Below are 57,671 nucleotides of genomic sequence, written 5' to 3' on the forward strand. Positions count from 1 at the left end.
GCTAAGAGTAAAACTATGGCACAAGGCGATTTGAATAATGCTTTAGATGAAATTACAGAAACTGCTGCTAGCACCTTGGGGGTAGAACGTGTTAGCGTCTGGCTGTACAATCGCGATCGCTCCAAAATTCATTGCCTTAACCTCTACGAACAAACCCCCAACCGTCACAGCAGTGGTGCAGAACTAGCAGCAGTCAACTATCCAGCATACTTTCAAGCCTTACAAACAGAGCGTACTATTGCCGCAGATGATGCCTATAGCGATCCGCGTACCTATGAATTTGGTACAGCATATCTGCCTGCGATTGGCGTCACATCTATGTTAGATGCACCCATTTGGTTAGAAGGGGAGATGATCGGTGTAGTTTGCCATGAGTTTACCGGGGGTGTGCGCCATTGGACTATTGAAGAACAAAATTTTGGGGGTTGTGTAGCTGATTTAGTCACCTTGGCAATGGAAGCTAGCCAGCGTCAAAAAGCACAGGAGGCGCTACGGCAAAGTGAAGCCAAGTTTCACAAACTCACAACTCACATGCCAGGGATGATTTATCAGTTTGTCTTGCATCCTGACGGTGCAGTGAATTTTCCCTACGTCAGTTCCTATTGTTGGGAAATGTTTGAATTAGAGCCAGAACAGATACAACAAAATGCGGAACTGGTTCTATCACAGATTCATCCTGACGATCGCTACAGTTTAGATGAGTCGATCGCCATCTCAGCCGAAACTTTACAACCTTGGGTGTGGGAAGGACGTTTTATTAGTCCTAGTGGTAAGTTGAAGTGGCTTTCTGGCGCTTCTCGTCCAGAGAAACTAGCAAATGGCGACATTCTCTGGGATGGGTTGTTAATGGACATCACAGAGCGCAAACAGACTGAAGCCGCTTTGGCGAAGCGAGAACGCTATTTAGCAATACTAGTAGAAGTACAACGACGATTATTAGCTGATGATACAGACGGGAGTTGTTACACACATATTTTAGAACCATTAGGGCAGGCTTCTGGTGCTAGTCGCGTTTACTTGTTTGAGAACTATCGAGATCACTCAGGAGAGTTGTTTGCCTATCAACGTGGCGTGTGGTGTGCTGGCGGTATTCATAATCCAGCCTTACCAAATTTACCCTTGCCAGAGATTTTTCCCCATTGGATTGAATTGTTAGCAAGAGGTGATATTGTTGCAGGTCTTGCTAGTGAATTTCCCCAGCCCGAACAAGGTATACTGACTACTCACCATATTCTCTCCATTCTAGTTTTGCCCCTAATGGTGAACAGCGAATTTTGGGGTTTCATAGGTTTTGATAATTGTCAAGAAGCACGTCCCTGGGATTCCTTAGAAGTGGATCTATTGGCAGCAGCAGCAGCAGCAGTTGCTCTCCATCAAGAAAGAGCATTAGCAGAAAAATCGCTGTCTCAGGCTAAGGATGAATTAGAAATTCAAGTAGATAAGCGAACAAAGGCTTTAAAAGATGCCAATCAGCAATTATTAGTAGAAATTGCCGAACGTTCTGCTGCTCAACGCGCCCTGCAAGTATCTTTAGAAAACTTGAAAAAAGCCCAAACCCAACTTGTCCAGAGCGAAAAAATGTCTTCTCTAGGGCAAATGATTGCTGGTATTGCCCATGAAATCAATAATCCGATTAGTTTTATTGCTGGCAATTTAGTATATGCCAATCAATACATATCTGAACTCCTGGAGATATTACACTTATATCAAGAATATTCTCCTCAACCAGGAGCAGAAATTTTCAAGCGATCGCAAGAAATAGATCTAGATTTTTTGGTAAAGGATCTGCCCAAAATTTTAGAGTCCATGCAAGTGGGCGCGAAACGTATTAGTGATATAGTGCTTTCTTTAAGAAACTTCTCACGCCTTGATGAAGCCGAGATGAAACGTGTCAATTTGCACGAAGGCATCGACAGCACCCTATTAATATTACAACACCGACTTAATTCTAAAAACCGCAATCCTCAAATTCAAATTATTAAAGAGTATGGGAAATTACCAGCTGTTGAATGCTATCCGGGTAAACTAAATCAAGTCTTTTTTAATATTTTGAATAATGCAATTGATGCCATAGAAGATAGTAATCGGGAAGAAGGCTGCAAATATCAAATACTAAATACCAAAGACCAATTACCTACTATTCGCATTTCCACTGAACTTGTTGCTAATAATGTACGGGTACGAATTGCTGATAATGGGCCTGGGATAAGTGAAAAAGTCAAATCACGAGTATTTGATCCTTTCTTTACTACAAAACCTGTAGGTAGTGGTTCAGGCTTAGGATTATCTATCAGTTATCAAATTATTGTTGAAAGTCACAAAGGTATTTTGTCTTGCGCTTCCAAAGAAGGAGAGGGAACAGAATTTTGTATTGAAATTCCGGTTTGGCAGAATGTTAGTTGTTAAATTAGGGAACAGGGAACAGTGAGCAATAACTGATAATTGTTAAACATCCATGTATTGTTGTAGTACTCAATATTTTGTCTGGAATGTCCGCGCTCAACTGTTATTTAAAATAACGTGTTTCATATTTCAAGAGATATCTTGAAAATTCAGAATAAATTTTTATTACGACCACAGATGAACACAAATGAACACAGATGTAGACGCGCAAGTGGCTTAAGGCAGAGTACACAGATGAATTTGAACATAGCCCAGCGCTTCTAACACAGGAATAGCCTGTTTGGCATCCTCTAATGAACGCACTCCCACCATAATATCAATCACTGGTTTGGCTGCAAGTCCTGTTATTGCGGTACTGCCAATATGCTCAATCTCAACAACCAAATCACTGCCTAGTACTTGCCAAATACGTGTCGCTTCTTCCGCAAACATAATTTGCCATCGCGGATCGTATTCAACAGTCACCACTTCATCCATCTTTACTTCTCCTTATTATTTCTTCGCGTTCTTCGCGCCTTAGCGGTTAGTTTCAAATTCCATAGTTTATAATGATGGATTGTGTCGAATTATAGCCATCCCATGCCCAAACTCAAAACTCGTAAAGCAGCGGCAAAACGATTCCGCGCCACTGGCAGTGGTAAAATCGTACGTCGCAAGGCATTCAAAAACCACCAGCTCGAACACAAAACCTCTAATAAAAAGCGTAAGCTTTCCAAAATGGTTCTTGTTGACGAGCGCGATGCCGAAAACGTGCGCTTGATGCTCCCCTATTTGTAATTTGTTCAGGAATAATTAAGCTATGACAAGGGTAAAACGCGGTAACGTTGCTCGTAAACGCCGCAAGAAAATTCTCAAACTCGCCAAAGGTTTTCGTGGTTCTCACTCCACCCTGTTTAGAACCGCTAATCAACAAGTGATGAAGGCGCTGCGGAGTGCCTATCGCGATCGCAAAAAGCGCAAACGTGATTTCCGTCGCCTCTGGATTACCCGTATCAATGCTGCTGTTCGTCAACATGGCATGAGCTACAGCCAGTTTATTGGTAATCTCAAAAAAGCTAACATCCAACTCAATCGCAAAATGTTGGCACAAATGGCTGTCCTCGATCCAACTGGTTTTGCTAAAGTGGCGGAGTTGGCAAGCCAAGCTAAAAGTTAAACCATGTGTAGTCCTAGACAAGTAATGATGGGGAGATGGGGTGATAGGGTGATGGGGAGAAAAACCCAGCACCAAACACTTAGCTCCTGCAATTACATTTTTAGGACTATCGGTAAAAAAATAATTCTTTTTCTGCTGTTATTTGTGCTTGTAATTACAAGTACACAATCATCAGCATCTGCCGCAGAACTGACAAAAATTCAGCGGCGGGGCTATTTAAATATAGCTGTCAAAGATAATTTGCGTCCCTTGGGATTTACAGATACAAAGGGCAATCTCCAAGGTTTTGAGATTGACTTAGCCCAACAATTAGCAGCAGACTTACTTGGCAAAGAAAACGCCGTCAAACTTCAACCTGTAGCTAATCGTGATCGCCTCTCACAAGTATTAGACAACAAAGTTGATCTCACCATAGCTAGGGTAACAGCAACCGAATCACGCGCCCGCTTGGTAAGCCTAAGTATCCCTTACTACTTTGATGGCACGAGATTAATTACCAAAAATACCTCTATACAGAAGCTAGGCGACTTAGACAAACAGAAAATAGCCGTTCTCAACAACTCCAGTACCATAGCCGACGTTAGGTATTATTTACCACATGGAGATTTGGTAGGAGTTAATTCTTATCAAGAGGGGCGATCGCTTTTAGAAAATAATACAGTAGTAGCCTTTGCCGCCGATACTAGTGTCCTTAGTGGTTGGGTGCAACAATATCCTCAGTATCGGCTACTGCCAGTAAAGCTATCTACTGAGCCTTTGTCTGTAGTTATGCCCAAGGGATTGCAGTATGATGATTTGCGACGTCGGGTAAATGGAGCGATCGCGCGTTATTTGGAAACAGGTTGGCTCCAGCAACGCGCTCAACACTGGGGTTTACCGTAAAATAGTCATTGGTCAATGGTCAATGGTCAATTGTCAATGAGGAACATCCCAAATGTTTGAGTTTTTTTAAACGCAAAGGGTCGCACAGGTTGACGCAAAGGAACACAGAGTGTTAATCGAGCTACGTCGTTTTGCGTTTAGAAAAATTGGGATGCTTCTGGTCAATGGAAAAAACTATTGACTCTGGACGATTGACCTTTGACTCTGGACAATTGACACTTGACTCTGGACAATTAAAAATGGATAGCAATTTAGCGGTTATTTATCTCGCAATTTTGGTGGGTATTCTCTTATTCACCTTTATCAATGTTGTTCCGCAAATTTTCAAGAATCGCAAAATAGAAAGAAACTTTTCTCGCTTGCGAAACAAGCTCTCAAAAGAAAAAGGAACGACTCAAGAGTATTACGAATTAGCTAGTATCTATTCAGAGAAAAAAGTCTATTCTCAAGCGGTAACTCTGTTTCAAAAAGCTCTCAAAGCCGCAGAAGAAGAGGGAGAAGAAAACATCGCTGTGATTTACAACGGGTTAGGTTTCGCTTACTTTGCCCAAGAACAGTATGATTTAGCAATTCGCCAATACAAAGAAGCGCTGAAAACCAAACCAGATTATGTCACAGCATTAAATAATCTTGCTCATGCATACGAGCGCAAAAATTTAAATGCTCAGGCGCTACAAGCTTACGAAGAAGCACTCAAATACGATCCGAAAAACTCTACTGCTAAACGCCGTGCTGAATCTTTACGGCGTTTGGTAACTGTGTAATTTTTGTTCGTGGGTTGGTTATTGGTGATAGTTGTTACCATGCTAAGCGCGGAAATATTTTAGGGAGGCTCTATCTCAAAGAAAATTGAGGAGGTAGAGCCTCTTATGTTATTCGTTCTCCGATTTCGGTGATCTCAAGTTCGGCTAATCACTTATGATTCAAATCTCTCCCTTGTCCGGTGCGTCTATCAATAAAAATTACGCCGATTTACCCAACAAATAAACAATATAACACTATGGTCAAAACTTGCCGCGATCGCCAGCAACTCGCCGTCATCACCTTGCAAGTTCCCAAATGCTAAGGAATTTACCAAAACGTTAATTTTTATTGAACTTTAGCAACACAAATGTTGTTTTAATTGAGTCCCCAATCCTTGTTAGTAGCGACATTTCAGACATTTAGTAGGGGATGTAAACTTACAAGAAGCCAACTACTGCCAGGCTAGAACATTTGAGAGAATCAAAAACGATTTAATAATTAAACGCTAAAAGTCCACCTCTTATTCAGGCACACTTGGTTTAATTTCAAGGGAGAACACTATCATGAAATTGGCTTACTGGATGTATGCAGGCCCTGCCCATATTGGCACTCTGCGGATCGCCAGTTCTTTCAAAAATGTTCATGCCATTATGCACGCACCTCTGGGCGATGACTACTTTAATGTCATGCGCTCGATGCTGGAACGAGAGCGGGACTTCACCCCAGTAACTGCCAGTGTTGTTGACCGCAACGTTTTAGCACGTGGCTCTCAAGAAAAGGTGGTAAACAATATTACCCGTAAAGACGCCGAAGAACATCCAGACTTGATCGTTCTTACTCCCACCTGTACTTCCAGTATTCTGCAAGAAGACTTGCAAAACTTTGTGGAACGGGCGCAGTTGGAAGCCAAAGGTGATGTGATGCTGGCGGATGTGAACCACTATCGCGTCAATGAGTTGCAAGCAGCCGATCGTACTCTCCATCAAATTGTCCAGTTCTACATCGAAAAAGCTCGTAAAAAAGGCGAACTTCCAGAAGGCAAAACCGCCAAACCCTCTGTCAACATCATCGGTATTTCGACTCTCGGCTTCCACAACCAACACGACTGCACCGAGTTGAAACGGTTGATGGCAGATTTGGGAATTGAGGTAAATGCAGTGATCCCGGAAGGTGCTTCGGTTCACGAGTTGAAAAACTTGCCTCGTGCGTGGTTCAACCTGTGTCCTTACCGTGAACTCGGCTTAATGGCAGCTCGTTACCTGGAAGCAGAATTTGGGATGCCTTATGTAGACATTACCCCGATGGGAGTAGTGGAAACTGCTCGTTCCATCCGCAAAATTCAGCAGATAGTTAACGCCCAAGGTACTGATGTTGATTACGAAGATTTCATCAACGAACAAACCCTACATGTATCCCAGGCTGCTTGGTTCTCCCGCTCAATTGACTGTCAGAACTTAACAGGCAAAAAAGCAGTAGTTTTTGGTGATAACACCCACGCCGCCGCTATGACCAAAATTTTGGCGCGGGAAATGGGTATTCACGTTGTCTGGGCTGGAACCTACTGCAAATATGATGCTGACTGGTTCCGGGAACAAGTCAGCGAATACTGTGATGAAGTCATTATTACCGACGATCATGGTCAAATTGGGGATGCGATCGCTCGTGTCGAACCTGCTGCTATTTTCGGTACACAAATGGAACGCCACGTTGGTAAGCGTCTGAATATCCCCTGCGGTGTGATTGCTGCACCCATTCACATCCAGAACTTCCCCATTGGTTACAAACCATTCATGGGTTACGAAGGTACTAACCAAATTGCTGATTTGGTGTACAATTCCTTCACCTTAGGAATGGAAGACCACTTGCTCGAAATCTTCGGCGGACACGATACTAAAGAAGTAATTACCAAGGGTATATCTGCTGAATATGACCTCAACTGGACTAAAGATGGTTTAGCAGAATTGAACAAAATTCCTGGTTTTGTCCGTGGTAAAGTGAAACGCAACACCGAGAAATTTGCTCGTGAGCGTGGCATCAAAGATATCACAGTTGAAGTACTGTACGCTGCCAAGGAAGCTGTAGGAGCGTAGTTGTATAGTTGGGTTTCACCTTCAAGTCTACGTATGATATGAGAGTGTTTCCTTATTGGAAACACTTTTCTTATTCCTATTAATTAAATAATTTTAAAATGGGAATTTATGAGCAGTAATCAATCACCTAATAGTTCTAATCAAAATAGACTATACGCCAAATTAATTACTATTCTCAGAATACTTCAATTTCTCGGCTATTTCATTGTAATTCTTTCTTTCGTTATACAATTTTCCATCTTTCGCACTTTGACTTTTCAATCATATATTCGGTTATTGTATCAATTGTAACATTACAGAAGCGGCAGCCCACCACTCTCGTTACTATGTTGAACATACTAACGAAAAATAATGACATATTTTTATAATTAATGCTCAGAACAATTTTCATATACTCAATGCTGATTATGATTAAATTTTTCCAAGATTGATTGGGCTATATTTCTGTTATATTCTTTGGAATCATTTTCAGCGATCACTTGAATTTTTGGAAGTACATTATTTGGCAGATTGATCGTACTTAATGCCTTCAGCACATACTGTCGTACTTGTGGAGCAGGTTCAGATAAATTATCTAATAAATGAGGAATAGCTAGTTCGCAGCTTTTTTTAAAATTTTTCGCAAGCTTGTATATCGCTGAAGCCGCAAGTCTTTTCTCATCATAGGAAGATTGACTTGAGAGGTATTTGAGCAAGTGATAAATTGCTTCCTCTCGATTTGATTCTCCTAACTCAAAGGGAGTCCAATTAGTTAGTTCTTCGGCTAGGTTATTTTCACAAAAAAGCCTTGCAGCTATTTGAAAATCTTCTATGGCATTGAGTTTATCGTTTAATTTCTGTCGGCTTTTGCCTCTGCTGTAATAAGCTTCTGCAAAATTGGGATTAATATCTAATGCGTGATTAAATTCTGTAATTGCTTGTTGATAGTCTTGAGACTGTAAACACGATATCCCATTTTGATAGTATGTAATAGCATTTTTAAGATTAAGTAGTAGTTCTGGATTATCTTCTACTTCCGATACAGGGATTTGTTCCGAGTTCTGATATTTACACTCCAGAATATTAACTAACTCTAAAAATTCTTTAATTGCAGTTTCCGGTAAATTCTGTAGTTTTTCGATAATTTGTTGTATTAAAAAATCCATTGTAACTCTCTCTGCGAAGGACTTTTTCATTTTGCCAAATAAGTCTAGAGTATATCTACCTTGTAATTACTGAGATGTAGTTATCAATCAAATATAATCATTTATTTATTAGTTAATTGAAAATATATTAAGTATTTCTACTTTTTTGAATAAAATTTTCTATATTATCAAGGCATCATAATATTAAACTGAATCAGATAGGAAAATCAAAACTATAATTAAATTTATCTAAAACAACAATAATTCTCTAGATAGTTTTTAGGAGAGTGAAGTATGACTCAAGACTATACCACGAAATGGTGGGCTGCTTTTTCATGCCTTGCTTTTATAGAAGGCGTTTTACTGGTAATGTTATTCTCTGGACGTAGTTCTGTATTAACTATAGCAGCATTACTTTTCATTGCGATCTTAATGGTCTTTATCCCACGAGCAGATGATGTTGTTGCGCTGACATTTGACAGAGATAAAATTGACAACAAAATCAATTCTCTCAACAAAAAACTGAGTACTACGAAAAACAGAGCAGATAAAATATTTCTCTTAACAATCCCAGACTCAATGTATAAGACATTGCAAAAAATTAATTCTAGCAACTATGGCAATTACGATTTGACAGCTAAATTAGAAAGAGAACTGTACCACTTACGAGATATAGGTTACATAGAAGATACAAAGGAAATTCGTGATATCCCTTATGAAGGCAATAATTTATCTAATTATGTCAAAATCACAGCATTAGGGAAGCAGTATATTGAACTCCGCAAGAGTATTGAGGAAGAAAATAACAAGGGGAAAGATAAGTAAGTTGGTGTAAATAAAGTTAAATCGTGAGGGTTTTCATTTGTCTTGGGTAATTGCTAGCATCACAGCAATAATTGCAGAAATCATGCACAATTTTTCAACGCTTCAATATCTGCACCTACAATTTTTTCTAAATTTCTCGTAATTTTTTCAATATCCCAGTTCCACCAAGCAATTTCTAAAAGAGCATCAATGATTTCGTCTGGAAAACGTTGGCGCAATAAACTAGCTGGATTACCTCCGACAACTGCGTAAGGAGGTACATCTTTGACAACTACCGATTTTGCAGCCACGATCGCACCATCACCAATTTTAACTCCAGGCATAATCACTGCTTCGTATCCAATCCACACATCGTTACCAATCACAGTATCACCTTTGAAAGGTAATTCCTCAGGTTTCGGCGTAACGCGTTCCCAACCACTACCAAAAATGTTAAATGGATAGGTTGAGAAGCCAGACATCTGATGATTTGCACCATTCATGATGAATTTTACGCCTGTGGCTAAAGCACAAAACTTACCAATGATCAGCTTGTCGCCAATAAATGGGTAGTGGTAAAGCACATTGCGTTCAAAGTTTTCCGAGTCTTCCAGGTCATCATAATATGTATAATCACCAATGATGATATTGGGGTTTGTGACAGTGTTTTTGATAAAACAAACCTGTGGGAAACCCTCCATGGGATGTGGGTTGTTTGCATCGGGATATTGCATCGCAGCACCTTGCAATTATTTATCTTTATACCAAGTTTAATGATGATCAGATGATAGTTTTAGTTGCGATCGCATCTTACACGCAACTAGGTACTGACATAGCTACATGAAATTACGTATAAATAATATATATAAATCAACAAATATCACAATACATACTTATTAGTTAGGCAATAAAAAAGACTCCATAGCCTGCGGAATATTTTACCGATGTGTCTCCCGTAACTTGGTAAAAAAAAGCAGCTGTAAATCGTCAACATTACTTCTATCAAATTTAGTAGGAGCGTGGTAAGGTTTTAAATCCATTGTCTCCCATTTTGCCCTGACTAATGCATTTGCACTATTTACAACCCCAACACCTAGAAGAATTAGTCAAAAGTGGCGGTATTGATTTACACTTAGTAACTTTGAATTTTCAGTCTCTGCAAGATGAAACCGCCTATAACTATCTGTTAATTTCTGAACACATACCACGCACGAACGTTGGCATGGTGAAGAGTAGCTGGTTACAACGCTATGCTCATGTGACTGCTGGTGGGTGGTGGTGTGCTGGACTTGATCCTCTCAATAACTGGCAAGCAATGGAGTGGGGATGCTTCAAGCCAAATCAACCACGACTGAATGAAAAAGGCAAATATATTAAGTACGAACATCCTCCCTGCACACCGACGCGGGTGTTTTGTTTGCGAGTCAGTCTCCGTGTGTGGCAGCAAGTCGCTCAACGCTATAATCAAGCCATACCTGAAGATATTAGCATTGCTGAAAATGGCGAAGCTGTGGGTTTTTGGCCGTGGGTGATGGCAAGAAATATACCAATCATTATTTGTGAAGGCGTCAAAAAAGCTGCCGCACTGTTAACACAAGGATATGCGGCTATCGGTATCCCCGGAATTACTAGCGGTTATCGCGTCACTAAAGATGAATTTGGCAAAGTTATTAGTCGTCAAATGATACCAGACTTAAATGCGATCGCGATCGCTAAACGCACATTTTATATTTGCTTTGATTTTGAAACTCAACCCAATAAAATCGCCGCAGTCAATAACGCTATCTCCCAGCTTGGTTTTTTATTCCAAACCAAAGATTGTCCTGTAAAAGTGATTGAACTCCCAGGGAAAGAAAAAGGAGTTGATGAGTTTATCGTTGCCAAAGGTGCAAGTGCCTTTGAAAAAATATATCGTCAAAGCGTTGATTTAGAAATTTATCTTGCTCAAACAAAACCCCACACTGAATTAACTACACCTCCAGCACTTACTCTTAACAGTCGCTATTTGGGAGAAATCCCTTTTCCCACTTCTGGGTTAGTGGGTATAAAATCTGCTAAAGGCACAGGTAAAACCACAGCACTTCAGACAATTGTACAAAAAGCAAAAAATAGAAATCAACCAGTTTTATTAATTACTCATAGAATTCAACTAGGTCGGTTTTTATGTGAAAAAATCGGTATTAGTTGGGGAATTAATAATGATAGCTTAGTGCGTAGCGATCGCTTTCATGCGGGCTATCAATTTACCCCATCTCTAGGATTATGTGTAGATTCTTTATGGAAACTAAATCCTGAAGATTGGCAAGGAGCTATCTTAGTTTTAGATGAAGTAGAACAATCGTTATGGCATCTGCTCAACAGTAACACTTGTCAAGAAAAACGAGTCAAATTATTAAAATCATTTCAACAACTAATTGCTAATATACTAACAACAGGTGGATTAGTTATTGCTCAAGATGCCGATTTATCTGATATTTCTTTAGAATATTTACAAGCATTAGCAGGAATTAAATTAACCCCGTGGGTGGTAGTTAATCAATGGAAACCGCAACGAGGTTGGGATGTGACTTTTTATGATTCTCCTAACCCAACTCCACTAATTCACCAACTAGAATTAGATTTAATGGCGGGACGTAAATGTTATGTCACTACTGATAGTCGCTCCGGACGTTACAGTTGTGAAACAATCGCCGACTACTTGAAAGAACGACTGCAAAAACTGCAAAAGCGATTTGCTAAAACTCTTGTAGTTAGTAGCTTAACAACAAATACCCCTGGTCATGAAGCAGCTAATTTTATCACATATATTAATCAAAAAGTGTCAGAATACGATACTGTTTTTGTCACTCCTAGCTTGGGGACTGGAATTAGTATTGATGTCCAGCATTTCGACTGTGTTTATGGCATTTTTCAAGGGGTAATTCCTGATTCAGAAGCACGACAAGCATTAGCCAGGGTAAGAGATGATGTCCCACGAGTTATTTGGTGTGCGAAGCGAGGTATTGGTCTAATTGGTAGTGGTAGTACAAATTATCGCTTGCTATCTTCTTGGTATCAAGAAAATCAAAAAGAAAACTTAGCTTTACTGAGTCCTCTACATAAAATTGATGTAGATTTACCATTAGTTTATGACCCCATTCATTTAAGAACTTGGTCTAAATTAGCAGCAAGAGTCAATGCTTCGATTAACCTTTACCGTCAATCAATGAAAGATGGTTTAATTGCTGATGGTCATCAAATACATATCCGGAGTAATGCTGTCCAAAATAATATTGTTCGTGATTTACGTCTTGCCTTTTTAGCTACTGATCCCAAGGATTTGGCAACTCGCAGAAGATTGATTATAGAAATTGTGAAAGTTCAAAAAGACTGGTCACAAAGTCGTCAAAAAGCGAAAGAAATTAAACGCAAAATTAAAGAAATTAAGCAACAAAATCAATTATCAGCAGCAACGGCTGTAGCCAATGCCAAAGATATTGATTACGTGGAGTATGAGCAGCTAATAGCTAAACATTCGCTCACAGATGAAGAACGCAATCAAATTAATAAATATATTCTCAGGCAAAAATACGGCATAGCAGTTACTCCCCAACTTAAATTACTAGATGACCAGGGGTATTATGGACAATTGCTAACTCACTATTATCTCACTCATGAAAGTGAATATTTTTGGCGACGAGATCAGCAAGAATGGCAACAGCAACTATCTTGGGGTGAAGGTAAGGTTTTTCTACCGGATTTAAAAATATATACCCTCAAAGTTGAAGCTATGAGAGCCTTAGGAATGCTACAGTTTTTAGAGCCAGAACGAGTATTTACTGAAAACGATGCTGATTTAATTTTGTTGCAAAATACTGCTGTGCAGTGTAGTAAACATATAAAAAGAACACTTGGTATCAATTTAGTGAAGAGTAAAGAATGCGTTTCGGCAATCAAAATCCTGAGCAGATTATTGAATTTACTAGGTTTGAAATTACAGCGAGTTGGTCAGACTTACCAAATTAATTCAGCAACTCTCAATGATGGTAGAGAGAGGATATTTGCAGTTTGGCATCAACGAGATCAGCTGATGTCAGTTAATATGACAGATGCTTCTGATTGCACAGACATATTGTGGCACATATCTACACATACTAAAGAACATTTATCTGTGCAGGTTATGAGTCAAACTTTGTAGTAAGAGCTAAAGGTTGTGCTGTGTTGGAACTTGCAAAGTCTGAAAGTTGCTAAATGAACGGCTGAAACAGATTTATCAGGGGTTTTACCCCCTGGTCAATAACTGAATTTCAGCGATTATCATATACATTTATTTAAAATTTAAATTTCTTTGCAGAATCTGCACATAGGATGAGGTTATTTGTGCAAGGTCTCAAAGGAAAATTATTACATCAAATTTAAATATAGCCACTGCAAATGGGAATAATGGAATAAATCACAGATTTGTAAGTTTTTTACTAAATTTACGAAATATATGCAGCTTATAGTGTAGCAGCAAAACAAAAGGCAAAATTAGTCAAACAATAAGCCGATGAGCGTAACTAGTTACCGACGGATAGTAATTGGGGATGTACATGGTCACTACGAAGGTTTAATGAGATTGTTGGATGCGATCGCCCCCGCATCAGACGATCAAGTCTACTTTTTAGGAGACTTAATTGATCGTGGCCCACAAAGCGCCCAAGTAGTCAATTTTGTTAAGGACAGTCCCTATCAATGTTTGTTAGGGAATCACGAGCAAATGCTGTTAAATATTCTCACGAAACGCATCCCCACCCCTACAGTACAAGCATGGCTATATAGTGGTGGTCAGGCTACAGTAGCTAGTTATGAAGAAGCTACAATTCCCCACGATCATCTGGAATGGTTTGATAATTTGCCTACATATATTGATTTAGGGGATATTTGGTTAGTTCATGCTGGTGTTAACCCTTTCATTCCCCTCACGGAACAAACCGCCAATCAACTTTGTTGGGTGCGAGATGAATTTCATAGTATAGAAGAACCATACTTCTCCGATAAGTTGATGATTATCGGTCATACTATTACTTTTACTCTACCAGGCGTTCCCCCTGGACAATTAGCCCAAGGACAAGGATGGTTAGATATAGACACTGGAGCTTATCATCCCCGTAGTGGTTGGTTAACGGGATTGGATATTACAAATAATTTAGTTTATCAAGCAAACGTTCTCAAAAATTGCATCCGTATCTCACCTTTAGAAGAAATAGTGACCACCGTCAACCCAAAACAATTTCATGTTAATCGCCGTAACAAGTGTTTGGCCTGATGTTGAGTAAAGCTATGGTTTTAATCCAAAATCTAAAATCCAAAATTGGTGTGAGATTTGGATGAGGTAGAAAACCCCAATCCACAATCCAAAAATCTCAAATTACTTCAAGACCTAAGCAACGCTTGGATATTAGTCTTGTATGTAGAATTATCTAAACCATAGTTACCATTGTTGGGTTGAGTATTGATTGCCTTTTTTATCGCATCAATGCGATCGCCTGTTGCTGGGTGAGTACTCAAAAATGTTGGCACAGAACCTTTTTTGACTAGTTTTTGCATAAAGGAAACCATCGCTGTTTGACTATAACCAGTACGTGTCAAAGTTGCTAATCCTCTTTTATCAGCATCAAATTCGTGTTTACGACTACCAGGCAGATTGCGGGCTAACTGATAACCAATTTGTACTACTTTACTGCGGTCTAACCCGGCTGCTGTTAACAAACCTTCGTCAATCGCCTTTTGGCGCATCTGTTTGATGAGGTGTCTACCGCCAATATGACCAATTTCATGGGCCATGACGCTTGCTAATTCCGCTTCATTTTCGGCAGTTTCTATTAAACCAGTATTTAAATATACAAATCCGCCAAGAGTGGCAAAAGCATTAATACTATCATCGTCAATTACTTGGAAAGTAAAAGGAAGCTTGGGGCGATCGCTATTGGCTACCAATCGCTGGCCAATTTGTTGCACATAACGGTTAATATTGGCATCGCGGTACAATCGAACATCACTGTTTAGGAGTTGTTGATTGATTTGTTTACCGATTTCAATTTCCTGGCGATCGGACATATTAGAAAGCTGAAGTGCTTGGACTCCTTGAAAAATTAGAGGAACCCAATCAAAAGCTTGGGATGGTAAGGCGCTACTCAAACAAATACTCAGCGCCACTAGCACCGAAATCAACGGATAAAACAAACGATGCCGAAAAAAACTGTAATAGATAGATAAGCTTTTCCTATAATTCATAATTCGGTCTGAAAATACTTTAGGAAGAACGTAAAACTAACAGACGCAAGCAGGATACAACAAGTTGCATCAAAAATTTCTAATGCAGATGTCACTACAGACTTGACTATAATTCAGTTTTAACCGATGTTTTTTGCCAGCAGCAACTAAAAACAGCGGTCATGATAAACTGTCGCATGTCAACTGAAGGCTGAAGTATGAAGTGTGAAGTCTGAAGTATCAGGACTTATGCAAAATCATGAAAAAAAAGAACCGCGTAGACACGAAGTGGCTTCCCGTAAGGGTAGGACACGAAGGAATAGGAGTTTGGGATATCTCTTGCGTACGTCCTACGAATGACAAAATTTCATCCTTCATCCTTTCTTCTGTCAAAACCTAGATTTAGGAAAATTGCAGTTATGGCTATTTTAGATTCCAAAGGTCGTTTGTTTGGTAAATTTAATGTTCTTGATATCGGTGCTGGACTGGTAATTTTGTTAGTTATATTTGGCATCTTTTTCTTCCCTGGCAGTACTGGTTCTCTTGCTCAGTTGGGTACTAAAACAGCACCTATTGAAGTAGATTTAATTGTTCGAGGATTAAATGTACGTGACCCCGAACAATTGTACAGCCAAGGATTAAAAAAAGGTGGTAAAACAAACGTTATTATCCGTAATCAACCTCACGGTAAGATTGATATCAAATCTCTTCAACCTTTACCTAAAACCGTACTTGTTCCCCAACCGAATGGTACTGTGAAAGAATTGCCAGATCCCAAATCAAACAGTTTTAGTACAGACATGTTATTAACTTTGGAGGGCAAAGCACAAATCACTGAAAATGGCCCAGTTTTGGGTAACAGTAAAGTCAAAATTGGAATGCCATTTGAGTTGGAAGGCTTTAATTACAACTTTAATGCTAGTGTGATCGATGTGCGGATTAAAGATAAATCTTAGTGCCGCACAACGACATTCGGTTTTGGGTGCGTTATAGCTAGGCCATAACGCACTTGCTAAGGAATGAGCTCCCCAACTTTTACAAAGTTGGGGAGCTAACCCCTCGCAAAGAGTCAAAATTTATGTAGTCAAGTACTAGGTAAAAGGAATGGTATCACGCAGTTTGAAGTAATCCTTTAGACATAGTTGCCACTTACTAAAAATCAACTTTTCTTTATCAAGTCTCATCCAATAGGCATTGTATAGAATAGTCTTTTAAGCAGATGGAAAGCACTCAGTACCAGTCATATGATTAAAGCATTAATTCTTAACTTAATTACTAAAACACAAGAGGAGCTTGATATGCTTGCTGCTGCTATATTTTTTGCTAGTTACGCTGTAATTTCTACACTCTTTATTTCTGCTGTTGAATAACAAACAGAAACTTTTCTTCTAATGTTGTTGCCTTGAGTGTGAGCTAGGCCTTTCTATTGCTTGTATCGGTATCTCTCATTGTTATTCGTACTTCTCTCTCACCTCGGTTGGTTTCACCGAGGTTTTTTATGAAGTAGGTGTATGGATGCGGAGCAATAAGTTAGTGAACTCTTGGGGAAGCGGTGAGCGTTTCCCCATGAGCAACTGGTGTTGGCCTTTACTAGGTGGAGGCATCACCTGTAGGAATTACCTTGGATAAATGTGAAGTCTAGGCGCTACTCCTGGATTGACAATAGCTGCCATTTCTTCAGGAGATAATTTGCTCAGTTCAGTCTCTAGTTCTTCAACTGTGAAGTAATAGCCACGCTCTTGAGCAATCTTGATAAAGCCTTCTGGATCAGATGCTGCTTTGAGTCTTTCTTTTAACACTTGATCTTGTTTAATTGCTTTGAAAAGTTGGGCTGCATGTTTTTGTGACATGAAAGTCTATCTCCTGTTGAAAATATCAGATTTGAATGTAGTTATTTAACTTTTGTGGTTTCACCAAATCCAGCTAAAGTCGCTGCTAACTAAGGTCATATACTTCAATCTTGAACTAAGGAGAAGAATGTCTTATTGATTTTGACAAAAAAATATAAGTTCCCAGCGATCGCTCTCTTCAGCAATTAGATACAGTCAAACACTAAAACAGCCGCACCATTTGTTAGAGGCGGCAAAATAACTGATTCTCTAGAATGGCGCTTATGTTGATTGCAGCTATACCAAATATAGCGATTTTCAATTGGATGTAATACACTTTTACCTCACCCCTGCCTCTCTCCTTGGCAAGGAAAGGGGTGCCCAATAGGGCGGGGTGAGGTTTTGTACTTCACGCTTGTCGAAAATGCTTTATTGTCAGACAAAACAATCACTCGCACGTAATTTCAGTTAACAGTTATTGATAGCTGATAACTGTGAAAGTGGGTTTTAGTTATTAGCCCCAAATTTATTTGAGGGCGGGATTTTGGACTAATGAAATCTATCGAACTCACGTTATCCTGGTAGTCGATACATAAGAACTTTAGCTTTCAAATCTTCTTCCACAAACACTAAATACTCACCATTGGAACGACGAAAAGCGCGAATACCAAAGGGTATGTCAACCCAGCCGCCTTCGCCTGCAACCTCGGGGCCTGGTTTTAACTGTTGTACTTGTTTTCCTGTGGTGGCGTCGTAGACAAACACGTCTGGGGTTTTACTACTGGCGGCAAACACTCTGTTACCGATTGCATCCATTGCTTTGATGTGCAATTTGGGATCGCGGTTGACTTCATATGGTAATGCTATGCGCCAGCGTATTTTTTTGGCTTTGCTCCAATTATCGTAGCGGATAATTTCTGTGCCAACCAATCCCCAATCACCATCAATGTTGGGGCGATCGCTTGTATAACCGCTTAAATACATAGCATCCTGTTCCGGAAAATATTTAATTCTTGTGAGAGTTTTAAACGGTTGGGGCATGGGTGTTTTTTGCACAGCTTTGGTACTGTAAATTGGACAACCGTGAGCATTTAATCCACCAAAGCGGTAATGTTTGATGTAGCCTGTTTCTGCTGCTAGCCAAACATCTCCTTTGCTATCTATTTCCCAACCCCAAACAGAATCATCTTTTTCACCTGTAGTTTGATATTCGTTGGTTTGAGGTGAACCGTCACCGTTGGCATCAATCCAGATCCAACTACTATTAGTCGGTTCATTAGTCAGCCAGTCTTCTTTACCTTTGCCAAATATACCGCAGGGAACAGCTATTTCTCCATCAAAACGATACATTAACAGGCGTTCCGACATCATTTCTGAAGACAGATATAACAAGCGCTTTCCTTGCAAACGCCGGACAAAGGCTGCTGTGGGTGTGGTGTGGAGTCTGGCATCATTAGGGTAACGGAACCTATCTACGGTATAACCTTTGTATTGCCATTCTTTACCGCTACCTTTGGTGTAATCCATGACGAAATGTTCGTCTTTGGTAAAGACGTTTGCGCCATCAGTACCAATATCAGCATCAGCATTATCTATAAATTGCAAGCCCAGCAATTGCCACTGTAATTTGCCGGATGGGGAAAGCTTGCGTAAATCTACGCCGGAACGATTGAAACCAACATTACTAACATAGATATTTCCGGCTGCATCTGTACCGACTCCACTCAAGCCGTAAAATTTCAAATCTCCAATTTCACCACGCTTACCTGAGTAAACACCGCCTTGAGTCCCAAAAGTGCCTACTTGTTTGGGTTTATTGGCAATGTCATATATTAATACTTGCTGACGCGGGCCGTTGTCTGCAACTAACAATCTGTTTTTATTATCGATCGCGATCGCGCTCGGTTGGGCAACATCTGCGATCGCACCTGGTAATTGCTTTCCTGTTGGTGAATAATGTCCTATTTTGTTTTTGTCTTGAATAATCCACAAATCTCCTTGTTTGTCAAGGGCTATTTTGCTAGGATTATTGACTTTAAAGCTACGTATTTCTTTCATCGTAGCGGTGTTGTAGACATGAACTAAATTGGCTGCTTTGTCACTTGCATACAACTGCTGGCCATCAGTTGCTAATCCTGTGACTTTGTCTTTGGTGCTGACTATTAACATGCTTTTATCCCAGCCGCGTCCTTGGGGAAAAGGTGCAACTTTTCCAGATAAGTTATAACGTCTGATGCAAAACCATGTTGTGCCTTTGGGTGGGTAATCTTCTCCTGGTTTTCCATCAGCAGCTTGCAGCATCGCTACATACATATATTTTTGATCGACTGCGATCGCATCTCCTCCCTGCCTTCCCCATCCATGCAAGTCATCAGCTTTACCAATGACATCTCCATTTTTATAAATTCCTACCTCTCTTCCGGCTTCATCCCAACCTGTATTGGTGTACACTGTGCCATCAGGAGTCACATACATATCACTTACTTGGATTTGTACCCATTTGTTACCACCACCAAAGGAGTTACCTATCCAAGATGTTTTATAAGCATTGGTAGCAGCTAGTGTGTAACTGTTCGTAGCAGGCGGTGTATAAGTATCTTGAGCAGAGAATGTATAGTTATTAGTAGCAGATGTTGTGTATTTGTCTGTGTTAGAGGATATATAAGTATTGTTTTCCGGTAGCGTATATGTCTTAATTGTTGATGTTGTCTGAGTACTCGCTACAGATGTAACTCTGCCAGTCAAATAGATGGCAATTAGAGTTACAGTTATAAATCCGGCAATAATACCAAGTAGAAACTTTAACCTTCTGTTATTTCTAGAAATACCTCTCCTTAATAAGTTATTGATATGTTGCTTTTGATAGAGTTTCCCAATCTGTCGTAGCAATTTATGTTTCATCTGTGATGTTTGTCAAAAAACTATTGATTGAATTTTTGATTATTTTTTAAATATAATTAAGTATTTATATTTTTGATTAGTTACAGGAGTGACGCAAGAATTGGCAAAAAGCTTATTTGATGTAACTGTCAATATACCAAGGTTTTTAGACTGTACGTGATTCCTATAGTTAATTGTATATACTGTTGATTAATGGTTAATAATTATACTTAACTTTAAGTATTAGTTGTTTAATTAGAAGTGATCATAATTTTTTGATTTGTGGGATATTCATCCATAAAATAACCAATATTTACAGTGAATATGGCTAACTTCATGAAAAATTTACAAAAACCACATTATTTTTTTAATCTAGCTCAGGACAATTTCGTAAAAATTCTATGGTAAGGTCTTTGCTTGCAAGAATTGCTATTTTTTCTGCTAATTTGTAATCTGAACCACAATCACAAAAAATTCGATGCATCATCATCTATTGATTAGCTATTATTTTTATTGAAAATTTCATGGGAATTGCTATTAAGTTAGCAACATTAAACATAAAGTATCTTTTAAGTTTTTAATAAATACAGGAGTGACACTAAATATGTTTGTAAAGTCTGATTTCTATACTTGACTAAAGAGATTACAAATGTTGGCTATAGAAGACTAGAACTGCAACAAAAGGGTTAAATAGTCTATATAGTTTCATTCTTGCCAGGCAGTCCCAATGAAAAAAATTTCACCGCCATTTATGATGCAGGGGTATTGGGCATTGGAAATTCCTGTTAAGAGTTACCTTATTTCAAGTCAGTCGTTCATGAACGTTCCTACACTAACCTTGCCATGAAAATCTCTTCCCGCTTCCCAGTCCCTGATCCCTGATTCCTGATCCCTATTTTCAAGCTAGCTAATCAGGGAAAAATCCTACAAATAGTGCCTAAAGATATGAGACTCCTTCCACATCCTTACATTTTTACAGCCCCAGACCGATTTTCAAGATAGGGGTCAATTTTATGTTGATCTAATCATAATTTATTTAGAGAGATAACTCATTTTCTGTATGGAATGTGTAATCAAAAACTTTATGATTTTAAGTAGTAAATTCAAGTTATTTTAACGTTTAGTGGTTAGAAAAATTTTCTCAAATCTATCTGAAGTCTGAGAAATAAGTTCTAAATAATGGTTTCAATCAAAAAATATAAATCTTACAGCTACCGAATTCCTGGTATTTTCAAATAAGGTGGCTAAAATGCTGGTAACAGTAAATACAAAGACGAGCAGTTCATGGCTAGGGATATATACGTGGAAGGTAACAAAAAAGACCATAATTTATCTGCATCCATCCTTTGTGTGGGAGTAGGTTGGTTTCCTACAACACCCGGAGGATTAGAAAGATATGTGTACGAACTGACTCAGAGATTAGCAGCAAATCAAGACCAGATTGAATTATGTGGAGTAGGTTTACCGGAAACACAACCAAACCTACCAATCAAATTGACCAATTTGGGTTCGCCAGATAGTCTGATTTGGAAACGGTTATGGTCAATTCGTCAAAACTTCAAGAAAACAAGAATTGGCAAACCAGATGCAGTTAACTTACATTTTGCCTTATATAGCTTCCCAATATTAGATTTATTACCCAAGGGAGTACCCATTACCTTTAACTTTCACGGGCCTTGGGCATCTGAAAGTAACCACGAGGTAGTTCATCAGCGATTAAGTGTTGTTCTCAAGCACCAACTGATCGAAAAAAGAACTTATGATCAGTGCGATCGCTTTATTGTTTTGAGTAAGGCCTTTGGTAAGATACTACACGAACAGTATCAAATTCCCTGGAAAAAAATTAACATCATTCCTGGTGGAGTGAATACTGATCAGTTTCAGTCTAACTTATCACGTAGCGAGGCTCGTGCTAAACTTGGTTGGCCGCAAGACAGGTCTATTATTTTCACTAGTCGCCGCTTAGTGCATCGAGTCGGAATTGATAAATTATTGCAAGCTTTAGCAATTATTAAGCCAACAGTAGCAGATTTTTGGTTAGCGATCGCTGGTCGGGGGCCTATCCAAGCAGCATTGCAACAGCAAGCAACAGAATTGGGACTCAATGAACATGTGAAATTTTTAGGATTTTTACCAGATCAGGATTTGCCCATAGCTTATCAAGCTGCTGATGTTAGTGTTATGCCTAGTCAGTGTTTTGAAGGGTTTGGCTTAGCGGTGGTAGAATCCCTTGCCTGTGGTACTCCCGTCGTGTGTACTCCTGTAGGTGGAATGCCAGAGATTTTAGAACCATTTTCACCCCAGTTAATCACTTCTTCTGTGGAAGTTTCAGCCATTGCGGAAAAATTAGAACAAGTGCTACTAGGAAAAGTAGTAACACCTTCACGAGAAGCCTGCCGCGAGTATGTTACTGCTAATTTTGATTGGTATAAAATCGCGCAAGATGTTAGGAAAGTAATATTAGCCTAACTATATTCATAAGACTATATTGTTTTTGTAGTTAGTAAAAGTTCAAAAGAAATCACATATTAATTGTGAGATCCATACAATAAAAAATACCCTATTTCGTAAATATTTAAAGCAAAAACTTTTACTACAGCAAGAATGATTGTCAAAGGTGTCATCTGCGATCAAATTAAGCATAATCATACTCTATTTAAATGCAGAGAAAACTATTTCCTTGTAGTTGGAAACTTTACCTGCATTTCCCACAATAAAGGATTGTCTCGCGCTCTGTGTGACAATCTTTAGATAAGTAATTTATTTTAACAGTGATCACTGATTTAATGGTGAAAAGGTGAAAGGGTAAAAATGAAAATTCTGTTTTTAGATCAAAGTGGTAAACCAGGTGGCGCAGAACTATGTCTCATAGATATTGCCAAACCTTATCGAGATAATTGTTTAGTTGGCTTATTTGCTGATGGCGATTTTAGAACTTTACTAGAAAAAAATCATATTCCAGTTCAAATTCTTAGCACAAAATCCATCCAAGTTCGCAAAGAAAGTTCCTTGGCACAAGGATTAGCAAGTCTGGGACAACTCATACCTTTACTTGCTAAAGTTGTGCAAATCGCTCGTGAATACGATTTAATTTACGCCAACACTCAAAAAGCATTAGTTGTGGGAGCGATCGCTAGTTTTTTAAGTGGCCGTCCTTTGGTTTATCATTTACATGATATTCTTTCACCAGAACATTTTAGTCAAACTAACCGTCGTATTGCTGTTACTGCTGCCAATCGAGCATCATTAGTAATTGCCAATTCCCAAGCAAGTAAAACAGCATTTATAGAAGCAGGAGGACGTGCAGACATTACCGCAGTTGTCTACAACGGTTTTGAACCCAAAAACTATCAAATAGATGAATTTATGATTCATCAAACCAGACAAGAACTAGGACTAGAAGGTAAATTTGTAGTTGGACACTTTAGTCGTCTTGCGCCTTGGAAAGGACAACACATATTAATTGAAGCACTCAGGCAATGTCATCAAGAAGTGACAGCAGTTTTAGTTGGTGATGCGTTGTTTGGGGAACAAGAATATGTCCAAAAATTACATCAACAAATTGTTACTTTGGAACTAGAAAACCGGATCAAATTTTTAGGATTTCGTTCAGATATTCCCCATTTAATGTCAGCTTGTGACTTAGTAGCGCATACCTCCACAGCTGCTGAACCTTTTGGCAGGGTAATTGTTGAGGCTATGCTATGCGGAAAACCAGTTATAGCAGCAAAAGCTGGTGGTGCAGTGGAATTAGTAGAACATGGTGTAAATGGTTTTTTAGTTACACCAGGAGAATCCCAAGAACTTGCACAGGTAATTACTACCTGTTTAAAAGAGTCATCAAAAACTGCGACGATTGCCAGTCATGCCAGGACTACAGCTAGTCAGCGTTTTGATGTGACAAATATTAATCAACAAATTGCCGATTTGTTAGCAAAGTTATAGTGGTTTGCGATGAAGTCCAGTAGAGGAAAAACGAACACAGATGCACACAGATGCACACAGATGGATTATGGGTTTGCTGTTAAGTTAATTCCTGATCCTCGATCCCCGATTCCTATTTTCAGATACAATAGCATATGCTTGATTTAAAGACTTATTAATCTTTCTGGTAGAACTGAGAGAGAAACAATTGTTAGAAAAGCAAAGGCTGTTGTAGTTTCTAGTATCGCCGCAAATTGAATTTTTGCAGTGCGATACCATTCTTGATTAACGGCAATTATGCCAAATTTAATTAATGCCAATCCAAAAGCTAAAACTGCTGCTGGAGATAGCCAACCTAGCCAATAAATAAACGCAAGAATTAGAGTTGCAACAGCATGATAAATTGTCCCTGGAATTACAGAACTGGTTTTAGTTTTCCGCAGCTTAACTGTGAAAATGGCACTAGAAAAGAAAAGCGTATTTAGTATCCACAATCCCACGACAGTGGAGGAAATCATGCCTGTTGTTGTAGCGTAAGCGAAGGGAGTAGCAAGGCAAACCGCAGCAAAGGTAATTAATTCATTCAAAACAGATTTTTGCTCTCTTTGCAACACCGAGAAAGCATCAATCATTAAGGCGGTTAATGCACCGGCATAAATCCATAAGACAACTGGATAGCTAAGGTAAAGCCAAATCGCAATTCCGCCAGCAATTACAGCATACAACCCACCCCAAAACAGAAAACGTGGCTTCAGGGTGCGACGTTGCTTAATTTGCATTACCAAAGGATGTTCAGCCTGAAAACCACAAAAAGCACATATCAAAGCTAGGGTTGTTGATAATCTCCAAGCTTGAGACGCCGCTGCACCAATGAGAAAAGAAACTAGCAATACTATGTAGACTCCATGTTCTGGAGAAAACATCGGACCATACCACGCTTGAGAGTTGGGTTTGGCTGTAGTTTGGGTATTGCTAGATGTATTGATGGCTGAGTGAGTCATCGCCTTGATCTCCCTTGAAAATAGATATTGATCAGGCTGCTAGAGAATGCTTTTGTTTTTCTCGTTCTCGTGCATCAACAACTAGGGGTAAACAAAGAATCGCGATCGCTTTTTGCCATTCTTTTCTAACTTGCGTGTCTTTCACCCCTACAAACAATTCTATCAAGCGGGGAATTGCACGTTCTAAAGCCGGACGAGGTACGGGACGATGTAACTCAACTAGGTTAGTTAAGCTTTCCTGATTATTAACGAAACCAATTACCCATTTTGTTGTGTGATCTGGACTATCAGGAACACGTTCAACACCTAATTCTTTTGTTAGCCAACTATAAAAAGGTGGTAACTCTTTAGCTAAAACGGCTCCTGCTGTGGGCAGAGTTTCTCTTAGTAAGTTTACATCTAAACTGTTTAACTGTTGTTGTTGTTCCGGCGAATTCAGACACTCGGTCAATGATTTAGAAAGTAAAGATTCTACCTGAGTCTGAGGTAAATCTAAGTATTGAGAGAAAGTTTTCAGTGTTGTTTGCATGGTTCAATTATTCACGAATTACTTTTTCGGAAAGTGTCAGCAGAAATGCGAGATTTTCTTCTGCCTTCAAAGCATGGGGTGAATTCGCAGGCATAAACACAAATACACCTGGTACTAGTGCAATTTCTTCTCCTGATAAAGTTAGTAAACCTCGCCCTTCAAGGACGTTGATCGTGGCATTACGAGTAGAGGTATGCTCAGAAATTTCAGTGTTAGCTGCCAAACAAAAGAGGGTATATTGACAGGCGTTATCTTGAAATAATAATTTACTGACAACTCCAGTGTGAGTAAATGCAATTTCTTCTCGTAATTGTTTGACAAAAGATGAATTCGTCGTGGTTGTGGAAGTCATGTTAATTGCTAATGAGTCAAAAATTTTTAGTAATGCTTCACTTTAAAGTACCGAAATTAATTAGCGATCGCGCAAAGAATGATGTAGCCTAATTCATGACGGTATTGTTGGAAAACTCTACGCATAGCTAAAACACGTTTGCGGATTGGTTGAGAAGTGAAAATATTCCAAAAAATCCGAATTGTGTTAGCAATACCCTCATCTTGAACCATTCTTTGCCAGTTCAATAAACTCATTGGCCCGGTTTGATGTTTTTGTACTTGCAATCCGGCTGTAGCAGAAGCGGTAATCCAATTAGTTTCTGACAAGGGTGTCGCATTGACTCTAATCACTTTCGCTAACTCAAAATGAATTTCTGCTTCTTTGTCACGCGCTAATAATTCATGACAGAGAAACTTTCCACCTGGTTTGAGTTTGTTGTGAATTCCAGTGAGAATCTTTGCTTTTCCTGGAGAAGATTGCATCGTCAGAATTGCTTCTGCTAATACATAATCAAATTTGCCTGGTATAGCTTCTAAGTGAAAAATATCACCTTCAACAATTTCAACTTGATTTTCTAAACCAGCAGCATGTATGTTGGCACGCGATCGCGCTACACTTTCAGGATTCTTTTCTACACCTAAGACTCTGACATTGTAGCGTTTAGCCAGAGCTATTGCACTGTAACCAAAGCTAGATGCTAATTCTAAAACTGTCTCACCTGGCTGAAAATTAGCCCATGCAAATAATTGTTCTGTAGCTATTCTTCCACCCGGACGCAGATATTTTTTACCTGCTGCTGCTAAAATTTCGTGTCCGGGTGCTGTTTGAAAATTGAGGGTAGCGTTGTTGGTCATTTCTCGTGACCTCTTGAATTCTTGCTATCCCTAATGTGTCAAAATTTTTGGATAGTTTCTATGAGCTACCTCATAGAAGAAAGAATTGGGGGCAGGAATGTAGCGTAATAAGGGCATATAACATCAAGTATTGAGAAAAATAATCGTAACTATCGAAAAATATTAGTGTCTATAAAATTATGGCACTAATAAAACGTGTTAAACAATAAATAGCACGAATAAAAAATATAAAATTATGGTTCAAACAATATCTGCGGTTGGACTGCCACAAGGGCAGCCCAAAACATGGCATTCTTTAGAAATAGCCGAAGCGATCGCTTACTTAGAAACTGATATAGACAGGGGCTTGAGTAGCACCCAAGTCAAACAGCGCTTAGCTGAATTTGGTACGAACGAACTTACAGCCAAGAAAAGCAAGCCTTGGTGGTGGAAATTTCTGCTGCAATTTAACGATCCCCTGCTGATCATTTTGCTATGTGCAGGTTTAGTCAAAGCAATAACAGGTAGTTTTGTGAATGCGGGGGTGATTTGGGGTGTCACCACTACCAACGCCATTATTGGATTTGTACAAGAATCAAAAGCTGAGGGTGCGATCGCAGCACTAGCAAAAGCGATCACAACTGAAACTACTGTCATTCGTGATAGTAAAAAATTACGCATCCAATCACGAGAATTAGTACCAGGTGACATAGTTTTCCTGACCTCTGGTGATAAAGTGCCAGCAGATTTACGGCTTTTACAAGCACGAAATTTACAAGTCGATGAATCAGCACTGACTGGTGAATCAGTGCCAGTAGAAAAAGATACTCGAGCTTTAAATGCTGACACTCCCCTAGCAGAACGTAAAAATATGGCTTATGCAGGTGGTTTTGTCACCTTTGGGCAAGCGATCGGTATCGTAGTTGCTACGGGGAACGCCACTGAGACAGGTCGCATTTCGCAATTAATGGAACGCCATACTGACCTTTCCACACCCTTAACTCGGAAATTTGACAAATTCAGCCGAAATTGGTTACGGGTGGTGTTAGGGCTGGCAACCCTGACTTTTGTGGTGGGACTTAGTTATAAAAACTTACAAGATGCCCTTGAAGCAGCTGTAACTTTAACCGTCAGTGCCATTCCTGAGGGTTTACCAGCAGTAGTAACTGTAACACTAGCGATTGGTGTTTCTCGCATGGCGCGACGGCACGCAATTATCCGTAAGTTACCAGCAGTCGAAACTTTGGGGAGTGCAACTGTCGTTTGTTCTGATAAAACCGGTACTCTCACAGAAAACCAGATGACGGTACAGGCAATCTATGCAGGCGAACATCAGTATACAGTCACAGGTGTAGGTTATGCTCCAGAAGGAGAAATTCTGGTAGATGACAAACCAGTGAATTTGAACACTGAAAAAAGTTTGCAAGAATGCCTTTTAGCTGGTTTGTTGTGCAATGATTCTCACTTAGAAAAAAAGAATGGGAAGTGGGTAGTAGTTGGTGATCCAACCGAAGGGGCTTTAATTGCATCTGCCGAGAAAGCAGGTTTTAGCCAGTCTAGCTTAGCAAACGCAATGCCCAGGTTGGATGGCATTCCTTTTGAATCTGACTATCAGTACATGGCGACTTTGCATGAAACTCCCAGAGGTAAGACTGTTTACGTCAAGGGTTCAGCAGAAGCAATTCTCAAACGTTGTACACTCTTGCAGAAAATTGATGGACAAACCCATCCAATCGACTGTGTAGAAACTTTCCGCAAAACAATCATTGAGCGGGAGGTAAATATTATGGCACGGCAGGGTTTGCGGGTGCTAGCGTTCGCGAAAAAACCGATGCCAAATCAGCAAATGACAGTGGATCATGAAGACATTGATACTGGTTTGATTTTCTTAGGTTTACAGGGAATGATTGATCCGCCGCGCGAGAGTGCCACAAAAGCGGTGCAAGCCTGTCAAGAAGCGGGTATTCAGGTAAAAATGATTACGGGTGATCATGCGGTGACTGCCCAAGCCATAGCTAGACGCATGGGAATTCATAAAAATGGATCTGTTCTAGCCTTTACGGGGGCAGAATTGGCACAGATGGATCAACAGGAACTAGCACAAGTTGCAGAAGAGGGTGTGGTATTTGCCCGTGTTGCACCAGAACAAAAGCTGCGTTTGGTAGAGGCGTTGCAGTCTAAAGGCGAGATTGTCGCCATGACAGGGGATGGTGTGAACGATGCACCCGCACTGAAACAGGCAGATATTGGTATTGCGATGGGGGGTGCGGGTACGGAAGTTGCTAAAGAAGCAGCAGATATGTTGCTTACTGATGATAATTTTGCCTCAATTGAAGCAGCAGTAGAAGAAGGACGGGCGGTTTATAAAAATCTGTTGAAAGCAATTTGCTTTATTCTGCCAGTGAATGGTGGAGAATCAATGACTATTTTATTCAGCGTTTTATTATCTAGAGAATTGCCAATTCTATCGTTACAAGTTCTCTGGCTAAATATGCTGAATTCCATCACAATGACAGTGCCATTGGCATTTGAACCAAAGTCGCCAAATGTGATGAAGCAACCGCCACGTAGTCCTAATGAACCGTTGCTATCAGCTAGCCGACTCAAGCGAATTTTGGCAATTTCTCTGTTTAATTGGATTGTGATTTTTGGTGTATTTGAATATATTGAATACACGACTGGCAACATTAATTTAGCCCGGACAATGGCTATTAATTCTTTAATTGCCGGACGAATTTTTTACTTGTTGAGTATTAGTCAGTTAATACCAAATTTGATTGCCAAAATGGATGGTACGATTCAAGAAAATGTTGATATTCCGGCAATTGGTTTTGGAATTGTAGGTGCGATCGCTTTACAAATTATTTTTGCTCATGTGCCATTAATCAACGATGTATTTTCAACAGCCCCATTGAGTTTTCAGCAGTGGTTGTTCTGTTTAGCGGTAGGTTCACCCATGATTTTATGGTCAGCGGTAGTAAATAAAATTGACCCACCCAATTAATTCTGATATTATACCATTTCACAAAATTCTTGATATAAATCCTCCCCTTTATCCTCCTTGTCCTCCTTGTCCCCTTGTCAGCAAATATATCAGACTTATGGTGAAACGCTATTACTATCCTCCTGCTGTGGGTGTAGCAGGTACAACCATCATTTCCTCAGTTGGCTGTTCAGTCACTTGTGTACTAGGTACAATTGTTTCTTCCTCAGTTGGCTGTTTAGTCACCTGTGTACTAGGTAGAATTGTCTTCTGCTGATTAGGTTCTTCAGCAGTGGGTGTAGTGGGTACAACCATCATTTGTTGATTAAGTTCTTCAGTGGCGGGTGTTGTGGGTAAAATTGTCTTCTGCTGAGTTGGTTCTTCAGTAGCAGGTGTAGTGGGTACAACCATCATGTGCTGATTATGTTCTTCAGTGGCGGGTGTAGTAGGCTGTGGATTGCTCTGTGTTGGAGGTGGGGATGGCTGTGATTCACTTTCCGTTGTCGGCGGTGTAGATGGCTGAATTTTCTCCTCTATTGCAGGTGGGGATGGTTGGGACTCACTTTCCGTGGTTGGCGGCGGTGTATATGGTTGAATTTTCTCCTCTATTGCAGGTGGGGATGGTTGGGACTCACTTTCCGTGGTTGGCGGCGGTGTATATGGTTGAATTTTCTCCTCTATTGCAGGTGGAGGTAGTGGAAATTCCCTTTCGGTCGGTGGTGGAAATAGCTTAATTTCTTCCTTCACAACAGGTTGAGATGGTTTTGTATCGTTCTTGCTGGGAGAGGGAGACGGTGCTGGTGTTGCAGGCTTATTAGAATCACGCTGCGGTGTGAATATTGACGGTGAAATTGTTGGTGGAGGGGTAAAAAAGTTTTTGCTACGTTTATTCTTTGGTACTGATGGTGAAGCTTGTGGTTGATCCTTGATGGTTTCTACTGCTGGATTAGTGGTTTTGGTTGGTTGATTTTCCTGCAAGTTGAATGGCAGAAAACTTTTGCCAAAAATGACTAGCCCAAATCCAACCCCAATTAAACTAAATAACCCCAAGGTTGGAAATCCTTGAGTACGGGATGCACGAGATGATGAACGATAGGATGTTTTGGCTTTCGCTGGGGGTATTTGTTGGATTGTTGATGGTGGCGACGATGGTGCTTGAAGCGCTTGCAATGCTTCTGCTGCTGTTTGATACCGCTCTTTGAAGTTACAGCGCACCATTTTGGTTAAAATATTCGCTAACTCATTGCTGATATTGACCAAGTTACGCCAAACTACTTCTCCATCCGCAGGATCAGTGGGTAGCTTACGTGGTTGTACACCTGTTAAAGCTTGAATTCCTAGCATTCCCACTGCATAGACATCGCTGGACAGTCTTGGCTTACCATTGGCTTGTTCGTTTGGGATATAGCCAGGTGTGCCGATGACGATGGTAGAGTTTACTTCTCCTTCTGTGTTGGTTGCCAAGCTTTTAATTTCTTTGACAGAACCAAAGTCAATCAGGACTATTTTGCCGTCTTGACGACGCATAATATTTTGTAATTTTATATCCCGGTGGATCACACCATGTTCATGGACAACCGCCAAAACTTCTAGTATTTCCTGTAGGAGTGTTAGGACTTGAGCTTCACTAAGCTGTTTACCAGGAATAATTTCTGTAGTTAAATCGTGTCCATCTACAAATTCCTGTACCAAATAGAATTCGCCATTTTCTTCAAAATGGGCTAAAAGTTCAGGAATTTGATCATGACGCTTGCCTAAACGGTACAAAACTTCTGCTTCTTGGTTGAATAGCCTCTTGGCAATCTGCAAGATTTCTGGATTAGGGTTGCGAGTTTGAAGATGCTTCACAACACACTTGGGATTGCCAGGCAAATCCATATCTTCAGCAAGAAAGGTATCACCAAATCCGCCGCTTCCCAACTTTTTAAGGATTTTATAGCGATTCCGGAGAACTTTGCCGAAGAGCATCAGCCTTACCTAAACGCAATTAACATACCCATGATAGGGCGATAACTCTATTAATTTTTACAAAAAAAAGCTTTTTTAAGAAACTAACTTTGAGAGGATCTTCAAAAATATTATTGGTTGTTCGTAATAGCTAGATTTTAAGCTATTGTTACTAATATATGTTTGTGAAATGCTTTTTCTTCAGTATTTTTACTTGTTTACTATCGTAATTATAGTCTCCACAAATTACTATTTTTTTAGCATTTTTGTTTTAAGCACAAAGAATTCAGAAATTTAGGGTAGTTGGCAACAATAAAATTTTATAGTTTTAATTTTTACAATCAAAATGTTTCTATAGCATTACTACATATCTATGTAGCACTTCTTCTGTGATCAAATTCTTTATATATGTTGAGTTTTGTAGGATGTGTTATGCCGTAGGCTAACGCATCAAGGAGTGATTTTTGGTGCGTTAGGACAAATAGTCCATAACGCACCCTACCAGAATCTTTTTTAAAAAAGTCGGGGATCTGACCCCTCGCAACCCTGATAGCAAAGACTTCCAATCTAAAATCCAAAATTGGTATTACTCAGACACACCACCCACAACAGGCCTAACTTCAGAAAATGGATTAGTGCCACCAGTCCAGTTAAAGTCGCTAAGGCGGAAGCTAATGCCACCTAATTCTAGCTCTGGATTGTAACGCAGGGTAATTCCGTAGGTGCGACGAGTGTATTGCAAAATAAAGTCAGTGCTGGTGTATTCTCCTGTATCTAAATTAACTGATGTTTGAACACCAAAAGTAAATGGCCCATAAATTTGCTGTGTAATCCCGGCACTCAAGGTTCTGGTATCAACAGCACGGTCAAATAAGAAGGGAGACTCACCACTATCAAGACCTTGGGAGTAGCTAACATTAAAAGCAGTGTAGTCTAGAAAAGACCTAGAAAAATGACCAATTTGCCCTTCTAAACCAATTGTGCCAATCAATGTGCTTTGATTATCACCATTTGTGTAATAACTAGTAGTGCCAGTCAAGCCACCAAATGCTCGTAAATAAGGAACTACTGGGTTAGGTGTGTATCGTAAACCCTCAGTAGCAGTGGGTGGTAAGGGTTTACCCTGCCACAGTAAAAAACCTCCATTCAAGGCAGCACTGGCTTGGAGACGACCAAGGGAGACACGGTTATTATCCCGGATTGGTTCTAGCAAGTCTTCGCGATCTGTGTTGGCGGTGATATATTGAGCGCCTCCTTGGTAGCTGAAGTTTAACCCTGTTCTACCCAGAGGGATGATGGGAGAAGTAACGACACCGCCAAAGCTACTTTGGACAGTTTGATAACCAAGACTACCATTGTAGAGGCGATCGCGATAACTATATTCCAATGTCACATTGTGGGGGTTACGAGTATCACCGACTTGTTGACGTAACCGCAAACTTGCCTTCAAATTATCTTCAATATCGGTAAAGTCAAAACTATTTAGTGTCCCAGAACCTTCAACCGTTGTTCTTGGACTCAAAGTGGCATCAAGGGATGTTCTTAAACCAAATAGTGAGGGAATGTTGCCAACACCTTCCTGGACAGCCTTTTGAGCGAGAAACTGAGGTGTAATACTAAAACTCACATTTTCTCTATTTATCGGTTCAAATCTGCGCTCTACAAATACACCACCACGCTGGTCACCATCAAACCCAAAGGAAACTAAACCAGGGGTCGCATCTCGCTCTCTGCGGTCAATTACCTGCTGATTTTTGGGAATGGGTAGACTCAAACCCTGGTCAAAAACTAAACGTTGGTTCTGAGTACGAACACGGTCTTGCAAAGGAGACTCCCGCGTCAATGTGACTTTATCTGCCCGTAATTCCAATTCTGGGGGTGAGAAGGGGTCATTGGTAATGCTGACATCTGATGCTTGCCAGCCACGTGGATAAAAATCAATACGTGCAGCTTCAAAGCGGACGCGCCGCACCTGTCCTCCCTGTTCGGGATTGACTATATTTCTGGCATTAGTTCTACCACCAATACCAAAGTTAATTCCCCCTGGGCTACTCACCCCAGTCAACGGTTGATTACTTCTGATGCGATCGCTGGGTGGACGTTCTGGTACTCCACCTGCTGTGACGTCGGTGGGCAAAAATGCAAAATCTTCCTGGGCTGTGGGTATAAAAATCTCACCACGACCAGCAAGCAATTCTCCGGTATCCTGAACAAAATTATAAGTGAATCGCTGCCCACGTAGTACTTGGTCGCCTCTGGTTAAGGCAACATTTCCTTCACCTACAGCGATCAAATTATCTAAACTAACTTGAATGCGATCGGCATCCACCACCGCCCCATCAAAGCGCACAACAACATTACCTTCTGCTGTGACTACCCGTCTTTGTTCGTCATACTCTTGGGTATCGGCTATTACTTCTACAACTCTCCTTGTTTCCGGTGTTGTCGGTGTGGGTGCTGGTTGTGGAGTTTGGCTGATGAGGTTGCGAGTTTTAAATTCTATAGTTGATAGTTGGTTGTTAGTAGTTGATTGTTGATTGGCAGTACGGAATTTGATTTTAATTGGTTGCGGTGCTGAACTAGAAGTCTGGGAATTTTTAGCAGTGGTATGATTCTGTTTGGACTGGATTAGTTGCTCGGCCAATAACTGGGATTTTTTTTGAGATCGGTTCTTACTATTTTTGATTGTCTGAACAATTTGCTGTTGGGTTTGTTGTTTTTGACTATGGTTATTCGTTTCCTGAGGAATTTGTGGCTGTTGCTGGGAGTATCCAATAGATAAGGGTTCCCCTAATAGATTTGCACTATTTTCAGAAATATTTAAGGGCGAAAATTCGGCGGGAAAACTTTCCGGTGCGGGGATTGTAGGTGTTTTGGCTGTAAATGACTTATCAGGTACAGGCTGATGTGACGGATTAACTGGTTGTTGCTGTAAATTTTCTGCTTTCGCCTGTTCTCCCGTTGAATGCAATTGGCGATCGCTTGCAGCTATGACTGGCAAATTTTCTGCTAATAACGGTTCGACTATGGCAGGTGGTTCGGGCGGCAGAACGGAATGAAGCATGTTTCAGCACAATCTAGCAAACAAATAGCCAAAATTAAGAGCCGGAAGGACTAACTTAGCTTTTTACCTTCCGACTTTCACTTTCTGTTTAACTTTTAGCAAGCCGCCTCAAGAGCGTCTAGTGTTTTCTGCCTTGCAGCAGTAATGGATAATTCGTCTTCATCTTACTCGAAGTCCCGACGACCAGGGTTACGAGCAGGATCGTTTGACAAAAATCCAAACACAAACAGAGTGATAAAGAAGGCAACAACAATATATACAACGATTTTTAAAGTCAGCATCGAGATATCTCCCTTGGATATGAAAAGCTTTCCGTATCTGCCATACAGATTCAGATAGCTCCTTTATCTTACCCAAATCTCATCCCTTTTTTGGAGAAGGCTGGCATAAATTACGGAGATAAACTCCGCAACATAACTGAGTGTAAGCCAATAACCCTAATTAACTGACTCCTATAGATGCGCCTTAGTCAGCAGACGTTTAGGTACAGCAGATGTTTCCAATTATGTGGTTTTGCTGTTTTTAAGAAATAAGGCAGAGGGCAGAGGGCAGAGGGCTGAAGGGGAAGAGGATTTGACGGATTTGCCTTGTTTCTTTCATTCGTAGCGGGTGGCGCGACACCAGTGGGGTGTTTTTAACTTAACTATACTGGACTTAATTCTGCTTCTAATTGAGCCAGCCTAATTTCTTGGTGTCCAGCAATTCCCAGACGACGCAAGTTGAGGGATTGATTCATGGCTTCTTTTTCACCAACCACAGCAATTAGTGGAATCTTGCGTGCAGACAGTTCTCGAATCTTTTTGGCTATCGTGCGATCGCTCACATGCAATTCTACTCTCGCTCCAATTTGTTTTAGCCTTCTGAAAATCACTTCTGCCCAATCCGCAGATTTTTCGGAAACTGAAGCCACGGCAATTTGCACAGGAGCAACCCACAGTGGCAAAACTCCATTGTGATTTTCCAACAGAATGCCAATCCAGCGTTCCAAAGAACCCAAAATTGCTTGGTGCAGAATCACTACCTGCTCTAAATCTCCTTTTTGATTGACAAAGGACAAATCAAAAAGTTGAGGAAAGTTAAAATCAACCTGAATCGTACCACATTGCCATGATCTTCCTAGATGATCTTGCATACTGATTTCAATCTTGGGACTATAAAAAGACCCTTCACCAGGCGCTAATTCATAGGCGTAATCCAGTGCTTGGACTGCTTCAATTAAGGCAGACTCAGCCCGATCCCATAGTTCATCTGATCCAAGACGTTGTTCTGGGCGCAAAGCAATCCGAATGGAAAAGTTGTTGTATCCAAAGGCGGCGTAAACCTGTTTCACCATCACCAGAAAATTGCTAATCTCATCTCGGATATCGGCTTCCCGACAAAAGATATGGGCATCGTCCTGGACAAACTGACGTAGACGCATACAGCCGGATAGCGTTCCAGAAGGTTCGTTGCGGTGGGCTATCCCGAATTCCATCAATCGCATCGGCATTTCCCGATAACTCCGCTTGTGGGATTTGTAGATAGCGATGTGTGCAGGACATGACATTGGTTTGAGTGCATACTCCGGTTCTGCATCAGCTTCCAAACTAGCCACGACAAACATGTTTTTACGGAACTTTCCCCAGTGTCCCGAATGCTCCCAAAGTGATCGACTCAATGCTACAGGCGATCGCACTTCCTCAAAGCCATGAGCTTGGTAAATTGCTCGCATAAAATTCTCAATTAGCCGCAATAGCTGAAGCCCGATAGGATGCCAAAATACCATCCCCGGACTATGCTCCTCAAAGTGAAATAGATCCATTGCTTTTGCTAGTTCTCGATGATCAGACATGGTTGTATCTCCTGTAAATGTTTTGCTAATCAAAAACCCCTCTAGGTTTGACCTAGAGGGGCGATTGAGTTTCAATTTGCCAAGCAGCAATTATCCTCACGTCCCTCCAGGCGCGATTGTGGTGGTAGTGGTAGTGAGGTGAATAAATTGATAAATGAGCATTTGTTTTTCCTGTCTTGAAAATAGGGAATGGGGATTAGGGATTCGGGAACTCACCGGCCCCCACGACCGTAGGGAGTGGGGATTAGGGGCAACGGGGAAGAGGTTTTCTCATAATTAACCCATTTCGATGACAATCAAAACTCGAAACCCTCCTGGGCGTTGCCGGGAGGGTAGATGGAGTGCTATCGAATTTCAAATCAACGCGATCGCCTCACAACCCTCCTGAGTTGCTAGTAGTGGTGGTAGTTGTTAGGCGAATGCTTACTGGCATAATGATTCAGAAAATTTAAATATTGCTTATTTTATTTTAATAAAACAAGTCTATACTCAATGTCAAGCTTTTGAAACAATTTCAGTATGTCTGGTGTAATATTTTTCAGTGATCATACCCAGAACCCTTAAAAATCAATGTAGTCTTGCCTGTTATTACCAACATTAAAGTTAAATTTAGGTTAAAGAATGTTAAGCAATATTTAAATTATAGAATAGCAGTAACTAAAATTACTTTTGTATTTCAAATTCAAGAGCATAATGGTAGTAAAATTGACACTGTCTATTTCTCCTAAAAAGGTTGCTTTAGTCTTAACCATCGTAGCTATATGTCTAAGTATTATCAGCCTAGCTGGACAATTTTCTAGGTATATTCTCGGGCATGGTAATCTTTTTGGATTAGTAAGGTTGTTCAATGTGGGTGAGGATTCTAACATTCCTACATGGTACTCATCCATTACACTATTATTTTGTTCGCTCCTGTTGGCATTACATTGCTATATCTCAACAGATAGCTCGTGCTCGCTATATCCTCCATTGGAAAGTTTTATCAGCTATTTTTCTGTGTCTATCTATAGACGAAGTAGCGATGATTCATGAATCTGCCGACATAATACTAGGCTCAAGCATCAACAGAACAGGTTTTCTTTACTACGGTTGGGTTGCTGTTGGCATTCCCCTGACACTGATCTTTTTGCTGTCATATTTAAAATTTTTGGCTCATCTTCCAAGAAAGATAAGACTTTTATTTTTTGTTGCTGGTACTATCTTCGTGAGCGGTGCAATCGGTGCGGAAATGTTTGCCGGACGGTATGACGAACTTTACAGTGTTGAGAATATGAACCATGCAATGATTACAGTGGTTGAAGAGTTCTGCGAGATGTTTGGTATCGTTGTCTTCATATATGCATTGCTTTCATACATGAATTTAAATTTAACAGACGTTCACTTTTGTATCAAAAAAGCAGCAATACAACCAAAACGTAGAGTTATCGATGATGCAAGTATACAAAAGTAATGCTCTATTTTTGTAATTATCATGAACTACCCCTGGCTAACTTCGTTTGAGCCAGGGGTTTCTACAACCCCTGTTACACCTAACAAATTTTTGGGAACACTACTCATGATGTTTTGAGCGATCGCTTAGGTCTATCTAACAACATGAGAGCGCTATTTTTGGGAAAAAAGAGAATTTATGATTGTATTAGTCTTGCATTTTGTGGCATTTTATGTATTCTACTAGCATTGCCAGCTAACGCATCACAAACAACATCTGATGCAATTACAAATTTGCGACAGCAGCAGCAGCAAATTAATCAACAGCATCAAAGTGTCAAACACGAACGCGATCACTTAACCAATTTACAACAAGCAGCCCAAGAACGACTGAATGGCTTACAGCAAAACCTCAAAACTACTGACACGCAAATTCAAGACAGTGAGTTACGCCTCAAACTAGCAACAGAACGCTTGCAGCAGCTACAAGCAGATTTAGCAGCCAAAGAAGTTGCTTATCAACAACGACAAGCGGCGACAATTGCCCGACTACGCTTTTTGCAACGTTCCCTAGTGAACCAGGGGTGGGCGGTTTTGCTGCAAAGCCAAAATCTCAGTGACTTTATCAGTCATCGTCGTTATTTGAAGTTAGTTTATCAGGCAGACCAGCAAATTTTAGTTAAGCTGACAACCCAAGCCAACGAGATCAATAACCAAAAAATAGAAGTAGAACAGCAAAAAAATGAAATAGCCTTGATGAGACAGCAATTAATTGCCCAAAAAGCCGATTTTCAAACCCAAGCAGACTTGCAGCAGGAATTAATTGGGCGTCTCAATAGCGATCGCTTGGCATTAGAAGCAGCACAAACCCAGTTAGAGAAAGATTCCCAGGCAATTACAACTTTAATTCAACAAAAGATAGCAGAGGCAGAAGCAAGAACTAAGACAAACAGCCGCAACAGCGTCATTATTCGCGGTACAGGTATGTTTGCATATCCTACAGATGCACCTACCAGTAGTCCCTTTGGTTGGCGAGTACATCCGATTCTCGGTTATCGCCGCTTTCATGCAGGTCAAGATTTTGCTGCCAGCTACGGCAGTACCATTAGAGCCGCCGACTCAGGTACAGTCATTTTTGCTGGCTGGTACGGTGGTTATGGTAAAGCTGCGATTGTTGACCACGGCAACAGTCTAACTACACTTTACGGACACACAAGTGAATTATATGTTTCCGAAGGGCAAACAGTAAAACGCGGACAAGCGATCGCTGCTGTTGGTTCCACAGGTTTATCTACGGGCCCCCACCTCCACTTTGAAGTCCGCAAAAATGGTACACCAGTAGACCCAATGAATTATTTTTGATGTTCAGGAGGCAGGTAGTTTGAGTGTGGGGGTGTAGGAGAGAAGAACACTTTCATGCATGGCTGTTGAAATTTTTTCATTGGAACTGTCCTCTGCCTCTGCCTTTTTTTGTAATACCCAAATGGGTATAGCTAAAAAAGCTATAAATATAGCTTTTTTATGCTATGATTTTTATATTGTGACTGCATTTGTCAGCAGTGCAAGGGCGTGTAGCTCAGTGGATTAGAGCGTCAGATTCCGGTTCTGTAGGTCGGGGGTTCGAATCCCTCCACGCTCGTTTTCTTGTAAATCAGATATTGCACCTAGCTTAGTTGGGCATTGGGCATGGGAAAATCATTAGTATCTTTGATTACCCCTTACCAATCACCCATCATGGGCAAAGACCGCTAGCGATATCGTTTCGCCTGCTTGGGTATATGTAGATACCAGTGTTCAATAAGCCCATAGCTGCTCGAATTGCGGTTAAAGGAGTACGGAGTTCGTGACTGACAATGCCAATAAACTCACTCTTCATTTGCTCAATTTTTTGTTGCTCAGTGATGTCTTCGGCAATACCAGCAATCCTGACAATTTCTCCGGCTTCATTTTTGATGGGAAAGGCGCGATCGCACCCCAGAAACTGCCGGACTTCATCGACAGTGGTTTGCAGAATATCCTGTAAATTAAGCGATCGCCGGATGCGCTGGGTCATCTCCATCACTAAGCCGCCGCAGACAGAGCCATCCGCAGTTGCCGACACAAACTAATGCCATCCAGTTGCGGAATTTGCCAGTCCAGCAAAATCAAGTCATATTCAGCCGACATCGCTAGGTCTAGCCCAGTTTGTCCGTTGTTGGCTAAATCTATAGTGTAATTATTTGCACTCAGCAACTCTGCCAGTACCGTACTGAGTAAGATGTCATCCTCTACCAATAAAATTTTCATGGGCGGCATCCTTATGAAGATGCTTATAAAATTTCTTTGCTCTCACCTCGCATTATTATTCTACTTTGGTCAAGCTAGTTGCTGATTCACCAAGGATTGGGGGACGTGGAAGCGTGTTTTTTATAAAGACATGTCCGACAACGCCACGCCCCCGGTAATAGGTAATAGATAGTGGGTAATTGGTAAGAACTTGTTGGAGTCTTTACAATTACCAATTGACGATTACCAGTTAGCGGGCAATCCCTGCAACCATATCTTGGGCGAATCCCCGTATATTTATGTCGGGGAGTGCCCTCAATTATTTACCTAGCAAAGTTGATGTGGCTAAGTACTAGGATTGATCTTGACAAAAACGTGCTGGTAATATCTGCTGCAAACGACTGTAATCTGCTAAGTACTCTTCTAAAACAGCAAATTGAGACAAATTAAGACTGTAATAAATCCAACGTCCTTCCTGACGGGAGAGGACTAAATCTGCTTCCTTAAGAGTCTTGAGGTGAAAGGATAGCTTGGATTGACTTACCCCCAAAGCATCACACAAATCACATACGCACAGTTCCCGTGTACGTAGCAATTCCAACACTTTTAACCGCAATGGTTCGGATAAAGCATGAAAGCCAGCAATAATTGCATTGGGGACAACAGAGGGGGTTTGCATTAATCACAAGCAGGTTATAGGGTATGCCTTCTCTATTTTGAACTAGAAACAACAGCCTCGGCTTGATAACGGATATTAGCTTGTTGGAATCTGTGCAAGACTTCACCTAAGCGATCGCAATCCGCAATTAAACTAATTCGCACGTACCCTTCACCGCCACTACCAAAGGCATTACCAGGAGTGACAACTACACCAGTTTGTTGTAAAACCCACAAGGCAAAGTCTGTGGAACTCATTCCCTCAGAACAAGGAACCCACAAATACATCGTTGCTTTGGTTTTAGGGATATTCCAACCTAATTCTGTCAAGCCTTGAATGAGAAAATCACGACGGGTACGGTAGCGAGTTTGAACTTCTTGTAAATAAGAATCTGGTAGTTGTAAAGCAGTTTCGGCAGCTGCTTGCAAGGCTGCGAAAATACCGTAATCCAGGTTAGTTTTCAGTGTCCGCAAACCTTGAATGACATGGCGATTGCCCACCACAAACCCCACACGCCAACCCGCCATATTGTAGGTTTTAGACATAGTGTGGAACTCCACACCAATATCTTTCGCACCAGGAATTTCTAACAAGCTGGTTGGTTGATAGCCATCAAAAGCCAACTCGGCGTAACACAAATCATGTACCAAAAGAATTTCGTATTTTCTGGCAAAGGCAACGATTTCTTCAAAAAATTCACGAGGTGCAGTTGCGGCGGTGGGGTTGCCGGGGTAATTAAAATAAAGTATTTTTGCCTGTTGAGCAACAGTGTCGGGAATTGCTGTCAAATCAATTAACCAGTCATTTTCTGGTTTGAGAACCAAACTGTGGACATTTCCCCCAGCAATCACCGGGCCGCGAAAATGAACCGGATAGGAAGGTGAAGGTACTAATACCACATCACCAGGATTGATATATGCCAGTGCCAAATGTGCTAATCCTTCTTTGGAACCCAGTAGTGGTAAAGCTTCGCTATCTGAATCTAAAACAACTCCATAACGACGTTGATACCAACTAGTGATGGCACGGCGGAAACTTGCAGTCCCCTCAAAGGGAGGATAGCCGTGGTTACTGGGATTTTGCAAAGCAGTGACAGCAGCTTCTATAACTGGCTGCGGTGTTGCACCATCTGGGTTGCCCATGCCCAAATCAATTAAATCCAGCCCTTGTTCCCGCGCTTTATTTTTGAGTTCATCCAAACGGGCAAATGGATAGGCTGGTAATTTTTGTATGCGTTCGGCTGGGGCGATCCAATGCAAGTTCATTGATGTAGTTCCGATGCGGTTAATTAATTAGTTAGTGGTTGGTGGTTGGTGGTTGGTTGTTGGTGGTTGGTGGTTAGTGGTTAATGGTTATTTACTACTCCTCATACTCCTCATACTTCCCCATCTCCCAATCTCCCCATCTCCCCATCTCCCCATCTCCCTGATCCCCAATTCAGTGTTCAACTTGTTCATTAATTTCTCTTGTTGAGACACGATGAATAGAGTCTTTGTTATCTACTGGTGCAGTGGTAGAAACCATTGCCGCCATCAATTGTTCCAATGTGACTTTAAACGGCAGCCTATGAATGTCAGAATTGGGAGCGAGGGCAATTTCCGCGGCTTTTTGCAACTCGCCCAAAGTGACACAATCCAACCCTAAATCACTGAATCTCTGCGGCAGTCCAATTTCGCCATAAAATTTTAATAATTGTTGCCGTGCTGCTGCTGCTAGTTGATTGCCTTGGATCATCTCTTCTAAACGCAGTTGCACTAAAATACCATAAGCAACTTTTTCACCATGAATACTGCCACTTTTGCAAATGTGCGTTAAACCATTATGTACGGCATGAGCGGCAACAGTGCGACACTGGGCACCACCAACACCACCAATCACCCCAGCTAATAAAACAGTGGCGTCTACGACTTGCTGCCAAACTTCGCTTCCGGGTTGTTGGAGGGCAGCAGCAGACTTTTGGAAGAGGATATCTCGCAATACCCGTGCTTGTTGCACAGCGGCAATAATTAAAGTTTGGTCTGAGTGTCCACTACTAACTGAAGCTTCATACCACTTCGCGATCGCATCTCCAATACCCGCTACTAGAGTGCGTGGTGGTGCAGTGAGTATCAAATCATAATCAAGAATCAATAAATCAGGACAGCGATCCAAGGCCACGTCATATAAAAAAGCCCCCTGATCAGAATACACATTCGAGAGGGCAGTCCAAGCGGCACACGTAGCTGCTGAAGTCGGAATTGTTACCACTGGTAAATGCAGCTGATGCGCGAGTAATTTTGCTGTATCCAGCGCTTTTCCACCACCTGTGCCGATAATCACATCAGCTTTATGTTCCTTTGCTGTCGCTCTTAAAGCTTTTAGACTCGCTTCGCTACAATCTGGAGTATACTCAGCAAAGGCAAATTGTAACTGCTGCTGTTCTAACAGTGGTTGCAGATGGGGTTGGATGGCTTTTTGGGTGTGATTGCCAGTTACAATCAATGGACGATGACCCAGGCGGATAATTTCGTCAGATACCTGTGTCAAGATTTGAGAGCCACGAATCACTTTAGCTGGCGCTACCGTCAGCGGTATTAACAAAGTAGGAGTTTGAGTAGACAACTTTTCTGAAAAATGAATAGGCATATAACTAATGAATTAACAGTAACATTTCTAGATATTTTGGAAAACTTCTCAATATAAAAAGACTGCTTTAATCTTTCAAACTGTCTATGACTGTAAAGGCAGGTTTTACAACCTGCCCTTAATTAAAAGTTTTGTAGCAGTTTTGATAGCTAAATTAATATTTTAACCAAATAATAATCAATTATGTATTAGAAAACACAAAAAAATATACTTTTTCAAGCATATTTCAGTGTGCCCTTAGGGAGCTAGTGTGATGTTAAGGTACTGCGATAGCTCTTTTATACCGGGCAAAGGCTTCTGTAAAGTAACGGTTGAAGTACCCCACTTGAGTGATGCAAGTTGATGCTTAAAAAATTACACTGTAATAAATACCGCTCCCAAGGAGTAGGAATATGCAATTGACAAGTGATAGCGGCAACATCATACCAGAAATAGCACAGCCCAAGCTAAATAAACCAGAGTTGCAATTAGGTTCCAATGGTGAAGCGGTGGAGGAGCTACAACAACTTTTAACTAATTTAGGTATTTATGCTGGTAAAATTGATGGCGTTTTTGAAGAAATTACACAAGAAAGCGTCAAACAATTTCAGCGCCAAGTTTTTTTGCCAGAAGATGGCATTGTTGACAATAACACTTGGCAAGCATTATACACAGGTGCGCCAGTGAATTTACCGGAATTGAAAAAAGGCAGTCAGGGAGAATTGGTGATGAAGGTGCAACGTATTCTGAAATCTACTCAAGACTATATAGGCTACGTTGACGGTGAGTTTGGAGCAATTACAGAGTCAGCCGTGCAAGGCTGGCAAGTACGTAATAATCTCCCTGACACCGGCATTATTGATGAAGCTACTTGGCGAACTTTAAGCCAAATTCCACAATATATGTAGTTAGTGGTTGGTTGTTGGTTGTTGTTTGTTGTTTGTTGTAGAGACGTGCCATGGCACGTCTGTACAGTAGTTAGTGGTTATTCCCACACTCCCCACACTCCACCATCTCCCTTGTCTCCCTTGTCTTCCCATCCTATGATGAGGTGTTGGATTTTGGCAGTTGGGCAAATTTATCCTGGTAAATGTCGATTGCCATTTGGGGATCTTCACGACTAGCAAGCGATCGCTTCACTTGACCTAAATAAAGTGGTATTGACACTCCTGGTTCCGGGTGTATGATTGTACGGGCACGAATAGTCAACTGGTTGTCACCAGGTTTACCCAAGCGACCATAAGAATATAAATCGCTGGCTGCTTGGCGTAAAGTTGCTTCTAATTGGGTGGGACTAATTTGAGGGGAGATAGCAATTACAGTTTGTGTTGAACCATTATCGTAGACCAAATTGTACCGTACTGCTCCCGGAATGACTGTGCGTGTTAAAGGTGCTAAGGAGAGGGAAAATAAACCAGCTGTCAGCACCAGCATAAAGCCTGTTGTACCCACTAGCCGAAAGCGCAGGCCCCATTTAAAAATAAAACCCAAAACTGTCAAAGCAGCAAAGACTAAAGTGGCAATACCTGACCATTGGGCGTATTGGATAAAATCAGCTTGTGAGAACATAGATATAACTTCAAAAACTAAGGTAGGAAATCTAAAAGCCTACTAGTTACACCCAGAAATTCTACACAATTTCTGGGTGTTGCGTTTGTGGCAGAGTGGGATCGGGAGATGGGGAGTGTGGGGAGAAAATGACTAATGACAATTGACCATTGACTATTGACTATTGACTATGAACAGGTTGCATCTTTATCGACAGCAGTTTCCAGCTTTAGAGAATAAAACTTATTTTAACTACGGTGGTCAAGGTCCAATGCCCCAAGTGGCAATGGATGCGATTACTCAAGCTCAAATTTATATACAGGAAATCGGGCCTTTTGGTACTGAGGTAGGTCGTTGGATTGATGAGGAAATAAAAGCTATTAAAGTAGCGATCGCTGCTGAGTTACATGTACCTGCCGCAACGATTACAATTACTGAGGATGTCACCGTTGGTTGCAATATTGCTATGTGGGGTATCGACTGGAACTCAGGAGATCACCTGTTATTAACTGACTGTGAACATCCAGGTATTGTGGCCATAGCCCAAGAAATCGGACGCCGATTCGCGGTTGAAGTTACCATCTGTCCTTTGATGGCAACGTTAAATGAGGGTGATCCGGCGGCAGTTATTGCCCAACACTTACGCTCAAATACCCGCTTGCTAGTTTTAAGTCATATCCTCTGGAATACTGGTCAAGTTTTACCACTTGACAAAATATCCAGATTATGTATAGATAATCAAACTAGACTTTTAGTAGACGCTGCCCAGTCTGTTGGTTCATTGCCATTAAATTTAACTGAATTAGAGGTAGATTTTTATGCTTTTACTGGCCATAAGTGGTTGTGCGGTCCTGGCGGTGTGGGCGGTTTATACGTGCGACCCCAAGTGAGAGACATTTTAAAACCCACATTTATCGGTTGGCGTAGCATTATTACAGACAGTCAAGGTAAGCCTTTAGATTGGCATTCAGACGGAAGACGTTATGAAGTTGCTACTTCTAATTATCCGCTTTACGCAGGCACCAGGCAAGCGATCGCCATTCATCAGCAATGGGGAACAGCACAAGAACGCTATGAGCAAATTTGTCATCACAGTGAATACCTATGGCGACGTTTAGCAGCGCTACCTAATGTGATTCCCTTGCGGACTTCTCCTCCTGAGAGTGGTTTAGTCTCGTTTCAACTCACCCAAAAGACTCCCCAAGCCCATCGACAACTAGTAGAGTTCTTACAATCAAAAAAAATATTCACTCGTACAATTGCTGATCCAAGTTGTGTACGTGCTTGTGTCCACTACTTTACACTTGAGTGGGAAATAGACCAATTAATTGAAGGAATTGAGGAATGGTTAGTAGTTAGTAGTTAGTGGTTGTTGGTTAGTAGTTAATTGGTTATTTACTACTCCACCCTTACAGAAAGCTGCTACGCGTCTATACACCCCTCACACTCCCAGACGCTTCAAACAGCGCGTCTCTACATTACTCCCCCTACCTCCCCATCTCCCTTGTCCCTGATCCCAGATCCCCAATCCCCAATCCCCAATGAAACGTCCCATCTTATACATAGCGATTACCAATCACGGTTTTGGCCATGCTACTCGCAGCGCAGCGGTTGCAGCCACTATCCAAAAGTTATGCCCAGACATCTTAGTAATTATTGCGTCAACTGCTCCACGGTGGTTACTAGAGTCTTACATTGCAGGTGATTTTATTCATCGTCCCCGTGGTTTTGATGTAGGTGTGGTGCAAAAAGATAGCTTGGCTATGGATAAAGCAACAACATTAGAAAAGTTGCTAAATATTAAAAAGAATCAAAACTCTATTATTGCTTCGGAAGTCGACTTTATTCGCCAAAATCGTGTGCAGCTGATTCTGGCAGATATTCCCTTTTTGGCGACAAAATTTGCCAAAGCTGCTGGTGTTCCCTGCTGGATGATGAGTAATTTCGGTTTTGATTTTATTTACCGAAGTTGGGGTAGTACCTTTAGTGAAATTGCTGATTGGATTAGTGATTGCTACAGTCAGTGCGATCGCTTGTTTCGTCTTCCTTTTTATGAACCAATGGAAGCATTCAGCAATATTACTGATGTTGGCTTAACAGGCGGTTCTCCCCATTACTCTGACGACCAAATTCGAGCCATTTGGGGGATTATTGCACCAAAAGAAAAAACTATCTTACTGACTTTTGGTGGTTTGGGTTTACAACAAATTCCTTACAACCATCTGCAAAAATTTCCAGACTGGCAATTTATTACTTTTGACCAATCGGCCCCAGACTTGCCCAATATCATTAAAATTGATGATCATAAATACCGCCCTGTGGACTTTATGCCTATTTGTGGGCGAATTATTTCTAAGCCTGGTTTCAGTACTTTTTCCGAAGCCACTCGCTTAGGTGTACCGATTGTATCTATTACCCGTGATGATTTTGCAGAAGCAGCCTTTCTGTTAACAGGAATTTCTCAGTACAATCAGCATCAAATCCTGACACCATCAGAATTTTTTGATAGTAATTGGGATTTCTTACTGCAACCACTCCAACAACCACTTTCTTCAGAACCCGTTGCCAAGGATGGTAATGAAGCCATTGCCCATGAAGTTTTAAGTTTTGTTGATGGTTGATGGTTAATTGTTGATTGTTGATGGTTGATTGTTGATGGTTGTTTGGAATAACTCACTACTAACCACTAACCACTAACCACGAACAAATAACCAATTAATATTAAAAATCCTCTGCCCTGAAAGAGCGGAGGAGTTTTATTCGTAGATGTCCCTGATGAATCTGTTGATGCCAAAAGTGAGCAGAACCACTCACTAATTACCCTCAGTTTAACTAGGGAACAACCACAGAACAACCGTAATTTCCACTAGTATGTAACAATGCACAGATACTTAATAAGTAATTACCGTATTCATGTGCAGTTTCTAAAAGTCTTTAATCAGAACTTGAGGAAAATTATGAATGATAAATTAGAGTCAGGAGATTATTGTTCCTCTAGTACAAGCCGAGAATTAATAATTTTAGATGGCTCACTATCAAAAGTTGCTCAGAATTTCTACCACCGGCAAATCTTTGCACAACATCACCGCCAAAATTGAAGCCATAGTCGCAGAGTCAGGAGTTGAAACGGGACTTTGCACTTTGTTTTTGCGCCATACTTCTGCCAGTTTGCTAATTCAAGAAAACGCTGACCCAGATGTACTCAGAGATTTAGCAAATTTTATGGCGAAACTCGTGCCAGAATCAGCTCAGTATATCCACGATACTGAAGGTCCAGACGATATGCCAGCACATATACGTACTGCCCTCACTCACACATCAGAAACTATCCCTATTAACAGAGGCCACTTAGTTTTGGGAACTTGGCAAGGAATTTATATTTGGGAACATCGCCAACATAGTCATAATAGAGAATTAGTAGTTCATATTTCTGGGTAGCTAAGTGGGGAGATGGGGTGATGGGGTGATGGGGTGATGGGGGAGTATGAGGAGTGTGAGGAGAATAAATAGTAACTTTTGACCAATGACCATTGACCATTGACCATTGACCATTGACCATTGACCATTGATCATTGACAAATGAAAATCGCTGATTTAATAGCTTGGTTTGAAGAATGGGCAAATCCAGCTTGGCAAGAAAGCTGGGATAATTGTGGTTGGCAGATTGAACCGGGTGTGTTACAGGAACAAGCAAGGGTTCTAGTTTGTCTGACGCCGACTTTGGCGGTGATGGAGGAAGCGATCGCCTATCAAAAAGCTGGTATCTCTGTAAATCTAATTTTTGCCCACCACCCCCTCATCTTTAATCCGCCAAAGTCTTTGTGCAGTGGGAACCCCATTGCGGAAATGGCGCGGTTAGCTTTTACCCACAATATTGGTATTTACACTGCCCACACTAATTTTGATCAAGTTCAAGATGGTACTGCTGATGTTTTGGCGCAAATCTTGGAACTTGAACAAGTTTCTCCCATAGTACCCACACAAGCTGGTTTAGGTTACGGGCGTGTTGGTGTTTTGCAACCTGCTTTAGTATTGCAGGATTTACTAACAACAATTCAATCTCGGCTAAACCCTCCCTCTCTGATTGTTTCTCCCACTGTAGATTTGCAGCAAAAAATTGACAAAGTAGCAGTCTTGGGGGGTTCGGGAGCAAGTTTTATATCGGCGGTAGTCAAAACTGGCGCTCAAGTCTATCTAACTTCTGATTGTAAGTTTCATCAGTTTCAAGAAAGTCGCGATCGCGGTCTAATTTTAGTTGATGCTGGTCATTATGCTACCGAACGTCCTGCTTGCGATCGTCTGGTGCATAAGTTCCGTAACTTAAATCTTGATTGGGTACAGTTAAGCCAACAAGATGAGGATTTCCGCTTGTTTGTTCATTAAATTACGTATAATTTTATCTGCAAAAATTTATTTATTTTACAAATATATTGTAATGTAGAGAAAATTAAAGTGCTGAATACAAACTCTTAAAACTAGTTTGACCAACCATTCCGAGCAGGGTACAAGAAAGCGGTATAGACCATGATAAATCCAAAATCCTGTTAGCGGATGACGATTGCTACTTTAAATAAATCAACAAATTCAAGCCTGGAATAGTACGAGATAATGTCCACAACAATAGAGTGATGTAAAGTATTCCCAGGCTCCACTGATACCAAGCTAATGTAGAGATGATACCGGGGAGGTGTTTATCTCGTAAGCGAATGTCATTAAAGCCTAATCTCAGCAGATTGTTGAGGCTAAAGTCATAGTAGTTAAGCCAATTCCAACGCCTATCCCATAATAATGGCATGTAGCGATCGCGAAATACTTCATACCTGGGAATCACTGGTAAGCGTCCAATTAGCAATCGTAACTGTCGCATACTTCCATCTTCTGTGAAATAGGAAGTGTCCATTAAGTCGTGATAGCGACCTTGGCGATATAGTCGCAATAATAAAATCACTGGTACAGGAATAATGATGATCACAACACATGCGAGTGTCAACCAAGGTTGTTCAGCACTGCGAAAAATGGCAAACAATCCAAACAGTGTTAAGGCACTAAAACTTGTCAACATCCATATACTTTCGTAAATTGTGGGAATAATGGCGCTAGGATACAGACGACGCAGCCGATCCATCAGCCAAAATAACAAGCCAAAATAGGCGATCGCAATAGTTCCCACACCAAACACTAGGCGAAAATCTGTACCGTAACCCGAAAGTAGCAATAGTAAACTCAAGGTTAGCCAATTCCAAGCTAACAGTAACCATCCACCCAAAAACAAAGGTTCACCAACGACGATTTGTGTGCTGAGTTTGGTGTAAGTTTCTAAATCAATATCTGCAAGCGAAAGTAATTCGCTAGTATTGCGAAACGGTTTGCTCAGTCGGCGATGGATGATGGCTTCTGCTTGAGTTGCAGAGAAACCCAGGTTAATTAAACTTTTTTCTGAGGCGTCATTAATATTGATACCAACCAAACGACGGCTTAATTCTGCCAGGCGCAGTTGCTGTTTTGTATACTCCAATTGATTAGCATCAGCTATTTGCTGCAACTGCCGGAAATTTTGTCCCAAATTTCGCAAGACGTTTTGATTGCCTTGTAATGTAGCTACAACTAGTTTTTGACCAATTTGACCAGAGTTTCCGAAAATTTTAGCTTGGTTCGAGTTAAAAGCTAGCCCGGATACATCTAAAAAAGCAGTTTTAGCAAATCCCGCATCACTAAAATCAGCCTGGTTGAGAATGCTAGCACCGCGCAAATTCACAGTTTGATGAAATTGTGCCTCTCGAAAAGTGACAGCTTGCTCAAAAGTCGCTTCCCCTAAAAATAGAAACTCATGGAAAATATTTTTGGTAAACTGTGCGGAATTAATAAAACGTACCCCAGAAAAATCTGCATTGCCTTGCCACTGAGCGCGATTAAATTTTGCCAAAAGTTTAAAATTGGCTTGGTTAAAGTTGGCGGTGTCTGCAAAAAAGCTTTCCTGAAAATATGCGTTTTCCTGAAATTGCGTCTGCTTAAAATTAGCCTTGTCAAAAAAAATACTACTTTGCCATTGACTTTCACGCCGAAAAGTCGCATTGGCAAAGCTAGCAGAACGACTAAACCGTGTTTCTTGCCAATTAGCTTGTTGGTTAAAAATTGCACCCTGGGCATTGACAGATTGGAGAAAAAATGTACTGGCAAACTGTACTGTGCCAGTAAAATGAGTTTTTTCTAAAACCAATGACCCACGGAAAACACTGATGTCACTAGCAGCAGCTGGAGTTGTTAAAAGCGATCGACAATCTTTAGAATTCGGTAAAGCAACAGTCAGTGATTGTAAGCAAACTAACCGTAAACGTTCGAGTTGTTCTTGTTCAGCAGCAGTAAAAATTGGAGCGATCGCTTGTGCGTAAAGAGGGGTTCTTAAACCCAAATCACTACCAATAAAATCCCCTTGAATCAAAGAATTACTCAAATCCAACCCCAAAGGTTTAGAACCAGTTTTTTGTAATTCTTTGCGCAGCATTTGGTAAAAATCATCACGAAAAACAGCATTTTCTGGTCGTAGATCAATCACCATTTGCCGTAAATCTACTGATAGACTACCTTCCCGAACAGTAGGTGTACGCAATCTTTCCTGCAACAATTCTAAAGTTAAGGGTGTCCGTTCTGCTTGGGCAAAAGCAGGTAGGGGAAATAAAAACAGCAACAACATCAACAAACTAATCAAAGCCAGGCAAAACTTAATCATGTTTCGGCTTTGCATATTTGTAGAATCATCTTCTGTTCTCTTTCTACCAGAAAATTCCTTCTTCGCGTGCTTCGCGTCTTTGCGGTTCATTACATAACAAAAATCGTCAGACAAAATTATCTGACGATTTAGCCCATATCAAAACTAATTAATCAACCAAAATTTTCAATGCTTCTTTCAGCAGCAACCGAACTCGATATAACTCAAAAAGCTTTTCCTGATAAAATTGCCATTCCTCATCCTTTAGCTACTCTTCATTTTGAGTCGCACGAATCAAAGCAAATTGGCTATCTATTGGTTCACCAATCAGATCAAGCATGTACTTGAGATAAAATACAACATTATTTCCAGGCGATCGCAATCCCACTCCATCACGCATTTGATCTATGGCGCGATACGGAAATCTCAACAGAACATTTATCCAGCTTTCTGCTTGCTCATGATTAGCCAAGAAATTTATTTCTTGGCGAGTTAGGGTGCGCTTTACAATTTTGCCAAACATATGATTATGATAATTATTATCGCTATCATGGCTAACACAGATGGAAGACACTCCACCATCCTTACCTGCTAAAACTGACCTGGTAATTATCGGTGCTGGTCCCCACGCTTTAACTTTGGTAACTCACTTGCTGCAAAAACGGCAAACTATGTGGGGAAAATTTCTGGTGTTTGACAAGAGTGGAAGGTGGATGAGTCGCTGGCAAAATCAATTTGCTGCTTTAGAAATTCCGCATTTGCGTTCCCCTGCTGTACATCATCCCGATCCTAATCCTTTTGCCTTACGGAAATTTGCCGAATCTCGTCCTCATGAGTTTTTTCCTCCTTATGACTTGCCAGGGACTCGGCTATTTGAAGATTTTTGTCAGGATGTAATTCGCCGCTATTCGTTACAGCAGCAAGTAATTCCTCTTGGTGTGACACGTGTTGAACCTTTACCTCATCTGTTTCGCCCTCGCCTGCGTCTATGGTTGCAAGATGGACAATCAATCATTGCGCGACGGGTAGTACTCGCAACGGGTAGCAGTAAACTACAACTACCCGACTGGGTAAATAAGATAGAGTCTGGGTATCCTGAAGACAGGATTTGTCACTCAAGTTCAGTTGATTTACGTAAGTTATGCCTTAGAGGCGAAAGAGTATTAATTGTAGGTGGCGGGTTAACGAGTGGACATTTGGCAGTAGGTGCTATTTCTCGTGGTGCAAAAGTCGACTTGATGATCAGGCGACGGCTGCAAGAAAAATTATTCGATGCTGAACCCGGTTGGTTAGGGCCAAAGTATTTGAAGGGATTTTTTGCAGAACAAGATTACCAAAAGCGCTTTGCCACGATTTTGCAAGCGCGTAACGGTGGTTCTATGACACCAGCAATGGGAATGCAGCTACGACGAGAAGTACGTAGCGGTAATCTTAGGATTAACGAAAACTGTCAAGTGGTGATGGCACAGTGGACGGGAAAGAATTGGCAAGTGCAATGTAGTGATGGTACTCAGCATGAGTACAGTCGAATTTGGCTTTCCACTGGCACTAAATTTGATGTGACATCACAAGCGTTGTTACAAGAAGTATTAGAAGTGTACCCAATTAAGATAGTTAATGGTTTGCCAGTTCTGGATGAATATTTGCGCGTTCCTGGTTGTGAATTATTTCTAATGGGTGGGTTAGCAGCTTTACAAGTAGGGCCAACAGCACGAAATTTATCTGGTGCAAGAATGGCAAGTGAAAAGATTGTTCCAGCAATTGTGAAGCCGAGTATGGCGCTTTCACAGCTTAGAAGTGCTTAGGATAATCAATTACAGAATATAATCCTCGCTGTTTGATGAGCGCTGGAGTGGATTAGAAGTACTGAAAAATTTCATCTCAAATCAAAATCATGACTTCAGAAAATCTTACTAGCAATAACGCTAATCAGGTTTCTACGAACTTAATTCTTCGTCCCCGTCGCCTGCGTCGTACTGCAACCCTACGACGTATGGTTAGGGAAACTAGCCTAAGTTTAGATGACTTAATCTACCCCATGTTTGTCATGGAAGGAGAGGAACAGAAAGTAGAAATTGCTTCTATGCCTGGGTGTTATCGATATACTTTGGATTTATTACTCAAAGAAATAGTAGAAGTGTATCAACTGGGGATTGGTGCGATCGCTTTGTTCCCAGTTATTCCAGAAGCCAAGAAAGACGATACTGGCAGCGAAAGCTACAACTCAGATGGATTGGTACAGCGAACTGTGAAGGCAATTAAACAAGCTGTGCCAGAAATATTAGTAATTACCGATGTTGCCCTTGACCCTTTTACTACTCACGGTCACGATGGCATAGTTGATGAAAAAGGCGTGATTCTCAACGACCCCACCGTTAAAGTTTTGGTGAAAATGGCACTTTCTCAAGCCGCAGCTGGAACCGATATGGTTGCACCTTCTGACATGATGGATGGCAGAGTTGGAGCAATTCGTCAGGCGCTAGATGCGGAAGGATATGTAGATGTAAGAATTTTGGCATACTCTGCAAAATACGCCTCTGCATACTATGGCCCATTTCGGGATGCTTTGGATTCTGCACCGAGATTTGGCGATAAGAAGACTTATCAAATGGATGCAGCTAACGCTAGAGAAGCTATTAAGGAAGTTGCCTTGGACATCGCAGAAGGTGCAGATATCGTCATGGTTAAACCTGCATTGGCATATTTGGATATAATTCGCCAAGTCAAAGATTATACGCATTTACCAGTAGCTGCATACAACGTCAGTGGCGAGTATGCCATGATTAAAGCTGCTGCTCAAAACGGCTGGATAGATGAGAAGCGAGTCATTTTAGAAACATTGACCAGTATGAAACGGGCGGGTGCTGATTTGATTTTGACTTACTTTGCCAAGGAAGTAGCACTGATGTTGATTTGAGTAGGCATTATGAACTGTGTAAATCAAAAAACCTCACAAGCCTTGCCATAAAATTCTTACCCCTTCTGCCTGCTGCCTTCTGAATAAAAAATAGGATGAACTATGACTCAATTCACTGCACCAAATGCAAACACAATTGCTGATATTCCCAAACGAGGAATGCCTGTTACAATTATTACAGGATTTTTAGGTAGTGGTAAAACCACTCTGCTGAATCAAATTCTTAAAAACAAACAAGATTTAAAAGTCGCCGTTCTTGTCAATGAGTTTGGTGACATTAATATTGATAGTCAATTGCTAGTTTCAATAGACGAAGATATGCTGGAACTAAGCAATGGCTGTATTTGCTGTACGATCAATGATGGATTAGTTGATGCTGTTTATCGGGTTTTGGAAAGAGAAGAACGCATTGATTATCTTGTCATTGAGACTACTGGTGTTGCTGACCCTCTGCCGATTATTTTAACTTTTCTGGGTACAGAACTGCGAGATTTAACTCACCTAGATTCTATCCTGACATTGGTAGATTCTGAGACATTTAACCACGAACATTTTCTCAGTGAAGCAGCGTTAAAACAGCTTACCTATGGAGATATTGTTCTCTTAAATAAAACTGATTTGGTTACACAAGAAAAGTTGGAGGAATTAGAAGCTTATATCCGGGAAGTGAAAGTAGGTGCAAAAATTTTGCACACCACCTATGGTCAAGTGCCGTTACCATTAATTTTAGGTGTGGATTTAACTCCCAAAGATGAATATTATTCTCTTATTGAGGATAAACATGAGCATAATCACACTCATGAGCATCATCATCACCATCATCATGGGCACCACTCCCATCATTTAGAAAATGATGGATTTATTTCGGTTTCTTTTCAAAGTGATAGACCTTTTGATGTTCATAAATTTGAGAATTTTTTAAATGAAGAAATTCCCCAAGATGTCTTTAGAGCAAAAGGTATTCTTTGGTTTAGTGATAGTAATTTACGACATATATTTCAACTTAGCGGACCTCGTTATAGCTTAAACGGTGATGAATGGCTGACTCCACCCAAAAATCAGCTAGTTTTCATTGGTAGAAATTTGGATGCAAATGAGATTAATTCTCTGCTTAACCAATGCTTGGCATGATTAGAATGTGTTAAGTGATAATTAACTAAGTCATTAGAACTTTTGCAAAAGTTGAATTAAACCCCCGAAGCTGGAGAGTTTCGGGGGGAAGAAAGTTGATTTAGTTTCAAAATTATGCTGTGGCACGCTACTAGAAAACTTTTGCGATCACAGATTTACGTTTACCAACCGCAACAGCTAGACTCGTAACCGCAACAGTGATCGCAGTTGTGTATGCAGGAAGCTAACTTTATTACAGGTCAGATAATTCATGTTGATGGCGGTGCATCGATTATGGATTCAGTGTATCCCCTCGATATTCAGCAGGGCTAACGCAGCCATGGGGAGTGTCAGGAGTGTGGGAATAAACACTAACTACTAACCATTAACTACTAACCACCAACAACCAACAACAAACAACTACTAACCAATTACCATTGACTATTGACCATTAATAAATAACTAATTACAAATGATTAGTGACTAATGACTAAACAAAGATGAATTTTGGCAGACTTTACGTGATAGCAACAAATGTGTTCCGAGAAGTGGTGCGCGATCGCATTTTATTCATGATCGGCTTTTATATCATTATCCTTGCCACTGCTATCTACTTTCTCCCTGAATTTGCTGCTGCTACAGAAGACAAGATGTTTCTAGATTTTGCTCTGGCGGCGATGAATCTTCTTGGTTTGGTTGTAGCTGTATTTGTTGGTACAGGATTAATTAATAAGGAAATTGAGAAACGTACTGTTTTAGTGTTAATTGCTAAACCTATCAGTCGTGCTGAATTGATCGTTGGTAAATATTTGGGGTTGTTGTCATTGCTAGCAGTTCTGATTACTGCTATGACAGTGATCACTCTTGTATTTTTGCAATTAGGCAAAGTTCCTTATTCAAAAGTTCCTTATTCAATAGCGAGTGTTCTAATTTCTGCATTTTTTCTATTTTTGCAGTTGTCTTTAATGACAGCTGTAGCTATTACTTTGGGTGTGTTTACTACTTCCCTATTAGCAACTGTTTTGACTTTTGCTGTATATTTAATGGGTAATATAACTCAGGACATACTACAACTTGGTCGTCTTGGTCGTAAACATGGGATTGAAACTTTAACTCAAGGTTTATATCTAGTATTGCCAGATTTATCTAGATTAGATGTGAAAAATGATGCTATTTATGGTCTGGCTGCATTACCTAACTCAACTACACTCATTAGTAATGTTGGTTATGGCTTATTGTACACCTTGATGCTGTTAGCGATCGCCATTCTTATTTTTTCACAACGGGAGTTTTAGGTGGGGAATCGGGGACAGGGGATCGGGGATTGGGACACGGAGGACAAGGAAGCTATTTTTCTCCCCTTCTCCTTTGTCTTCATCCTTTCCCTGATCCCTGATACCCTATCCCTATCTCCTAATATCTACTCGAATTGTACCGTCAGGCATAATTGTTTCATAAAGTTTTGCATTCTTAAAATTGGCATTTTCTAGATTAGCTTCACTAAAGTTTGCTGCCATGAGATTAGCCCATTTTAGGTCTGCGCCTGTTAAGTTAGCTTGATTGAAATTAGCTTCTACTAAAACAGATCCACATAGCTTTGCATTAGTGAGATTTGCTCTGACTAAATTTGCTTCAACCAGCGATGCTTCAATTAATTGGGCTGCACTTAAGTTAGCTTCCCTTAAATCAGCATTACATAGAGAAGCACCCCACAATTTACTACCACTTAATTGTACTCGCCATAAACAAGCTCCACATAAATTTGCTTGGGTTAAATCAGCTTGACTTAAATCAGCATCACAGAAATTTACTTGTTGTAAATTTGCTTCCCTGAGATTTGCAC

The 57,671-nt window shown here is 40.7% G+C and carries 50 protein-coding genes and 1 tRNA gene (2 of these 51 cut by a window edge); 26 read left to right on the forward strand and 25 right to left on the reverse strand.

Features of this window, described 5'->3' with window-relative positions; translation table 11 throughout:
* On the forward strand, positions 1 to 2,406 hold the 3' portion of the coding sequence (locus UYI_RS0113370; RefSeq protein WP_016867163.1) for a GAF domain-containing sensor histidine kinase. It extends 366 nt beyond the left edge of the window; only the last 2,406 of its 2,772 coding nucleotides appear in the window; its start codon lies beyond the left edge, outside the window; it ends in the stop codon at positions 2,404 to 2,406.
* A gap of 213 nt (positions 2,407 to 2,619) precedes the next feature.
* Here UYI_RS0113370 and UYI_RS32560 read toward each other — a convergent pair whose 3' ends face one another.
* Entirely contained in the window at positions 2,620 to 2,880 is a 261-nt protein-coding gene (locus UYI_RS32560; protein WP_016867164.1) for a GrpB family protein, read from the reverse strand.
* A gap of 102 nt (positions 2,881 to 2,982) precedes the next feature.
* On the opposite strand from UYI_RS32560, the gene rpmI reads away from it, so the two are divergent.
* The 4 genes from rpmI (at position 2,983) to UYI_RS0113395 (ending at position 5,205) form a co-directional block, all read left to right on the forward strand.
* The gene (gene rpmI / locus UYI_RS0113380) at positions 2,983 to 3,180 is read left to right on the forward strand and encodes a 50S ribosomal protein L35 (RefSeq protein WP_016867165.1); all 198 of its coding nucleotides are present in this window, start codon (positions 2,983 to 2,985) and stop codon (positions 3,178 to 3,180) included.
* A gap of 22 nt (positions 3,181 to 3,202) precedes the next feature.
* Complete coding sequence (gene rplT / locus UYI_RS0113385) at positions 3,203 to 3,559, forward strand: 50S ribosomal protein L20 (RefSeq protein WP_016867166.1); 357 nt, start codon at positions 3,203 to 3,205, stop codon at positions 3,557 to 3,559.
* A gap of 3 nt (positions 3,560 to 3,562) precedes the next feature.
* Positions 3,563 to 4,441: a transporter substrate-binding domain-containing protein gene (locus tag UYI_RS0113390; protein WP_026085937.1), complete on the forward strand. Its 879-nt coding sequence runs from the start codon at positions 3,563 to 3,565 to the stop codon at positions 4,439 to 4,441.
* A 239-nt stretch (positions 4,442 to 4,680) separates the two neighbouring features.
* Positions 4,681 to 5,205 (forward strand): tetratricopeptide repeat protein, encoded by a 525-nt coding sequence (locus UYI_RS0113395; RefSeq protein WP_026085938.1) that lies wholly within the window; start codon positions 4,681 to 4,683, stop codon positions 5,203 to 5,205.
* Between the two features lie 188 nt (positions 5,206 to 5,393).
* On the opposite strand, the gene UYI_RS39655 is transcribed toward UYI_RS0113395, so the two are convergent.
* On the reverse strand, positions 5,394 to 5,519 hold the full coding sequence (locus UYI_RS39655) for a hypothetical protein (protein WP_258003679.1): 126 nt from the start codon (positions 5,517 to 5,519) through the stop codon (positions 5,394 to 5,396).
* A gap of 229 nt (positions 5,520 to 5,748) precedes the next feature.
* Here UYI_RS39655 and bchB point away from each other — a divergent pair, with 229 nt between their 5' ends.
* Positions 5,749 to 7,275 (forward strand): ferredoxin:protochlorophyllide reductase (ATP-dependent) subunit B, encoded by a 1,527-nt coding sequence (bchB, locus tag UYI_RS0113400; RefSeq protein WP_016867169.1) that lies wholly within the window; start codon positions 5,749 to 5,751, stop codon positions 7,273 to 7,275.
* Positions 7,276 to 7,670: 395 nt separating this feature from the next.
* On the opposite strand, the gene UYI_RS0113405 is transcribed toward bchB, so the two are convergent.
* Positions 7,671 to 8,420, reverse strand: coding sequence for a tetratricopeptide repeat protein (locus UYI_RS0113405; RefSeq protein ID WP_016867170.1), 750 nt, complete (start codon positions 8,418 to 8,420; stop codon positions 7,671 to 7,673).
* A gap of 273 nt (positions 8,421 to 8,693) precedes the next feature.
* On the opposite strand from UYI_RS0113405, the gene UYI_RS0113410 reads away from it, so the two are divergent.
* Positions 8,694 to 9,224: a hypothetical protein gene (locus tag UYI_RS0113410; protein WP_016867171.1), complete on the forward strand. Its 531-nt coding sequence runs from the start codon at positions 8,694 to 8,696 to the stop codon at positions 9,222 to 9,224.
* An 80-nt stretch (positions 9,225 to 9,304) separates the two neighbouring features.
* On the opposite strand, the gene UYI_RS0113415 is transcribed toward UYI_RS0113410, so the two are convergent.
* Positions 9,305 to 9,937 (reverse strand): Vat family streptogramin A O-acetyltransferase, encoded by a 633-nt coding sequence (locus tag UYI_RS0113415; RefSeq protein WP_016867172.1) that lies wholly within the window; start codon positions 9,935 to 9,937, stop codon positions 9,305 to 9,307.
* Positions 9,938 to 10,266: 329 nt separating this feature from the next.
* Between UYI_RS0113415 and UYI_RS0113420 the strand changes: the two genes are divergently transcribed.
* Entirely contained in the window at positions 10,267 to 13,380 is a 3,114-nt protein-coding gene (locus UYI_RS0113420; protein ID WP_016867173.1) for a plasmid replication protein, CyRepA1 family, read from the forward strand.
* Between the two features lie 351 nt (positions 13,381 to 13,731).
* Complete coding sequence (locus tag UYI_RS0113425) at positions 13,732 to 14,490, forward strand: metallophosphoesterase family protein (RefSeq protein ID WP_016867174.1); 759 nt, start codon at positions 13,732 to 13,734, stop codon at positions 14,488 to 14,490.
* Positions 14,491 to 14,597: 107 nt separating this feature from the next.
* On the opposite strand, the gene UYI_RS0113430 is transcribed toward UYI_RS0113425, so the two are convergent.
* Positions 14,598 to 15,458 carry a M48 family metallopeptidase gene (locus UYI_RS0113430; RefSeq protein WP_016867175.1) on the reverse strand — a complete coding sequence of 287 codons (861 nt, stop codon included), beginning with the start codon at positions 15,456 to 15,458 and terminating at the stop codon, positions 14,598 to 14,600.
* Positions 15,459 to 15,856: 398 nt separating this feature from the next.
* Between UYI_RS0113430 and UYI_RS0113435 the strand changes: the two genes are divergently transcribed.
* Positions 15,857 to 16,393, forward strand: a complete 537-nt coding sequence (locus tag UYI_RS0113435; protein ID WP_016867176.1) for a DUF4330 domain-containing protein — start codon at positions 15,857 to 15,859, stop codon at positions 16,391 to 16,393.
* Between the two features lie 288 nt (positions 16,394 to 16,681).
* The gene (locus tag UYI_RS39660) at positions 16,682 to 16,807 is read left to right on the forward strand and encodes a hypothetical protein (RefSeq protein WP_016867177.1); all 126 of its coding nucleotides are present in this window, start codon (positions 16,682 to 16,684) and stop codon (positions 16,805 to 16,807) included.
* Positions 16,808 to 17,053: 246 nt separating this feature from the next.
* Here the strand turns inward: UYI_RS39660 and UYI_RS0113445 are convergent, their stop codons facing one another.
* Entirely contained in the window at positions 17,054 to 17,287 is a 234-nt protein-coding gene (locus UYI_RS0113445) for a Nif11-like leader peptide family natural product precursor (protein ID WP_016867178.1), read from the reverse strand.
* Positions 17,288 to 17,839: 552 nt separating this feature from the next.
* A complete protein-coding gene (locus tag UYI_RS0113450) occupies positions 17,840 to 20,167 on the reverse strand; it encodes an NHL repeat-containing protein (RefSeq protein ID WP_016867179.1) in 2,328 nt (775 codons plus the stop codon).
* 1,263 nt (positions 20,168 to 21,430) lie between these two features.
* Here UYI_RS0113450 and UYI_RS0113460 point away from each other — a divergent pair.
* Together UYI_RS0113460 and UYI_RS0113465 are read left to right on the forward strand one after the other, a co-directional pair.
* Positions 21,431 to 22,615 (forward strand): glycosyltransferase family 4 protein, encoded by a 1,185-nt coding sequence (locus UYI_RS0113460; protein WP_035138542.1) that lies wholly within the window; start codon positions 21,431 to 21,433, stop codon positions 22,613 to 22,615.
* A 342-nt stretch (positions 22,616 to 22,957) separates the two neighbouring features.
* A complete protein-coding gene (locus tag UYI_RS0113465; RefSeq protein ID WP_016867182.1) occupies positions 22,958 to 24,091 on the forward strand; it encodes a glycosyltransferase family 4 protein in 1,134 nt (377 codons plus the stop codon).
* Between the two features lie 143 nt (positions 24,092 to 24,234).
* Here the strand turns inward: UYI_RS0113465 and UYI_RS0113470 are convergent, their stop codons facing one another.
* Genes UYI_RS0113470 through UYI_RS0113485 form a run of 4 tightly spaced genes read right to left on the reverse strand, consistent with a single transcriptional unit; the run spans position 24,235 to position 26,788 of the window.
* Positions 24,235 to 25,071: a YwiC-like family protein gene (locus UYI_RS0113470; RefSeq protein ID WP_016867183.1), complete on the reverse strand. Its 837-nt coding sequence runs from the start codon at positions 25,069 to 25,071 to the stop codon at positions 24,235 to 24,237.
* 31 nt (positions 25,072 to 25,102) lie between these two features.
* Entirely contained in the window at positions 25,103 to 25,600 is a 498-nt protein-coding gene (locus tag UYI_RS0113475; protein ID WP_016867184.1) for a hypothetical protein, read from the reverse strand.
* A 7-nt stretch (positions 25,601 to 25,607) separates the two neighbouring features.
* Entirely contained in the window at positions 25,608 to 25,952 is a 345-nt protein-coding gene (locus UYI_RS0113480) for a cupin domain-containing protein (RefSeq protein ID WP_016867185.1), read from the reverse strand.
* A 56-nt stretch (positions 25,953 to 26,008) separates the two neighbouring features.
* The gene (locus tag UYI_RS0113485; protein WP_016867186.1) at positions 26,009 to 26,788 is read right to left on the reverse strand and encodes an SAM-dependent methyltransferase; all 780 of its coding nucleotides are present in this window, start codon (positions 26,786 to 26,788) and stop codon (positions 26,009 to 26,011) included.
* 235 nt (positions 26,789 to 27,023) lie between these two features.
* Between UYI_RS0113485 and UYI_RS0113490 the strand changes: the two genes are divergently transcribed.
* Positions 27,024 to 29,771: a cation-translocating P-type ATPase gene (locus UYI_RS0113490; protein ID WP_016867187.1), complete on the forward strand. Its 2,748-nt coding sequence runs from the start codon at positions 27,024 to 27,026 to the stop codon at positions 29,769 to 29,771.
* 114 nt (positions 29,772 to 29,885) lie between these two features.
* Here UYI_RS0113490 and UYI_RS0113495 read toward each other — a convergent pair whose 3' ends face one another.
* The 4 genes from UYI_RS0113495 to thrS all read right to left on the reverse strand — a co-directional run bounded on the left by UYI_RS0113495 (position 29,886) and on the right by thrS (position 36,592).
* On the reverse strand, positions 29,886 to 31,718 hold the full coding sequence (locus UYI_RS0113495) for a protein kinase domain-containing protein (protein ID WP_016867188.1): 1,833 nt from the start codon (positions 31,716 to 31,718) through the stop codon (positions 29,886 to 29,888).
* A 565-nt stretch (positions 31,719 to 32,283) separates the two neighbouring features.
* Positions 32,284 to 34,761, reverse strand: coding sequence for a DUF3769 domain-containing protein (locus tag UYI_RS0113500; protein WP_016867189.1), 2,478 nt, complete (start codon positions 34,759 to 34,761; stop codon positions 32,284 to 32,286).
* A 164-nt stretch (positions 34,762 to 34,925) separates the two neighbouring features.
* Entirely contained in the window at positions 34,926 to 35,042 is a 117-nt protein-coding gene (locus tag UYI_RS34825; RefSeq protein WP_009458972.1) for a photosystem II reaction center protein I, read from the reverse strand.
* 362 nt (positions 35,043 to 35,404) lie between these two features.
* Positions 35,405 to 36,592, reverse strand: coding sequence for a threonine--tRNA ligase (gene thrS / locus UYI_RS32565; RefSeq protein WP_016867190.1), 1,188 nt, complete (start codon positions 36,590 to 36,592; stop codon positions 35,405 to 35,407).
* A gap of 1,021 nt (positions 36,593 to 37,613) precedes the next feature.
* Here thrS and UYI_RS38950 point away from each other — a divergent pair.
* From UYI_RS38950 to UYI_RS0113525, 3 genes are all read left to right on the forward strand, one after another.
* Positions 37,614 to 38,042, forward strand: coding sequence for a hypothetical protein (locus tag UYI_RS38950; protein WP_235147946.1), 429 nt, complete (start codon positions 37,614 to 37,616; stop codon positions 38,040 to 38,042).
* Positions 38,043 to 38,185: 143 nt separating this feature from the next.
* The gene (locus UYI_RS0113515; RefSeq protein ID WP_016867191.1) at positions 38,186 to 39,382 is read left to right on the forward strand and encodes a murein hydrolase activator EnvC family protein; all 1,197 of its coding nucleotides are present in this window, start codon (positions 38,186 to 38,188) and stop codon (positions 39,380 to 39,382) included.
* A 203-nt stretch (positions 39,383 to 39,585) separates the two neighbouring features.
* Positions 39,586 to 39,659, forward strand: a tRNA-Arg gene (locus UYI_RS0113525).
* 93 nt (positions 39,660 to 39,752) lie between these two features.
* Here UYI_RS0113525 and UYI_RS0113530 read toward each other — a convergent pair.
* From UYI_RS0113530 to UYI_RS0113550, 5 genes are all read right to left on the reverse strand, one after another.
* Positions 39,753 to 40,121, reverse strand: coding sequence for a histidine kinase dimerization/phospho-acceptor domain-containing protein (locus UYI_RS0113530; RefSeq protein WP_235147947.1), 369 nt, complete (start codon positions 40,119 to 40,121; stop codon positions 39,753 to 39,755).
* Complete coding sequence (locus UYI_RS0113535) at positions 40,082 to 40,306, reverse strand: response regulator (RefSeq protein ID WP_081589228.1); 225 nt, start codon at positions 40,304 to 40,306, stop codon at positions 40,082 to 40,084. Before UYI_RS0113535 ends, UYI_RS0113530 begins: the two co-directional genes overlap by 40 nt.
* 331 nt (positions 40,307 to 40,637) lie before the next feature.
* Positions 40,638 to 40,964: an ArsR/SmtB family transcription factor gene (locus UYI_RS0113540; protein WP_016867194.1), complete on the reverse strand. Its 327-nt coding sequence runs from the start codon at positions 40,962 to 40,964 to the stop codon at positions 40,638 to 40,640.
* Positions 40,965 to 40,996: 32 nt separating this feature from the next.
* Positions 40,997 to 42,208, reverse strand: coding sequence for an aspartate aminotransferase (locus tag UYI_RS0113545; RefSeq protein ID WP_016867195.1), 1,212 nt, complete (start codon positions 42,206 to 42,208; stop codon positions 40,997 to 40,999).
* Between the two features lie 172 nt (positions 42,209 to 42,380).
* On the reverse strand, positions 42,381 to 43,568 hold the full coding sequence (locus tag UYI_RS0113550) for an iron-containing alcohol dehydrogenase family protein (protein WP_016867196.1): 1,188 nt from the start codon (positions 43,566 to 43,568) through the stop codon (positions 42,381 to 42,383).
* A 392-nt stretch (positions 43,569 to 43,960) separates the two neighbouring features.
* On the opposite strand from UYI_RS0113550, the gene UYI_RS0113555 reads away from it, so the two are divergent.
* A complete protein-coding gene (locus UYI_RS0113555) occupies positions 43,961 to 44,455 on the forward strand; it encodes a peptidoglycan-binding domain-containing protein (protein ID WP_016867197.1) in 495 nt (164 codons plus the stop codon).
* 133 nt (positions 44,456 to 44,588) lie between these two features.
* On the opposite strand, the gene UYI_RS0113560 is transcribed toward UYI_RS0113555, so the two are convergent.
* Positions 44,589 to 45,116, reverse strand: coding sequence for a Ycf51 family protein (locus UYI_RS0113560; RefSeq protein WP_016867198.1), 528 nt, complete (start codon positions 45,114 to 45,116; stop codon positions 44,589 to 44,591).
* A 169-nt stretch (positions 45,117 to 45,285) separates the two neighbouring features.
* On the opposite strand from UYI_RS0113560, the gene UYI_RS0113565 reads away from it, so the two are divergent.
* The 3 genes from UYI_RS0113565 to UYI_RS0113575 all read left to right on the forward strand — a co-directional run bounded on the left by UYI_RS0113565 (position 45,286) and on the right by UYI_RS0113575 (position 48,533).
* Entirely contained in the window at positions 45,286 to 46,461 is a 1,176-nt protein-coding gene (locus tag UYI_RS0113565; RefSeq protein ID WP_016867199.1) for an aminotransferase class V-fold PLP-dependent enzyme, read from the forward strand.
* Positions 46,462 to 46,636: 175 nt separating this feature from the next.
* On the forward strand, positions 46,637 to 47,716 hold the full coding sequence (locus UYI_RS0113570; RefSeq protein ID WP_016867200.1) for a hypothetical protein: 1,080 nt from the start codon (positions 46,637 to 46,639) through the stop codon (positions 47,714 to 47,716).
* A gap of 403 nt (positions 47,717 to 48,119) precedes the next feature.
* A complete protein-coding gene (locus tag UYI_RS0113575; RefSeq protein WP_009457741.1) occupies positions 48,120 to 48,533 on the forward strand; it encodes a secondary thiamine-phosphate synthase enzyme YjbQ in 414 nt (137 codons plus the stop codon).
* On the opposite strand, the gene UYI_RS39665 is transcribed toward UYI_RS0113575, so the two are convergent.
* The gene (locus UYI_RS39665; protein ID WP_258003654.1) at positions 48,534 to 48,668 is read right to left on the reverse strand and encodes a hypothetical protein; all 135 of its coding nucleotides are present in this window, start codon (positions 48,666 to 48,668) and stop codon (positions 48,534 to 48,536) included.
* Positions 48,669 to 48,674: 6 nt separating this feature from the next.
* Here UYI_RS39665 and UYI_RS0113580 point away from each other — a divergent pair, with 6 nt between their 5' ends.
* Entirely contained in the window at positions 48,675 to 49,478 is an 804-nt protein-coding gene (locus tag UYI_RS0113580) for a Nif3-like dinuclear metal center hexameric protein (RefSeq protein ID WP_016867201.1), read from the forward strand.
* Between the two features lie 178 nt (positions 49,479 to 49,656).
* Here the strand turns inward: UYI_RS0113580 and UYI_RS0113585 are convergent, their stop codons facing one another.
* Both UYI_RS0113585 and UYI_RS32575 read right to left on the reverse strand, forming a co-directional pair.
* Positions 49,657 to 51,822, reverse strand: coding sequence for a pentapeptide repeat-containing protein (locus UYI_RS0113585; RefSeq protein WP_016867202.1), 2,166 nt, complete (start codon positions 51,820 to 51,822; stop codon positions 49,657 to 49,659).
* Positions 51,823 to 52,069: 247 nt separating this feature from the next.
* On the reverse strand, positions 52,070 to 52,375 hold the full coding sequence (locus UYI_RS32575) for a hypothetical protein (RefSeq protein ID WP_157226336.1): 306 nt from the start codon (positions 52,373 to 52,375) through the stop codon (positions 52,070 to 52,072).
* On the opposite strand from UYI_RS32575, the gene UYI_RS0113595 reads away from it, so the two are divergent.
* The 4 genes from UYI_RS0113595 to UYI_RS0113610 all read left to right on the forward strand — a co-directional run bounded on the left by UYI_RS0113595 (position 52,365) and on the right by UYI_RS0113610 (position 57,123).
* Positions 52,365 to 53,606 (forward strand): FAD-dependent oxidoreductase, encoded by a 1,242-nt coding sequence (locus UYI_RS0113595; protein ID WP_016867204.1) that lies wholly within the window; start codon positions 52,365 to 52,367, stop codon positions 53,604 to 53,606. The genes UYI_RS32575 and UYI_RS0113595 overlap by 11 nt on opposite strands.
* A gap of 89 nt (positions 53,607 to 53,695) precedes the next feature.
* On the forward strand, positions 53,696 to 54,718 hold the full coding sequence (gene hemB / locus UYI_RS0113600; protein WP_016867205.1) for a porphobilinogen synthase: 1,023 nt from the start codon (positions 53,696 to 53,698) through the stop codon (positions 54,716 to 54,718).
* A 102-nt stretch (positions 54,719 to 54,820) separates the two neighbouring features.
* A complete protein-coding gene (locus UYI_RS0113605) occupies positions 54,821 to 55,849 on the forward strand; it encodes a CobW family GTP-binding protein (protein ID WP_016867206.1) in 1,029 nt (342 codons plus the stop codon).
* A gap of 479 nt (positions 55,850 to 56,328) precedes the next feature.
* Positions 56,329 to 57,123: an ABC transporter permease gene (locus UYI_RS0113610; RefSeq protein ID WP_016867207.1), complete on the forward strand. Its 795-nt coding sequence runs from the start codon at positions 56,329 to 56,331 to the stop codon at positions 57,121 to 57,123.
* Positions 57,124 to 57,234: 111 nt separating this feature from the next.
* Here UYI_RS0113610 and UYI_RS0113615 read toward each other — a convergent pair whose 3' ends face one another.
* Positions 57,235 to 57,671 carry the 3' portion of a pentapeptide repeat-containing protein gene (locus UYI_RS0113615; protein WP_016867208.1) on the reverse strand. Its footprint extends 184 nt past the window's final position, so only the last 437 of its 621 coding nucleotides appear in the window; the start codon falls outside the window, past its right edge — the gene reads right to left on this strand; its stop codon occupies positions 57,235 to 57,237.

The sequence above is a fragment of the Fischerella muscicola PCC 7414 genome (assembly GCF_000317205.1).
In the GTDB taxonomy this organism is placed as follows: Bacteria; Cyanobacteriota; Cyanobacteriia; order Cyanobacteriales; family Nostocaceae; genus Fischerella; species Fischerella muscicola.

Bases quoted from the DNA above. Each gene is read 5' to 3' on its own strand.
- UYI_RS0113550 (WP_016867196.1), bottom strand. From the start codon at position 43,568: ATGCCTATTCATTTTTCAGAAAAGTTGTCTACTCAAACTCCTACTTTG.
- UYI_RS0113515 (WP_016867191.1), top strand. From the start codon at position 38,186: ATGAGAGCGCTATTTTTGGGAAAAAAGAGAATTTATGATTGTATTAGT.
- UYI_RS0113555 (WP_016867197.1), top strand. From the start codon at position 43,961: ATGCAATTGACAAGTGATAGCGGCAACATCATACCAGAAATAGCACAG.
- UYI_RS39660 (WP_016867177.1), top strand. From the start codon at position 16,682: ATGATTAAAGCATTAATTCTTAACTTAATTACTAAAACACAAGAGGAG.
- UYI_RS32560 (WP_016867164.1), bottom strand. From the start codon at position 2,880: ATGGATGAAGTGGTGACTGTTGAATACGATCCGCGATGGCAAATTATG.
- UYI_RS0113605 (WP_016867206.1), top strand. From the start codon at position 54,821: ATGACTCAATTCACTGCACCAAATGCAAACACAATTGCTGATATTCCC.
- UYI_RS0113585 (WP_016867202.1), bottom strand. From the start codon at position 51,822: ATGATTAAGTTTTGCCTGGCTTTGATTAGTTTGTTGATGTTGTTGCTG.
- UYI_RS0113410 (WP_016867171.1), top strand. From the start codon at position 8,694: ATGACTCAAGACTATACCACGAAATGGTGGGCTGCTTTTTCATGCCTT.
- UYI_RS39665 (WP_258003654.1), bottom strand. From the start codon at position 48,668: ATGATCAATGGTCAATGGTCAATGGTCAATGGTCAATGGTCAATGGTC.
- UYI_RS0113570 (WP_016867200.1), top strand. From the start codon at position 46,637: ATGAAACGTCCCATCTTATACATAGCGATTACCAATCACGGTTTTGGC.
- bchB (WP_016867169.1), top strand. From the start codon at position 5,749: ATGAAATTGGCTTACTGGATGTATGCAGGCCCTGCCCATATTGGCACT.
- UYI_RS0113495 (WP_016867188.1), bottom strand. From the start codon at position 31,718: ATGCTCTTCGGCAAAGTTCTCCGGAATCGCTATAAAATCCTTAAAAAG.
- rpmI (WP_016867165.1), top strand. From the start codon at position 2,983: ATGCCCAAACTCAAAACTCGTAAAGCAGCGGCAAAACGATTCCGCGCC.
- UYI_RS0113470 (WP_016867183.1), bottom strand. From the start codon at position 25,071: ATGACTCACTCAGCCATCAATACATCTAGCAATACCCAAACTACAGCC.
- UYI_RS0113390 (WP_026085937.1), top strand. From the start codon at position 3,563: ATGTGTAGTCCTAGACAAGTAATGATGGGGAGATGGGGTGATAGGGTG.
- hemB (WP_016867205.1), top strand. From the start codon at position 53,696: ATGACTTCAGAAAATCTTACTAGCAATAACGCTAATCAGGTTTCTACG.
- rplT (WP_016867166.1), top strand. From the start codon at position 3,203: ATGACAAGGGTAAAACGCGGTAACGTTGCTCGTAAACGCCGCAAGAAA.
- UYI_RS0113450 (WP_016867179.1), bottom strand. From the start codon at position 20,167: ATGAAACATAAATTGCTACGACAGATTGGGAAACTCTATCAAAAGCAA.
- UYI_RS34825 (WP_009458972.1), bottom strand. From the start codon at position 35,042: ATGCTGACTTTAAAAATCGTTGTATATATTGTTGTTGCCTTCTTTATC.
- UYI_RS0113580 (WP_016867201.1), top strand. From the start codon at position 48,675: ATGAAAATCGCTGATTTAATAGCTTGGTTTGAAGAATGGGCAAATCCA.
- UYI_RS0113485 (WP_016867186.1), bottom strand. From the start codon at position 26,788: ATGACCAACAACGCTACCCTCAATTTTCAAACAGCACCCGGACACGAA.
- UYI_RS0113540 (WP_016867194.1), bottom strand. From the start codon at position 40,964: ATGCAAACCCCCTCTGTTGTCCCCAATGCAATTATTGCTGGCTTTCAT.
- UYI_RS0113480 (WP_016867185.1), bottom strand. From the start codon at position 25,952: ATGACTTCCACAACCACGACGAATTCATCTTTTGTCAAACAATTACGA.
- UYI_RS38950 (WP_235147946.1), top strand. From the start codon at position 37,614: ATGATTCATGAATCTGCCGACATAATACTAGGCTCAAGCATCAACAGA.
- UYI_RS0113575 (WP_009457741.1), top strand. From the start codon at position 48,120: ATGGCTCACTATCAAAAGTTGCTCAGAATTTCTACCACCGGCAAATCT.
- UYI_RS0113460 (WP_035138542.1), top strand. From the start codon at position 21,431: ATGGCTAGGGATATATACGTGGAAGGTAACAAAAAAGACCATAATTTA.
- UYI_RS0113475 (WP_016867184.1), bottom strand. From the start codon at position 25,600: ATGCAAACAACACTGAAAACTTTCTCTCAATACTTAGATTTACCTCAG.
- UYI_RS0113465 (WP_016867182.1), top strand. From the start codon at position 22,958: ATGAAAATTCTGTTTTTAGATCAAAGTGGTAAACCAGGTGGCGCAGAA.
- UYI_RS0113535 (WP_081589228.1), bottom strand. From the start codon at position 40,306: ATGAAAATTTTATTGGTAGAGGATGACATCTTACTCAGTACGGTACTG.
- UYI_RS0113565 (WP_016867199.1), top strand. From the start codon at position 45,286: ATGAACAGGTTGCATCTTTATCGACAGCAGTTTCCAGCTTTAGAGAAT.
- UYI_RS0113500 (WP_016867189.1), bottom strand. From the start codon at position 34,761: ATGCTTCATTCCGTTCTGCCGCCCGAACCACCTGCCATAGTCGAACCG.
- UYI_RS0113435 (WP_016867176.1), top strand. From the start codon at position 15,857: ATGGCTATTTTAGATTCCAAAGGTCGTTTGTTTGGTAAATTTAATGTT.
- UYI_RS0113425 (WP_016867174.1), top strand. From the start codon at position 13,732: ATGAGCGTAACTAGTTACCGACGGATAGTAATTGGGGATGTACATGGT.
- UYI_RS0113610 (WP_016867207.1), top strand. From the start codon at position 56,329: ATGAATTTTGGCAGACTTTACGTGATAGCAACAAATGTGTTCCGAGAA.
- UYI_RS0113405 (WP_016867170.1), bottom strand. From the start codon at position 8,420: ATGGATTTTTTAATACAACAAATTATCGAAAAACTACAGAATTTACCG.
- UYI_RS0113430 (WP_016867175.1), bottom strand. From the start codon at position 15,458: ATGAATTATAGGAAAAGCTTATCTATCTATTACAGTTTTTTTCGGCAT.
- UYI_RS0113445 (WP_016867178.1), bottom strand. From the start codon at position 17,287: ATGTCACAAAAACATGCAGCCCAACTTTTCAAAGCAATTAAACAAGAT.
- UYI_RS0113545 (WP_016867195.1), bottom strand. From the start codon at position 42,208: ATGAACTTGCATTGGATCGCCCCAGCCGAACGCATACAAAAATTACCA.
- UYI_RS0113490 (WP_016867187.1), top strand. From the start codon at position 27,024: ATGGTTCAAACAATATCTGCGGTTGGACTGCCACAAGGGCAGCCCAAA.
- UYI_RS0113395 (WP_026085938.1), top strand. From the start codon at position 4,681: ATGGATAGCAATTTAGCGGTTATTTATCTCGCAATTTTGGTGGGTATT.
- UYI_RS0113420 (WP_016867173.1), top strand. From the start codon at position 10,267: ATGCATTTGCACTATTTACAACCCCAACACCTAGAAGAATTAGTCAAA.
- UYI_RS0113415 (WP_016867172.1), bottom strand. From the start codon at position 9,937: ATGCAATATCCCGATGCAAACAACCCACATCCCATGGAGGGTTTCCCA.
- UYI_RS0113560 (WP_016867198.1), bottom strand. From the start codon at position 45,116: ATGTTCTCACAAGCTGATTTTATCCAATACGCCCAATGGTCAGGTATT.
- thrS (WP_016867190.1), bottom strand. From the start codon at position 36,592: ATGTCTGATCATCGAGAACTAGCAAAAGCAATGGATCTATTTCACTTT.
- UYI_RS0113595 (WP_016867204.1), top strand. From the start codon at position 52,365: ATGGAAGACACTCCACCATCCTTACCTGCTAAAACTGACCTGGTAATT.